The sequence below is a fragment of the Geobacter argillaceus genome (assembly GCF_007830735.1).
GTDB lineage: Bacteria > Desulfobacterota > Desulfuromonadia > Geobacterales > DSM-12255 > Geomobilibacter > Geomobilibacter argillaceus.
This window is the reverse complement of sequence record NZ_VLLN01000023.1, coordinates 1-57,671: the sequence shown is the minus strand read 5'-3', so window position 1 is coordinate 57,671 and position 57,671 is coordinate 1. Positions and strand designations below refer to the sequence as shown.

The window sequence follows — 57,671 nt, the reverse complement described above, 5'->3', positions numbered from 1 at the left end:
CAGATAGGACTCGGCCTTGCGGGCGATGTTACGCGGGTCGCGGCTGTAGTCTTCCTTGGTGATCGGATCGAAGATGTTGCAGATCAGCGACAGTGTCGGGATTGCGGTGAACGGGTCCATCTTCGCGGTGGTGGGATCCGGAAGGATGATCATGTCAGAGGCGTGAATCGGCTGCCAGCCACGGATCGACGAGCCGTCAAAGCCCTGACCTTCCTCAAAGGTGTCCTCACCAAATTCGCTCATGGGTACGGAAAAATGTTGCCAGATGCCGACAAAGTCCATGAACTTGAAGTCAACCATCAGGGCGCCATTTTCTTTTGCAAACTCGACTACTTGCTTCGGTGTCATCTACTATCTCCTTTCACGACAGGTTTAATATATCCGCTACGCGACTACAGTGCATCCTCGCCGCGTTCGCCGGTTCTGATCCGCACCACTTCCTCGACAGGGGTCACAAAAATCTTGCCGTCACCGATGCGACCGGTCTTGGCAGCCTGTTCGATCGTCTCCATCACCTTAGCGACAATGTCATCACCGACAATGATTTCCATCTTTATCTTGGGGATGAAATCGACCACGTACTCCGCGCCCCTGTAGAGCTCGGTGTGTCCTTTCTGCCGGCCGAATCCCTTCACCTCACTGACCGTGATCCCCTGGATGCCGATCTCGTTCAGGGCCTCTTTCACCTCATCCAGCTTGAACGGCTTGATGATCGCCTCAACCTTTTTCAAGGACCGTTACCTCCTTGTGTAGTTTCAAACCGTACCTCATGCTGCTGAAACAGGCAGCACAATGGCGTATGGTTTGTTAAAATAGCAATTTGCTTGCCCATCTCTTCAAAAACATAAAATAAACAACAATTTCGATCTCTTACAAATCAGCAGCCTGATAGCCGCCTTAAGCGCCTGTAACAACAGCCCACGATTTCAGCAACCAGTAGCGATGCGCGCACAACAAATAAGCAGCTATGGGCGACACGACTGTTCGAGAAACACCGCCAATGCCTCAATGCGAGGCATTTCAACACCTTTGGCCCGACCGCGTGCCAGCGGTATGAAAAAGATCGCATCCAGCTCCAGCGGCCGCCCCTCTTCCCGGTCAATCTGCATGGAAGGACGGTACGGGCCCATGGCCTCGGTATACTCGATCATCAGCTCCACAAAGGATGGGTCGATCGGCTCACTCAGACCTTGGACATTGGCCGCGGCAATCACCTCCGACATCAGCTCGCGGACCAGTTGCAGTGCCCGTGGCGCAGCCAGAAGTCGATCAACGGACTGGCCAAGCAGGGCGCAGCTGCCGTTAAAGGGAATATTCCAGACCAGTTTTTGCCAGCGGGCTTTCAACAAATCGTTTGCAAAGACACACTCCAGGCCCGACGCGGCAAAGTTCCCGGCAACAGTTGCCGCACGCTCGGGGGACGTTTCGCCGAAAGCCCCGATTTCGACCTTGCCGGCACCGAGGTGATGGACAGTTCCCGGTTCCCCCCGGTTGGCGCAGAGAAACGCCACCCCGCCCAACACCCGGTCGGCACCGAAAAGTGCGGCCAGGTCCTCCTCATTTCCCAGACCATTCTGCAGCGTCAGGATAAGGGTCGATGCGCCGAGCAGGGGCTGGATAAGCGCACGGAAGCTGTCGTTCGCAAAAGTCTTCAGTCCGACAAGCACCAGGTCGACTGGACCGATTTCTTCCGGTCTGCGGAAACCACGAACTTCGGGAAGATGAAAATCGCCCAGGATCGACCGGACGATCAGACCATTGGCACTGATTGCCTCATAGTCTCGTCGGAGCAGAAACGATACCGTATTTCCCCCCCGCTGCAATAACGCACCGTAATAGAGTCCGAGGGCACCGGACCCCACAACCGCAATATGCATCAGTGTACCTCCTCAACTTGCCGGATGGGTTGCCGAAGTATATAGAAGATTAAACGGAAACGCTACCCCTTTAGGAACCGTTATGAACTTCAGAATTGTCATCGGCATGCTTCTGTTTCTCGTGCCGGTCGCTGCAGAAACACGCGGCGACATCTACCGGCACGAAAACCAGGACGGCGTCGTTTCGTTCACCGACACTCCGGCCAATAGCAGCTACACCATGTACTTACAGGAAAAAAGGCGCGCTAAGGGTGGGGCGATCAGTAGAAAACCATCCCTGTCACCGTTGGTTTCCGGCTCTCCGGAGGCGCTTTCCCTGCCGATACAGGGACGTGTCACCTCCCCCACCGGTTTTCGTCACGATCCGTTCGATGGCAAGCTGCGCCATCACAACGGCATCGACATTGCCGCCCCAACCGGCACGCCGGTAAAACCGGTAGCCCCGGGCATCGTCATTTTCAGCGGGCAACGAAACGGCTACGGCAATACCGTCATCGTCGACCACCAAAACGGCATGCAGACCATTTACGCCCACCACTCCGCCAACCTGGTGGCAGAGGGAACCCAGGTAGACCGTAGCACGGTCATCGCCCTGTCCGGCTCCACCGGACGCTCAACCGGCCCCCATCTACACTTCGAGGCATGGCGCGATGGCAGCAACGTCACCCCCAGCTTCATGCCCGGCTCCGACGCCTCGCCCGCAATTGCTGCCAGGACACGGGACAGTGTCAGCAGAATCCTCCAACCTGACGGCACCATTCTGTTTACCAATCTCAGGTAGAGTTACCCAGCCCACGCACCCGGTTACCGCCCTTCCCGTTTTTTCGTTCCCCGCATCGGCACCGCCAGCCACGGATCATCCGGCCAGGGATGCTTGGGGTAGCGCCCTTTCAGTTCCTTCTTCACCTCGGGATAGGTCGTGTTCCAGAAGCTCCTGAGGTCACCGGTCACCTGAATCGGCCGCCGGGCCGGCGAGAGGAGATGAAGCAGGAGCGACACCCTTCCCCAGGCCACGGTCGGCGTCTCAGCCAGGCCGAACAGTTCCTGGAGCTTCACCGCCAGGACCGGCGCATCGCCACCATAGTCGATGGCGATGCGTGAGCCACTGGGAACAGTGATATGGGTCGGCGCTCCTTCGTCCAGGCGCCGTTGCAGATCCCACGGCAGCAGCCCCTTGAGAATCGCATGGAGATCGAGACGTTGCAGGTCGGCAACGGTCCTGATACCGGCAAGCCATGGCTGGAGCCACTCCTCCGGGTACGCCGCCAGCCAGTCGTCGCCCAGGTCCGGCCACGGCTCTTCCGGGCAAACCCGGCGGAGAAGGGCTACCCGTGCCCGGAACTGGCGGGCGAACTGTGACCAGAGGAGCAGGACAAGTCCGTCCTCCCGACCGATTTCGGCCAGCCATGTGGCGCGCAGCTCTTCATCGGATGGAGGAACCGGTCTGCTTGACAGGACCAGCCGGTTAAAGAGTTCATCCTCCCGCGCCCAGACCCTCCCCAGCCCGACGTCAAAACCATATGAACGCTCACGGACAATCGACTCGCCGAACTTCTGACGCAGGGCATCGAGTGTGAGGGTCGTTGCGCCATGAATGAGCGCTTCCGCCCCCTGGCTGCCGCTCATCTCCACGGCAACGATGAACGGCTGGTCCCGCACCGCAGACCGCTGGCCGAGCCTGGCACCGGTACCCTGGGCCAGGAGATAGCGGTCCGACCCCGGTTCCCGCTGCCGTGCGATTCGGTCAGGCCATGCCTGCGCCAGCAAAAGGGCAACCTGGCCATGCTCCGGCATGGCAGCCCGGACCGGCACCCGCAGAAGCTGACGCAGACGGCTGGCGGCACTATCGACCGCCCGGCAGGCGGATGGATCGAGAATCGCATCGCCATGGCCCCTACGGTTGCGCCATTCGTAGAACGCTTCAAGCCGGTCGGTGAAATCGCAGTCGCTCACCGGCCGTACCGTCAGGCGGTCGCGGCGGAAAATATCCCGCTCTTCGATGAGCGCCGCCAGGTCGCAGGCTACAGCGGCACAGCCGGCACGCTCGCCATCAAGCACCAGCCGAGCCAGGCGCGGGTGCAGCGGGAGACCGGCCATACGACCTCCGAGCGGGGTAATCCGCCCGTCTTCGCCCAGAGCGCCCAACTCACGCAGGAGTTCGTTCGCCTCGTTCATGGCACCGGTGGGGGGAGGATCGAGCCAAGGGAGCGATAACGCATCGGTCGTCCCCCAGGCTGCCAGATCAAGGGCAAGCGGAGCAAGGTCGGCGATTCGGATCTCGGGAGGATTGTACGGTACCAGGGAGGACTGCGTTCCCTCACTCCAGAGCCGGTAGCAGACACCCGGCCCGAGACGGCCGGCCCGGCCGGCCCGCTGGATGGCCGACGCCGCCGATACCCGCACCGTTACCAGACGGTTCAGGCCGGTGTTGGGATCGTACTGGAGCCGGCGGGAGAGACCGGCATCGATGACCACGGTCACCCCCTCGATGGTGAGGCTGGTCTCGGCAATGGCGGTAGCGAGCACCACCTTCCGCTGCCGGGTCGGCACAATGGCCCGCTCCTGCTCGGCAAACGGCAGATCGCCATACAGCGGGACAACCTGTTCTGCGCCGGTCGTCAGGGACTGCCGCAACTGCTCCCGGCAGCGGCGGATCTCACCGCTGCCGGGGAGGAACACCAGGATATCACCGGCTGTTTCACGCAGTGCCCGATGCACCCCCCTGGCTGCGGTCTGGGCGATATCCCCGTCCTGTTCCCCCTGGTAGCGAACGTCAACGGGATAACTGCGCCCTTCGCAGCTCACCACCGGCACACCACCCAGCAGGTGGGACACCGGCCCGCTCTCCAGGGTTGCCGACATGACGAGGATCTTCAGGTCATCCCGCAGATGCCGCTGCACGTCGAGGCAGAAGGCAAGGGCGGTGTCGGCCTGGAGACTCCGCTCGTGAAATTCGTCGAAGATCACGACCCCGACCCCTTCCAGACCTTGGTCGGACTGGAGCCGCCGGGTGAGGAGCCCTTCGGTAACCACCTCCAGCCGGGTTGCCTTTGATACCTGACGCTGAAACCGGATCGAGTAACCGACGGTCGCACCGACCGGCTCCCCCACACTCCTTGCCAGCCATGAGGCGGCGTTTACTGCCGCCAGACGGCGCGGCTCCAGCATGATAATCGATTTTCCGTGCAGAAAGGGGGCATTCAGCAGGGCCAAAGGGACCCTGCTGGTCTTCCCGGAACCGGGTGGAGCCTGGAGGACGACTCCTGGCGCATCGGCCAGGGCCTGGAGCAGTTGGGGAAGTACCGTATCGACGGGAAGAGTTGCCATCGGTAACATGCTGAGTGGCTGAATGGTTTCTACAGTATTCAACCGGTCAACGACTAGCCGCTTACCAAGGCATTGAGGGTGGCGAAGGTTTCACCGGCAAGGGAGTCGACCACCTTGCTGGCACTCAACAAGCGATCTGCCGGATAACTGTTGGTTACCGCCACTACGCGAACACCGGCGCCATTGGCAGAAGCGATGCCGGCCGGCGTATCCTCTATGGCCAGACAGGAGGATGGGGCGATGCCGTGGGTCGGGAAGGCCGCCTGGAGGCGCTCCACGGCAAGCCGGTAACTGGCGGGATCAGGTTTGCTCGCTGCCACATCGCTGGCCGTTACCACCACGGCAAAGACCTTGTCCAGGGAGAACTGGCTGAGAATCGGCAGGATATCCGACGGCAATGCCCCGCTGCAGAGGGCCACCGGGACCTCGCCGGCCAGTTCGGTCGCGAGCCGCACCACGCCGGGATACGGTGTCACACCGGAAGCGATGACCTCCTGGAAGATCCTGGCCTTTCTGTCGATCAACTGTTCCAGCGCTTCAGGGGAAAGCTGTCGCCCGGCCACGGCAAAGGCCTCTACAAAGGCATCGCGGTCGTCGAACCCCATATAGCGCGCCACATACTCGTCCCAGGAATACCCCAGTCCCAACGGCTCCAGAATTTCCTGGAAAGCCCGGTAGTGCAGCGGTTCGGTGTCAACGATGATGCCATCGAAATCGAAGATGACGGCCTTGAGCATGGACTCTCCTTTTACCAGACTGCCGCCGTTAAAACCGCGCGATCAGAGCAAGCCCGGCGCTCTCTCCGCTCACGAGCGGAACAATGCTCACCGACCGGGAACGGGAGGCATGATAGCGGGTCACTACCCGGCCGCACAGTTCACCGATGGCGGCCCCCAGTATCACGTCGCTGGCCCAGTGCTTGTTCTGGTAGAGGCGGGAGAAACCGACAAAGGTAGCGGCACCGTAGGCAGCGAAACGGGTCAGCACACTGTCGGTGGTTGCCGACACCACTGATGCCAGGGCAAAGGAGCTGGCGGTATGCATGGAAGGGAGCGAGTCATAATTGCTCCTGAAGCTGAAAGGTCGGAAATTATCCTTGCCGCTGCCGGTCAGGGGGCGTGCCCGGCCGGTTGCCTCCTTGAGGACCAGAGTTGCGGCATCGGCCAGGATCAGGGATTCGCCCATCATCTCGCCCAACTCCTTGTAACGTAGCGAGTCGGCAACGATGCCGCCGCCGTAGACAACGGCAGCCACCCCCAGGTGGAGGAAGGGATTGCCGACAAGGGAACCGGCGTCAGCAGCCTTGTCCAACCGGTCGCTCCGAGTCGTCTGTAACCGGTCGCGGACGTTTGTATCGTAAACGTAGGCCAAGCCGGTTGCACCTAAAGCGGCAACGGCTCCCCAGCCGAGTCCCGCCTCGAAATCCAGGGGGGTCGTAACCACCAGCTTCCCTTCGTCCCCCAGGCGCTGGACACCCTGGACAATTTCGCTGCTGATGGAAAAGCCATCACCGTCTGCCCCAAAAGCGGAGCAGGAAAACGTAAAGGTCAGTATGAAGACGAAAATGCGGCAAAAAGAGTTCACTGGTGATCCTTCCTGCTGGTTAGAAACCGGATGGCAAAAGTGTAACGACAACGGCTCCGGTCAGATTGGTCAAGACTGAAATGACGCAACGGGATCAGGAGGGGCATGAAAACGTGGTCAGCCCTTCCCGGGCCGCAACCGGCACGACTCCTTGATATCCTGCCAGATGGCCCGGTCTTCGTTCGACATCTTTCCTAAGTACTCCTGGATAAAGACCCAGAAGATTCCGACAAAAAAGGCCGTAACCGTGGAAAGAAGCACGATGAGCAAGCGCTTCGGCTTGCTCTTTTTGGTAGGAGCCACCGCCTCGTCCAGCACCTGGATTGAAGAGGAGTCCTTTGCCTCGTTCAGCTTGGCCATCTCGTACTGCTTGGTCAGCTGTTCGAAGATCGTCTCCTGAATCTTTTGCTCCCGCAGCAGGCGGGCGTATTCAAGCCCCAGGTTCGGCACGCTCCCCACCGGCAGGATGGCGTCGCTGCTCCGGCCCGAACCGGCCATCGCTCCCAACTGTCCCTTCAGCCGGGCGATCCCTGCCCGCAGGGCCTTGATCTCAGGGCTCTCGTCGGTCTGGAAGCTGCGTAACGACTCCAGTTGCACCTCTTTGCTGACGATTTCCGCCTTCAGTTGGGCAATCCCCTGGATACTGGCTGTTGCCTGGGCATCCACCCTAATCGCCCGGTTCTGCTCGGCAAACCGTCTCAGTTCGTCCTCGGCCTTTTTCAGGTCGGCCTTGACCACCTCCAGCCTCTTTTCCAGGAACACGCGCTCGGTGCCGACCTTGGACAGGTTCAACTGTACACTGCGACGGCCGAGCTCCTCAACCATGGCATTGGCCAGGATGGCGGCCTTTTTCGGGTCCTTGCTGTCGGCGGAAACCGAGATGATGCCGTCCTTGCCGGCCTGGACCTTGACCACCCCAGCCAAGGCGTTCCTGGCCTCGTCAGGGGTCTTGGCCCTGAACTCGGTAGTCAGGTCGAGTTTTTTGATGACTGCATCGGCCACTGACCGGCTCTTCAGTATTCCGATATACAATTCCGAGCTCCCGCCGAGCCCCATCCCGCCAGCCAGGCCGGCCAGCCCCCCGGCCTGGCTGAGCAGCGCCGAGAGGCCACCACCCGACTCCTTCTGCGGGGGAAGAATTTTGGCCGTGGCCGTGTAGATGTTGGGAAGGGTCAGGGAGTAGGCCACTGACAACAGGACCGCAACAGCACAGAGGGTGATGATCGTCCGCTTGCGCCTGACGATAACACGTACCAGTTCCAGGAGGTTGATCTCCTCCTCTTCCGCAACTCTCTCTTCGGGACGATTAACAACCGACTGTTCCATTACTTGAACCCCAGGATCATTGTACCTGCGCTGAGGGCCACATTTGCCAGGATCTGGGTGATATCCTTGATCTCCCGCAACCAGGCAATCCGCTCAAGCTTCTGCGGAACGACCAGGGTGTCGCCGGGTTGAAGCGGAGTAGCCGTGAACCCCCCGAAGTTCCAACTGCGGGACGACTCATCCCAGCGGATGCCAAAGGACGACTGTTGGCGGCTGAAAACGGTACCGTCGGCCCTGACCAGGTACATTTCATCCACCTCGGCACTGCGGGTGGGGCCACCCGACCTTTTCAGATAGTAGCCAACATTCTCCCCTGGCTGGTGGATAAGGGTCGTCTGGTTGTATACCTGGCCAAGAACATTGACCACATTGGGGGTCTGCGGAATTTCAAGTGCGTCGCCCCCCTGGAGTTCCATATCGAACGGACCGCGCTCGAACTCCTCAAGCTTGGCCAGCCTGATGACGACACGGCCCTCGGCCTTCACCGTCTTCAGCTTTTCCAGGCCCTTTTGCAGACCTTCCAGGGCAGACTTGGTCGCTTCCAGTTCCTCACGGGATGTAGCAATTGCAGCAAGCTCCCCCTGCCTTTTCAGTATCTCCTGCTCTTCCCGCTGGACGATCTCGTCCATCCGCTTCTGTTGATCCTTCTGGACCGACTTCCTGGTAAACTTGGACCCGTTCAGATAGGCCCTTTCAGTGAAGCCGCCGGCCCGGCGGATGACCGAACTGAGCCGCTCCCCCTTGGTAATGGAGTAGGTACCGGGAAACCTTACCTCTCCTTTCAGGGTTACAAAGCGGTCGGTTGACTCAAGCCACTCCACGATCCCCCTGACGATCAGCACATCATCAGGCTGCAGTTCCATGTTCTGCTTAGGATCACCACTAAGGGCCTTGCGCAGATCGATGTCCAGGCGCGTTGCCTTGGCCTTGCCGTTGGCCACCACGATACGGGTCATTTCGGCGTTGTCGAGAAAGGCGTTCCTCTTCGGGCTGCCGGCCGCGGTCACCAGATCACGGATGGTCATGTGGGGAAAGTAGTCATAGCTGCCTGGATTGACCACAAAACCGTTGATAGAAACGATCGGTTTCTCCTCCATGTCCCAGCGGGAAAACACCTTGATGGCGTCCTGCTCCTGGAGCGCCACGTTTTCCCGCTCGTCGCCGGACATGGCCTTTTGGAGGTTGAAACTCACGGTCTCCTTGTGAAAATCCGGTTTGGCGATCCGGATGATCTCTGCTGACTCGAGGTAAGAGCCGGGGAGCAGGGCATCAAACGAGGTGATCACGTCTCTGACCCGCATACCCTGCCTGTATTGATACTCACCGGGGTTCGCCACGTTTCCGCCGAGCGTCACGACCTGGCGAAGGGCCTTGCTGATCGGGAACACCTTTACCATGTCCCGGTCCCGGATCTTGGCCGCTTCAAAGCGGGTATCCGGTGTTGAGTCTTTCGGTACAAAGTCCTGAACGACCCGACTCCTGTTCCCTTCGAATCGCTCCACCTGCACCCTGGCGTCGTTACCAGCGGCAGTGATACCTCCGGCCATATGGAGAAGTTGCGACAGCGTCGTGTCACTCTTGAGTTCATAGATGGCCGGACGCTTCACCTCTCCGGCAACGGCAGCAACCGGGCCAATAACCGGTACAAAAACGGTATCTCCATTATCCAGGCGGACATCCTTACTCCGGTCACCGGTAAGGAACATGTCGTATAGGTCGATCTCCTGGACCAGCTTCCCGCTCCTCAGGAGACGAATCGTGCGCAGGCTGCCGTTCTTCGATGGTCCCCCTGCCGTGGAAAGGGCGTTGATCACTGTAGCCAGCGAGTTCACGGTATAAGTACCGGGAGATTCGACCTCTCCCACGACGAATACCTGGATGGAACGGAGCCGGCCAAGGGTAACGTTCAGTTCGTATCCCCTGTAGATTCGGGAAATGGCCTTGTTGATGACCTCCTTGACCTGGCCGTAGGTCATCCCCCAGACCTTGATGGTGCCGATGCGCGGGATCGATATCTCCCCGTTTCGGTCGACAGTGAGTTCAAAACGTCCCTGCACACCTCCCCAGAGATCAATACGCAAAGAGTCACCAGGGGCAATAATATAATCAGAACCAACCGGAACGTTGTCCACCGGTGAACTGTTGGCAAGACTGTTGCTAAAGAAGTCGTACCCGAACTGCTTCAGTTCGCGTCTGAAGGGGTCGGACTCCAGTTTGTCCTGAAGTGTGACCGTCTTCTTGGCAAAGGACTTTTCCAATGAGGAACCCTGTTCCTCAGCTGCCAGAGGAATGACCTTCAGTTCATTGGAAAAAATGGTCAGGTCAACCCACTTGGCTTCCTCGTCCTCTGCCTCTTCCTGTACCTTGGCAGTTGCCTGTACCTTGACGAAATAGACCTGGTTGTTTTTCAACCCTCTAAGTATGAATTCCAGTCCGTCGCCAACCTCAAGCTTCTTATCATAACGTCCCGCCTCGATACCGTAAAACAGGGTGAACTTGAAAGGTGGCTCGCCCTGCTTCGAACGATGATCAGCAATCCGCCAGGAAAGCTGCGCCAGTCCGTCACCCGCCTCGGCCTTCAGCACGATCCTGGCTTTTTTCCTGCCAGGATCAACAACAAGTTTTTCTTTTGATTTCTTAAATTTACCAAGCAGTCCAGACTCCAACTCCCTGTTTTCCTTGTCCTTGCCATCTCGTCGATCTAACGAGGACAGTTCTGGTGATGTAAATTCTGTATTGTTACGTTCTCCAAGAGGGGTCCCCTTCAGCTCCTTGCCGACATACACCCCCTGCTCTTCATTATTATCGGGTGGCCCGAACGGTTCGGCCGCACCGACGGGCGAAAAGAGAGACAGTGCGCAAACAAGTAGCAGAGCAGCAAAGACGAGACGACGTACATTCATCATTCGATCAATCCTTAAGGAAACGTGAGCTCAGATAAAAAAAAACAGCAACTCTTCTCAGATTTGCTGTTTCTCGAGTTTGGTGGTGATCCCAAGGGGACTTGAACCCCTGTTACCGACGTGAAAGGCCGGTGTCCTAACCGCTAGACGATGGGACCAGTAAGTAACACATCACTCAGTTGAAGCGCCGTTTAAATAACAGAAACCACCGATCAACGTCAAGCATTTTTCGAGCTCGCCTGTGCAACTATCTGCTGTGCTCCGGCCGCAACCGCCTTCATGTTGGCAGGGATGAAGCGGTGGCTTCTCTCGGGAAGAGCCTTTTTCAGGGCCTCGGCGAGCGATTCGTTGCTGACGGCCCCTGTCAGTTGAACATAGGCACCAGTAGCAACCATGTTCACCATGCGCGCATCACCCAACGCCATGGCAATCTCGTTCATCGGTATGCGATAGGTAGTGATATCGGTCCTGGTGGATGCGCTGCTGTCGATCAGCGACGAGTTGATGACCAGGGATCCGCCCGGCTTCACCCGTGAGCCATACTTCTCCAGGGACAACTGGTTCAGGACGATGACCACCGTGTGGTTGCCGATCACCGGCGAGCCGACCTCGCCATCGGCGATGACCACTGTGCACATGGCTGCCCCGCCCCGCTTCTCCACCCCATAGGAAGGAAAGAAGCAGACATTCTTCCCTTCGGCAATCGCCGCCAGGGAGAGAAGGTTACCGGCCAGCAGCACACCCTGACCGCCAAAACCGGCTATGAAAACATCGTATCGCATGTAGACTCCGTTACTCGTGACTCGTTACTCGTGACTGGTAAAAACATCTTTCTGCTGTCTGGTTTTCCAGTTATCAGTTACCAGTAACGAGTCACCGATGTTAAAATTCCGCCGTATTCTTGAACACCCCGAGCGGGAAGTAGGGTATCATCTCCGCTCCGACCCGTCCGTTGGCAGCTATCGGGTCCATCCCCCAGTTGGTGGGACAGGAAGAGAGCACCTCGATAAAGGAAAAACCCTTCCCTTCAACCTGGTAGCGGAATGCTGTCTTCATCCGCTTGGCAGCCTCAATAAGGTTCTTCGGGCTGTCCACCGCTACCCGGCAGGAATAGGCAACCCCCTCCAGTTGCGCCAGGAGTTCAGCCATCCTGATCGGCGCCCCGTCCTTTTCCCGTTGCCGGCCATAGGGAGAGGTGGAGGTCTTCTGGCCGACCAGGGTGGTCGGCGCCATCTGGCCGCCGGTCATGCCGTAGGTCGTGTTGTTGACAAAGACCACGGTGATATCTTCGCCACGGTTGGCGGCATGGATGATCTCGGCCGTGCCGATGGCGGCCAGGTCGCCGTCACCCTGGTAGGTGAAGACAAACGAGTCGGGACGCGCCCGTTTGACGCCGGTTGCGACCGCCGAGGCACGGCCATGGGGCGCCTCCACCACATCGACGTCGAAATAGGCATAAAGAAACACGGAACAGCCGACCGATGCAACCCCGATGGTCCGCTGTTGCACACCGAAATGATCAAGGGACTCGGCCACCAGACGATGGATGGTGCCGTGATGGCAACCGGGGCAGAAATGGGTTTGAACGTCCTTGAGGCTGACCGGCCTGTGAAATACCTGCTGCATAAAAAAACCTCAATGCAGGACAAAGGATCAAGGAACGAAGCGAATAAAACCCAAAAGACCTCGATCCTTTATCCTCGTACCTCGCTAATTTTAATAATGTTTCCTGATCTGCTCCAGAAGCTCTTCCGGTGTCGGCAGGGAACCGGCCCCGGGCGGGCGGCCATAGAAGAAAACCTCAGTATCCTTTGTCACGGACAGCCTGACATCTTCGATCATCTGACCGGTATTCAGTTCAATATCCAGAACCTTCTTGCAGCGACCGGGAATCCTGGCATACGCCCGGGCCGGAAAGGGAAAGAGGGTGATGGGCCTGATGAGACCGACCTTGAGCCCCTCTTCACGGGCCTGCATGATGGCGGTCTTGGCGATCCGCGAAACAGAGCCGAAGGCGGTGACCACCAGGTCGGCATCGTCGGCCAGGAACTCCTCCCAACGGACCTCCTTCTCGCGCAGTTGCTCATACTTGGCGTACAGCTTCCAGTTGTGGGCCTCCAACTCACCGTCGCCGAGATAGAGGGATTTGACGATCCGCTGCTCGCCCCCCCCCTTGCCCCGCACAGCCCACTCCTTGGCAGGAAGATCGACAGCAGGCCTCGGATGGGGAACCACCGCCTCTTTCATCTGACCAATGACCGAGTCGGCCAGCACCATGGCCGGCATCCGGTAGAAATCGGCCAGGTCGAAGGCGAGCATGGTCAGGTCGTACATCTCCTGCACCGATGCCGGTGCCAGCACCACGATCCGGTACCCGCCATGTCCCCCCCCTTTGACCGACTGGAAATAGTCGGCCTGAGAGGCGTCAATGCCGCCGAGACCGGGGCCGGAGCGGGATATGTTGACGATGACTCCGGGAAGCTCCGACCCCGCCATGTAGGAGATCCCCTCCTGCTTGAGGGAGATGCCCGGACTGGAGGATGAGGTCATGGCGCGGACCCCGGTAGCAGAGGCACCGAGCATCATGTTTATGGATGCAACTTCACTCTCGGCCTGGATGAATTCGCCACCGAGCTTCGGCAGCTCGCGGGAGAGGAACTCCGGAATGTCACTCTGGGGCGTAATCGGATAACCGAAATAATAGCGGCACCCCGCCTCGAGCGCCGCCATAGCTACGGCCTCGTTTCCTTTTACAAACAGCCTGTTCTGCACACATGCCTCCATAAAATCAGGCAAGAGGAACGAGGTTCAAGGTTCGAGGTAAAAACATAATCAAGCAAAATTGTGGTTCCCTCGTTCCTCGCCCCTTTATCCTCGCTCCTTCTCCTTGAACACCGCAATGGCCAGGTCGGGACAGATCCTGGCGCACATGGCACATCCGGTACATTTCTCGGGTGCGTCCATACCGATGGCCCGATATCCCTGCAGGTTCAGCTTGTCACTCAGCACGAGCAGCTTGTGGGGACAGGCGATGGTACAGAGCCCACACCCCTTGCAGCGTGCCTCATCAATTTCGATCCGTGGCATCCTGGTCCATTCCTTTGACGTATACGTACATAGGCGGTAGAAATTAGCAGAATTTTCAACAGAGAGTCAACGGCAATCTTTCCCGCACGTCGGAGACGTTACGGTTGACTAATATCTCTTGAAATACATACAGATTGAACAACTGTTCAGAAAAGTTTTTGACCGTTTGACATCGTTTGCATTTGCGCTATGCTGAAATTATAGGTTGTGTGCTCTTTAACAATTTGCTCTGGGGTATGCGTACTCATCTGTTTGTACCTGACTATTAATGATTGTCACCAATCCCGAGTGTCGACGTGGTGAGCAGCCTACTGATGGCGGGACGCCTGAAACGTCTTCTCGGCAAAGGCTAAGGTAAAGGTCGGGGTTCGAGCGGTCTACGGTATCTTGGAGCAATCCCAATGGTGCGGGAGAGATACACCCGAGTGTGTTTCTGCCATCCGCCAGGCGCTTTGCACCGCTTGAAAAAGGGGGTTGAAACGGGAGAAGGTAACTGACCGGTCACAATGAGCGGCCAGACATCTCCGGAATTCAGTCTACCGACGGATTGGGGTAAAGAACTCTTACCGCACCAGTAAAAAAAGAAGGCCCGGGATCACTTCCCGGGCTTTCTTTTTTGGATCATCCTACATTTTCGTATCACACGCCACGCCACTCTCCCACGACAACAGTCTCTGCACCCGCTCCACCACCGGAGGGTGCGAGTAGTAAAACCGGGCATAGAGCGGATGGGGATGGAGGTTGGCCAGGTTTTCCGCTGACATCTTGATCAGGGCTCCTGTCAGGGCTGCCGGCGTGCGAGTGATGCTGCTGGCGAAGTGATCGGCAGCAGTCTCGTCCCGCCGGGAAAGCCAGGCCGAGAGCGGGGTGACCGGAAACATGGCCAGCGAGGCGATGAAGCCGAGGATCACCATCCTGGCCGGCAGTGAGGCACCGTCCAACCCGAGAACACCGGGCAGGCCGGGCCATTGCAAGAGGGTAAAGGCAAGCCAGGCCCCACCCAGCATCAAGAGCTCCATCACCACCAGCCGCTTCAGGATATGCCGCAGTTTCCAGTGGCCTATCTCGTGGGCCAACACCGCCACGATCTCGGCATGGGTCATCTGCTTCAGCAGGGTGTCGAAAAGTACGATCCGCTTCACCCTGCCGATGCCGGTGAAATAGGCGTTGGAGTGGCGGCTCCGCCGCGAGGCGTCCATCTGCATGACGCGGCCGACTCTGAGACCGGCCTTGGCCATCATGGCAGCGATCTCCTCTTCCAGCCCCTCTTCGGTGACCGGCTCGAACCTGTTGAACAGCGGCTCGATGAGATAGGGGGAGAGAAACATCAGAAACAGGCCGAATGTGGCCATGAATACCCATACCCAGAGCCACCAGTGCAGCGGACTCCACTGGATCAGCCAGAAGGCCGCCCCGGTCATGATGGCGAGCAAAAGCGAGCCGATCAGCTGGGACTTGAGCAGGTCGATGAGCCAGAGGCGCGGGGTCGTGGTGTTGAAGCCGTGTCTCGCCTCCACCACAAAGGTTCCGTAGTAGGAAAACGGCAGTTCCAGAGCGGTCTGCACCCAGGTGAGAGTAAGGAAGAACAGGATACCGCGGAGGATGAACGAGCCGGCCAGTCCGGCCACGAAATGGTCATACACCGGCAGCAATCCGGCAAAGAGAAAGACAACCAGGAGGCAGTTGTCGAAGATCGATTCCCACAGCTCCAGGCGGCTCCTATCAAGGGTGTAGGCAGCACTCCGGGCCAGGGTCTCCCGGTCGATGGCTTCCTCGAACCCTTCAGGAACAGTGGCGCCGTGCTGCCGGCCATAGCGCAGGTTAAGGTGACGCAGCCAGTAGGTAACGGCAGTAACCTCAACAAACAGGGCAAACAGGAGATAGTTCATCAGTTACGAGCCCTCTTCGCGTGCAAGCGCAGTCACCTCTTTTTCGGTGATCCAGTAGGTCTGTTTGTGGAGCAGCCGGGTCAGCTCTGCCAGACGGCGCTCGGCGTCTGCCCGTTCGGCGTAGCTGCCAACGAGAAAGCGGTTGCCGTTGTCGTCCTGACGCCAGAGTTCAAAGGAACGGGTTGCCATCGGGCATTTCCGCAAAAGAAAAGGCCGCCATCGTGACCGAAAGCAGCCTTTTTAGCACCGGCCCTTTACCGGAAGCTACCTGAGCTCCTTCGGGACCCCGGCCTTGTCAGCCTTTTCGGTAAGGCTTTGCAGCTTGCGCTTGATGGAATCAATGCGGCTCACTACGTCTTTCTCGGTCTGCTGGAGGCTGAGATAATCCCGCCGGGAGAGATTGGCCGTATCCTCCTTCCGCTTCCTGGTCTCGGCCAGATACTCCTCGTTCGTCCGCAGCTCGTCCTTGAGGCGGCCGAACTCGTTGCGCCAGCTATCCTCATCCTTGCCGCCATAGCTTGGCTTCTTTTTGTCGGTCTTGGTCGTCTGGCCGTCTTCTTTTGGCGCAGCATCCTTGCGCGGCTTTTTGCCTTCCGGCGCGGCTGATTCAATCACCTCCACCGCCGGCTCGCCTTCGCCATTGATCACCTGCGCTTTTTTCCGAAATGCCGGCGGCACCTTCCCCAGGTCCTCGGTGAAATAGACCGTACCCCGCTGGTCAACCCACTTGTAGATGGCCGCCTGCACCGGAACGGCCAGAGATGCCATCACCAGCAGCACTATCAACTTCTTGAGCATACGTCCTCCTCGTAACGGCCCGGTCTAGCCCGGAGGCCAGGCCAGGCTCCGCCCACCCAGGATGTGAAAATGAATATGAAATACCGACTGTCCGGCGTCGGTGTTGGTATTGGTGACCACCCGAAAACCGGATTCGGCTACCCCCTTTTCCCGGGCGATCCCGGCTGCCACCCGGAACAGCTTGCCGATAACCCGGTCATCACTTTCGGTAAGGTCCAGACAGTTGACCGTATGTTTGCGGGGGATTGCCAGCAGGTGTACCGGCGCCCCGGGGTTGATATCTTCGATCACGACCAGATCGTCGTCCGCGTAAACCTGCGTGGCCGGAATCGTCCCGGCGATGATCTTGCAGAACAGGCAGGAATCCATAACACCTCCTCTTCGGGTTGTTACACCATCTTTTTCAGGTAGATCAGGAACTCGCGATTACCCTTCGGTCCCAGAATGGGGGAATCGGTGACCCCGGCCACGGTCAGCCCAAGCCCCAAGGCAAATTCCTCAATGGTCCGGACAACTGCTCGATGCTTCTCCTCGTCCCGAACCACGCCACCCTTCCCCACCTCGCCCTTCCCCACCTCGAACTGGGGTTTAATCAGGGCAACGATGCCCCCTCCTGCCTTCACATGGTGCAGGGTATTGGGCAGGACCTTGGCCAGGGAGATGAATGAAGCATCAATGACCGCCAGATCGACCCGTTCCCCCAAGGTCTCCGGCTCCAGGTAGCGGATGTTGGTCTTCTCCAGGTTGACGACCCGGCCGTCCTGGCGAAGTTTCCAGGCCAACTGGCCGTACCCCACATCCACCGCATAGACCCGGCCGGCTCCATGCTGGAGGAGGCAGTCGGTGAACCCTCCGGTGGAGGCACCGACATCCAGGGCAACCAACCCGGTCACGTCGATGTCGAATTCGGCCAGGGCCTTGGCCAGCTTCAGGCCACCCCGGCTGACATAGGGAATGTCCTCACCCTTCAGGCGGATCGGGATATCCACCGGAACCTGATGGCCGGCCTTGTCCACCACATGGTCACCCACCACCACCTGGCCGGCCATGATCAATGCCCGGGCCCGCTCCCGCGACGGGACCAGCCCCCGATCGACCATTAGCTTGTCCAATCGCTCCCTGCTCCCGCCAGGGTTAGTCAAGGGCCACCTTCTTCACCCCATCCAAGGCCGCTACGGCGTCAACCAGGTCGCAGGCCAGTTCCTGACCGGCAACCTTGATATGAAAACTGAGAAGGAACTCTCCGTGGGTGACATCCTTTTCCAGGCTCCGCTTTACAATCGCGGCCCCGCAGTCGCGCAGCACCTCCTCCACGGCGTTCACCTGTCCGTCGGTGTCGAAGCTCCAGACCTTGATTTCCAGGTAATTGTCACGGGTCAGCATGCTTTCGACCTTTTTCAGCAGGAGCAGGCTGACCAGGGCGATGATCGTCACCACCCCTGGAATGGCGTACATGCCGGCCCCGCAGGACAAACCGATGGCGGCAGCCAGCCAGAGGCAGGCGGCGGTAGTAAGTCCGCGGATGTTTGCCCGGTCCCTGACAATTGCGCCACCACCAAGGAAGCCGATGCCGGTCACCACCTGGGCAGCCACCCGTCCCGGATCAACGCCCACCGGTCCACTGCCGCCAAAATTGCCGTACAGCTTATAAAAGTGGATGGAAGCCAGGACAAAGAGGCAGGAGCCCAGGGAAACCAGGAGATGGGTCCGAAAACCGGCAGGCCGGCCGTGCACCTCCCGTTCGAAACCGATCAACCCACCCAGCACCGATGCCAGAGCAAGACGAAAAACCGTTGCCAGATCCAGTTCAAACCCCACGGTCAGGACTCCACCGCACCATCGCCGGTCAGCAACAGGGTCAGGGTAACCCGCTTCTCCAGCTCACCGGCGGTTACCAGGAGAGGGATGACGACCCCGGAGCCACCCTTCAGTGCGGGTAAACCGGTAAAGGAGACACTGATGCCGGAATCAACCGGCTCAGAAGGCTTTCCCACCACCAGGGCCGCAGCTGCCGACAGTGCATCGAGGGAAGGAGAACGTTCTCCCAATGTCTCGACAGCCGGAGACTGAACAACCGGGTCGGGCGTAGTGGCAGTGGATGCAAGATCCGCCGGAACCGGCTCGGGTTCAGAGGCTGCTGGCACAGGGGGCTCCGCCCTAACCGTCTCGGTAGAGCTGTCAACCTGTTCCGGCGGCGTGCCCAACGTCAGTCCACTCTCCCGAAGTTCCTTAAGAACCGTTTTCACCACTTGAAAGAGGGACTCCAGCACCCCCTCACCGCTCACGGCACTGGCTGGAACCAGCGGTAAAGCAGCTCGACCAAGTGTTTGCCGGAGTTCGTCGAGCGCTACAGCCTCGGCGCTATCCCGCTTGTTGGCCTGCACCACCAGCGGCAGGGCTGTGAGTCCTTTGCCATATTCCGCCAGGAGTTCCTGCAGCTGATCGAGGCTGGCCCGATCCTGCCCGAGACGGCTGGCAGTGAGATCGGCTACAAAGACAATGCCATCCACCCCCTTCAGGAGCATCTTCCAGGAAAGGGGGTCGGTCAATTCTCCCGGCAGGGTATAGAGGTGGAAACGGACATTATACCCCTGCACACTCCCCTCTGCCGGCGGCATGAAGTCGAAGAAGAGCATGGTATCGTCCTGCAGCCTGGCTGTCTTCAGAGGGCCGCGAAACTCAGCCTTGAGTCTATTGTAGATGAACTGAAGAGTGGTCTCTTTGCCGGCTGCACCGGGTCCCGCGTAGACGATCTTGGCGTTGATTTCCTTTTTGGCATGATTGATGAGCGCCATCACTCCTCCTGTTGTCCTGCAAGACTCATCGTTCCTCGATCCGAGAACCAGGTTCCTGCTATGTTTTCTTGTTCAGCAGCAACCGTCTGGCCTGGGTGGCGATCACCGAAGAGATGTTCTTGCTCTTGGCCAGGAACGCCAGATCCTTTTCCCCGAGAGTTGACAGAAATCTCAAGGCCGCGGGAAGCGGGGTCTTGTGGTTCTCCACAAGTGCCTTGCGGATCTGGTAGTTCTTTACCCATTCCTTGTTGGCGCAGATCAGGCGGATGATTTCGTCGTTCTGCACAGTCGATTTGCAGACGGTGAGGACCTCGGCATCGGTCATGCGGGGATTCTTGATGACTGCCGAGGACACAAGCTTGTTGGCATCCTTGAGAAAAATGGACCGCCATTCCTTGTCACCGGTGAGGGCCATCTTGATCTTGTCGCCGGTCCCCATGGCCTGGGCCTGCTGGTACTTGCTCTGATACTCCTCGTCCTCCTCGACCGGTTCCTCTGCGTCGCTGTCCTCTGATGCGTCGCCGGTGCCTTCGCCATTGGCCACTTCAGCCGGCGAATCCTCGGCCACCGTCCATGCAGGATAGCGCTCCCCGAGAAATTCGCCCGTTGCCGGAGCGAGCCGGGGATGATTCAGCAGCAAGGCCACCAGATCCTCGGTCAGCTCACAGCGCCGGGCCAAGAGGTCCACTACCCGCGGATGAAGATCCTCCTCGGCAAACATGATTGCCAGCTGTTCGGGCGTCAGCGCTCCAACGGTCTGCAGGGCCGTTCGCTGCAGGTCGCTATCCCGGTCATGGCAGAGATAGAGAAGGACCGTAGCCTGGTCGGCAGGAGTCAGGAGGAATTCACCCCGGGCGGCCCGGAGCTTATCCTGCCGATCGGCGGTCGGCTGCAGCAGTCCGGCCGCCGCGGCCGAGATCTTCAGAGAGACGGTAACGGTCACAAGGCACTAACGGGCAAGCGGAACGACCGTCGGGGCAAGCCCCGCGGCCTTCAGCTTTTTGATCGTCCCTGCGGCAGCCGCCTTGTCGGCAAAACGGCCGGCCGTGAGGCGCACCACCGTGACCGGGACATCGGCCTTTTGGAGCGTTGTAGCCACTCCTTTGCCTGCCAGACCGGTCCTGACCTGTTCGGCCAACCTGCGGCCATAGTAGGAACCGGCATAGACGCGGTACGTGCCGCCTGTCTCGATAAAGAAGGCGTCAGCCGAAAGCTTTTTTATCCGCTCAAGTTCGGCGGCGCCGGCATCGTAGTCCGGGTACTCGCCCACGTAGAGGCGGTTCATCGGTTTCGCCTTTTTCAGCTCCGTCTTGTGCAGTGGCGAGAGCCCCATATTTTTCAATCTGGTCTGGAGAGCGAGGAAATCCCGGTCCGGCACGAACTCGCCAACAAGCAGGGTGACGGTGGCCGTTTTAACCGCTCCTGCCGCCTTCTTCACCGGCTCCTTGCCGGCCTTCTTCCCGGCAACGTCTTTTTTGGCAACGGCTGCGACGGCATCTTTTTTTGCAGTCTTGTCAGCCGTTGCCGGAGCCGGTTTCACCGCACCCCTATCAGCCTTGGGCACCTTCTCGCCACTGGCTTGCTGTTGCGGTGCCTTTGCCTTGCCGCTACCGACAGCCGCAGGCGCCGGCTTGGTCGCTTCATTGCCGGCTGGCGCGGGTTTTGCCGTCTCTTTCGCCAGTTGGGCAACCGCTTTTGCCGGAGCTGCCTTTTCAGGAGCGTTGGCAGCCTGAGCAGGAGTCTGTACGGGTTGAGGCTTTACCCGTGCCGCGGCGGGCTCGCCAGCCTTTGTTTTCTGCTCTGCAGGAACCGCCTTGGGTGCGGCTTCAGGCGCTTTCACGGCAATTTTAGCGGGCTGTCCCCTTTCTCCATCGGGCCGGGGTGGCAGCGGTTTTTTCACCTCCGCCACCGGCGGCGGTGCAGGCTGCTCTTCCTGACGCGGCTTGATCAGGCCGGTAAAAAAGTAAAGGTAGGCAAAAACGGCCACCAGGACGAGGAGCACCAGCAGGAGCGGCTTCTGGTTCCTACCGCCGGCCCCCTTTTCCGAATCGTCAGGCTGATTGGCGAATATCATGAAAATTATACCCTCCCATCCATATGCTTATCGTGCTCAAGCGTGCCCGACCGGATTAACCGGGCACGCTTGGCCAGCTACTCTTTCTTGCCGCCATTGGCCTCAGCGATCACCTTCTGGGCCAGATGGGTGGGAACCTCCTCGTAGTGGGAGAACTCCATGGAGAACAACCCCCGATCGCTGGTCATGGAACGAAGGTCGTTGGAATAGGCCAGCACCTCTGACATCGGGACCACCGCCCGGATGATCTGGGAGTTTGCCTTGGGCTCCACCCCGACTACTTTGCCCCGGCGTGAGTTGATGTCGCCGATGACATCCCCCATATTCTCGTCCGGCACCGTCACCTTCATGTTCATGATCGGCTCCAGGATCACCGGCTTGCAGAGCTCCATCGCCTTTTTGAAGGCCATGGAACCGGCAACCTTGAAGGCCATTTCCGAGGAATCGACCGTGTGGAAGGAACCGTCGTAGAGCGCCACCTTGAAGTCCACCACCGGGTAGCCGGCCAGAAAGCCATCGAGGCACGCCTCCTGTATCCCCTTGTCAACCGCCGGGATGTACTGCCGGGGAATGACCCCTCCGACAATCCTGTCCTCGAAGATGTACCCATCACCCCGTTGCGTGGGGGACATCTCGATCCAACAGTCGCCGTACTGGCCGCGCCCGCCGGACTGTTTCTTGTACTTCCCCTGTACCTTGGCAGTGCCGCGGATGGTCTCCAGATACGGTACCTTCGGGGTCTTGAGGAGGACTTCCACGTTGAACTTCCGCTTCATCTTCTCGACGATGACATCTAGGTGGACCTGCCCCATGCCGGAGATGATGAACTCCTTGGTCTGGGGGTCACGATGGGACTCCAGGGTTGGCTCCTCTTCGATCATCTTGTGCAGGGCGTTGTGGATCTTGTCCTCATCGTTCTTGGTTTTCGGCTCGATGGCATAGGAGATGACCGGCTTGAGGAGTGGTGCCGGCTCGTAGATGATGGGTCTGGCCGGGTCGCACAGGGTGTCACCGGTGACCGTCTCCTTCAGCTTGGCAACAGCCACGATGTCGCCGGCCACCGCCTGCTTGATGGACTTCTGTTTCTTTCCTTCCAGCTCGTAGATCTGACCGATCCGCTCTTCTACGCCCTTGCTGGAGTTGAAGATGGTAGAGTCGGCATTGAGCACGCCGGAATAGACCCGGAAGATGGTGATCTTGCCGGTGTACGGGTCGGAAGTAGTCTTGAAGACCAGGGCCGAAAACGGCTCGGACTCGTCCGGCGCCCGCTCCTCCAGAGCCTCGGTCTTTGGATTGGTTCCGACCGCCTTGGTGCGGTCCAGTGGCGACGGGAGATAGGCACAGACCGCATCCAGGAGTTGCCTGACACCTATGTTCAGGGTGGAGGAGCCGCAGAGAACGGCGGTGAAGGTGTTCCGCATGGTCCCGATCCGCAGGCCGTCCAGTATCTCCTCCTCGGTCAATTCGCCGGTCTCCAGGTACTTCTCGGTCAGGGCGTCGTACGCCTCGGCCACCACCTCCACCATATGCTCCCGCAGGCGCCGGGCCTCGGCCAGACTGTCGGCCGGGATCTCGATCTGGGTGGCGCTTCCCGAGCCATCCTTGTCGTACCGGTAGGCCTTCATGGTTATCAGGTCAACGACCCCCTCGAATGCCTCTTCGGCCCCGAGCGGCATCTGGATCGCCACGCCACGGGCCTTGAGCGCCTTTTCCATATCGTCGATGGCCCGCAGGAAATTGGCCCGTTCCCGGTCCATCTTGTTGACAAAGGCGATGCGGGGGATTTCGAACTCGTTGGCCCAGTTCCAGACCTCTTCGGTCTGCACCTTGACCCCGGAAATGGCAGATAGTATCACCACCGCACAGTCCAAGGTGCGCATGCAGGCGCGGGTGTCGGCGATGAAGTCGCCGTAGCCCGGGGTGTCAACCAAGTGGATGGAGTGGTCGTTCCATTCGCAGTGGTCAAGCGACGAGGTGATGGAAATCTTCCGTTTGATCTCCTCGGGCTCGAAATCCATGGTGGAGGTACCGTCATCGACCCGGCCGAGCCGATCGATCATGCCGGCGGTGAAGAGAATGGCCTCGGACAGCGAGGTCTTCCCTGCGCCGCCGTGGGCTACAATGCCCAGATTGCGAATCTTTGCCGTGTCATACTTTCCCATGCTCCCCCCCCTTGGATGAAGGTCAGGCGGACTGCCCCGACGTTAGTGTTCCCGGTTGCGGTGGTACAGGATGCGCAGACCCTCCAGGGTCAGATACTCCTCGATGACATCGATGGCCTTACACTCCGGCCGGATGAGGCTTGCCAGGCCGCCGGTGGCAATGACCAGCGGCACATCCTTGTTTTCAGCCTTCATCCGGTTGACGATTTCGTTCACGAGCCCCACATAGCCGTAAAAGATGCCGGCCTGCATGGAGGTCACGGTATTCTTGGCAACAACCGCCGGCGGCTTGACGATTTCGACCCGGGGAAGCTTGCTCGCCCGCTGGAACAGGGCCTCCAGGGAGATCATCAGCCCCGGCGCAATGGCACCGCCGCAGTACTCGCCCCGGGCATTCACATAGTCGAAAGTGGTGGCAGTGCCGAAGTCGACAATGATCAGCGAGCGGTGGTACTTCTCGAAAGCGGCGACCGCATTGACGATACGGTCGGCCCCCACCTCCTTGGGGTTGTCGTACTGGATCGGCATGCCGGTCTTGATGCCCGGTCCCACCACCAGCGGCCTGACTTTGAAATACTGCTGGGCCAGATGCTCCAGCACCCAGGTAAGCGGCGGCACCACCGACGAAATGATGATCCCGGTCACGTCGGCCGGTGTTATCCCGGAGAGACGCAACAGATCGTGAATAAGGATACCATACTCGTCGGTGGTCTTGGATTTGTCGGTGGAGATGCGCCAGTCATGCACCAACCTCTCCTCGTCGTAAATACCGAGAACGATATTGCTGTTGCCAACGTCGATAACTAGAAGCACGAAAAACCTCCTAAAGGCGGTGACTCGTGACTGGTGACTGGTGACTGGTGACTCGTAACTTGGAAAACCCGAAAAGATTTGCTGTAACCAGTCACGAGTCACAAGTTACCAGTCACAGAATCTTCACATCCCCCGACAGCACCCGGTGTTCCTCTCCCCGCTCGTCCCGCACCAGGAGCGCACCGAAGCCATCGATGCCGGTCACCCTGCCAGTAAGCTCAACATCCTGCTGAACCACCCGCACCTGCTCCCCTGCCATCCGGCTCCGGGCGAGCCACTCTTCCCTGATGGGAGCGTCCCCGGCCTTCAGGTAGGTATCGTACAGACTGTCCAGAGACTTGAGCAGGGAACGGGCAAAGACAGTCCGACTAACCCGGGAACCGCTCTCGATGAGCAGGGAGGTGGCAGGATGGCGGAGCCCGGTCGGAAACTGGTCTTCAGCCATGTTCAGGTTCACGCCGATACCGAGGATCACAAAATTGACATGATCGGTTTCGGCGCTCATCTCGTTGAGGAGTCCGGCCACCTTGCGGTCATTGACCAGGAGATCGTTGGGCCATTTTATCCGCGGTAACAAGTGCGAGTTTTCCTCGATGGCCCGGGCCACGGCTACAGCGGAAAGGAACGTGAGTTGGGGTGCGGCATGGGGGGGAAGCGGTGGTCTGAGGACCAGGGAACAGTACAGGTTGACCGCCGGAGGCGACGCCCATTCCCTCCCCAGGCGTCCCTTGCCTCTGGTCTGGGCATCCGCCAGGACGACCGTCCCCTCTTCGGCCCCGTCCTCGGCCAGCCGAAAAGCGACATCGTTGGTGGAGTCCGTCTCCCGGAAGCTCACGATCCGCGTACCGACCCTGGTGACGCTAAGATCGCGGCCCACCTCTTCCGGAATCAGCAGGTCCGGAGCCCCGGCCAGCCGGTAGCCACGGGAAGGCTCGGCCGTGATCGCGTACCCCATCTCTTTCAGCGCCTTGATATGTTTCCAGACGGCGGTACGCGAGATATGCAGGAGACCGGACAGTTCCTCGCCGGAAACCACCTCACCTTCCCCGCGACCGTGGAAAATTGTCAGGATCTCGTGGTGGAGCCCCCCTTCCGGGTACCGGCCGCTCTTGGGGGAGGCCTTGGTCATGCCTCCTCCAGGAGCATGGAGATGTCCATGGCCCGGGCCGAATGGGTCAGGGCGCCAACGGAGATAATATCTACACCGGTTTCGGCGATACGCCGGACGGTCTCCAGGTTCACCCCGCCCGATGCCTCGACCAGTGCCCGGCCGGCAATGATACGAACAGCCTCCGTCATGGCCTGAATGTCCATATTGTCCAGCATGATGATGTCGGCGCCGGCAGCCAACGCCTCGTTGACCTGATCCTGCGTCTCGGTCTCGACTTCGACCCGGAGGGTATGGGGGGCATAGGCACGGGTCCGGCGAATCGCCTCGCTGATGCCACCGGCTGCGGCAATATGGTTTTCCTTGATCAGGATGCCGTCATAGAGGCCGGTCCGGTGGTTCGTGCCACCCCCGATCCGCACGGCGTATTTGTCAAGGAACCTGAGGCCAGGGGTGGTCTTGCGGGTATCAACGATCCGCGCGCCGGTCCCCGCCACCGCCGCCACATAGCGGGCAGTCAACGATGCCACGCCGCACATCCGCTGCAACAGGTTCAGCGCCACCCGCTCCCCCTGCAGAAGCGGAGCTGCCTCGCCGCTCACTTCGGCAATCACCTCGCCGGCCTTGACCGATGCACCGTCCTTAAACCGGGGAGTAAAAGCCACCGAGGGATCGAGGAGGTGAAAGACCCGGCCTGCAATGTCGACTCCGGCCAGCACCAGCTCTTCCTTGGCCTTCAAAATCCCCTGCATGGGCCGTGAGCCGGCAACAATCGCCAGGGTAGTGATGTCTCCGGTGTGAATATCCTCGTGCAGGGCGTTTTCAATGATGCTGTCAACCGGACCCATTGGTGCTCCTTGGTTTAAATTGGAGCTTTTTTATACCACAGCTTCCCCCCTCCCGCAACCGCTAATCGGGCTTCCGGCGCCGTTTACAGTCCGTTTGGGCAGTCTGTTCATTGACTTATAGCCGTCGCTCCACTAGAATGACCGCCAATGTCCAGGGCCACGAGCAAAAACATACCGCGGAAACGATTCTCCCTGATCCAGAAGCTTGTTGCGAGCTATGCTGCCATGACACTCTTCATCATGGCAGCAATGATCTTCTCCATCCTGGGACTCTACTCCCTGAACCGGACCGCCAGGGAGATCGCCAAACGCGATCTTGCCGTCGTGGACACGGTCAACAAGCTGAGAGAGTCGATCATTGCCCAGGAACGTTACGCGAGCAAGTATGCCATCCTGAAGAGCGGCGAGTTCGTCGATCTGTACAGGAAACGCGAGAGAGACTTCCTGGAAACACTGCGCAGCTTCCCGGAAGCGGCGTCACACCAGGAGGTAATGGCCCTCACCTCATTCTACCAGGCATTTCGTAGTGACGTGGCCCGACTCTTGGCAGGCTCATCCAGCGCAGAAAACCAATTTCGCGATTCCGCTACCAAGGTCCTCAATACCCTCGATGCCATTGCCGGCAACGAGCAGATCCGATTGAACGAAAAACTGAAAGCAGCCGACCGGAAAGAAGGGGCCACCGTCCGCTGGACCCTTATCCTCTCCTTTACCGGTTTTCTACTGTCGATTCTGGTGGCGACGTTATCCATCTTCAACATATCGTCGGCCATTGCCAAACTGAAAAAGGCCACCCACCGGATTGCCGAGGGAGAGTTCGATTACGATCCCCAGATCCCGCCGGGCGATGAAATCGGCGATCTCTCCCTCGATTTTACCCGTATGGCCAAGCGGTTGAAGGATCTGGAGCAGGTCAACCTCGATGCCAGCCCATTGACCCGGTTGCCGGGTAACATTGCCATAGAGCGAGTACTGTCCAAACGGCTCCACGATGGAGTCCCCTTTGCCGTCTGCTACGGCGACCTGGACAACTTCAAGGCCTACAACGACCGCTACGGCTACGTCAAGGCCAGCGAGGTAATCAAGATCACGGCAGAGCTGATCTTCGATGTGGTCAAGCGGTTTGGCGACAAGGAAGCATTCGTCGGTCACGTGGGGGGGGACGACTTCATCATCATCCTCTCCTGCGAGGCCATGGAAGCCGTGTGCAAGGAGATCATCGCCGCCTTCGACACAGAGATCCGCAAGCACTATTCAGACGAGGACGTGGCACGGGGGGCCATCGAAGGAACGGATCGCTATGGCGTTGAACGGATATTCCCTCTCATGACCATCTCGATCGCCGTCGTGGTCTCTCTGGAGGGAGAATTCGGCTCAGCAGTGGATATTGCCAGGACCGCCTCCCAACTAAAGGACTACGCCAAGGGCCAACCTGGCAGCAACTACTTCATTAACCGGCGAAAGCAACCACGATGACACGTACGTTTCTGACGATCCCCCTACTGCTTCTTCTCCTCTCCGGTTGTGCCTCCATCGGTTCCGGCGGCAACCTGCTGAACCGGCTGAGCGAAAGTCGCCGCCTGTCAGAGGCAATCGACCATCTGGAGAAAGGCAACCTCGATGCGGCCGCCACGGTCCTGGAAGGGATAACCAGGCAGGCAGGCGTTTCCGGCGTCACCGACGAGGCACTTTTCCGCCTGGCAGTCATTCGACTCCAAAACAGCAAGGACGGCGCATCACAGACAACCGCACTACTGGAGCGGCTGATCCGCGATTACCCGGAGAGCCCCTGGACCAAACAGGGAGTGCCCCTCCTGGAATACGTCAGCTCCATCGACGATGCACGCAAACAGGCGCGCACCCTGAAGATCCTCAACATCGCCCTCACCCGGGACAACAAGGAACTGCGGGCCACCAACCAGAATCTTGTCAAGGAAAACAAAGAAATTCACCAGAACATCGAAAAGCTCAAGCACCTGGACATCGAACTGGAGAAGAAAACCCGTTAACTTCAAGGCTGCTCGCGCCAGCGTGGCGGAACATCGGCCCTGCGAGCTTCCGCTTCCAATGTCCCGATCTTTTCATAGATCGACTTGAGCAGTTCCTCCTGGGTGGCAATCTTTTCCTGCACCTCCTTTACGGCAAGACGGTCGCTGGCCCGCTGCAGGATCAGTTTTTTCCGTTTAACCGCAACGTCCTTCCCTTTCAGCTCTTCCAGTCGCGCCACCGCTCCCTGCCGTTCTATGGCCAGTTCCCGATAACGCGCCTTCCACCAGGAAAACGGCTTCCCCCCATACAGCAGTTCGCCCTTGGGTGGTTCGGCAACTGTTCCCGGTGTCGGCTGCTGTTTTGGTGACTGTTCCTCAACCGTCCCCCGTAGCGACTCTCTGACCCGAACGGATTCCCGGTATTTCCGTGGCACCAGATCCGGATTGTCGGTAAAATGCACCACGCCGCCGGTATCGGTCCACTCGTAGGTCTGACCGAGCACAGACCCGGATGCTGCCACAAGTAACAACAACACAATTCCGCCAATCACCTCACCCCTGCTTTTCATGAACTAGCCCCTTCCGACCTTTAAGGTTTTTGTTTGACGCATATCTGCCCGCTGTGTATAGTATCGCGGCTTTAATGATTGATGAGCCCAATGCTAAAGGAGTGGACCAACTATGCGTCGTTCCCTGATTTTCGTCTTCCTCTCCCTGCTTCTCCCCACCATGGCCCTGGCCAAGGAGACCAAGGAAATCGAGTTCAAATTCAAGAATGCCAATCCCGTCGTTTTCAGCCACGATTTCCATCTAAGTAAATATAACAACAACTGCCGGGTCTGCCACAATGCCATTTTCAACCTGAAACAGCACAGGCGTTACACCATGGCTGAGATGGAAAAAACCAAGTCGTGCGGCGCCTGCCACACCGGCATCAAGGCGTTCAGCGTCAGCGACGAGAAGGAATGCATTCACTGTCACAAGGGCAAACCCAAGGATGTTACCTACAAGGTCAAGGGTGCTCCCGACGCCACCTTCTCCCATAACGTGCATATTGCCAAAACCGGCGGCAAGTGCCGCAGCTGCCACGACGGCAAAGTGATTACCGGCACCGGTAAGGCCGTCACCATGGCCCAGATGGAAAAAGGCCGGACCTGCGGCGCCTGCCACAACGGCAAGAGCGCCTTCACCGTGGCAGGCAACTGCGACCGGTGCCACAAAGGGCTGAAGCTGCGTGACATTACTTTCAAGAGCAAGGGGATTAACGACGCGTTTTTCAGCCACGCCGTTCATACCGCCATGTTTAAATGCCCCGATTGCCACACACGGGTCTTCCCCTACAAGGCCGGCGCCAGACACTCTTCCATGACCGACATGGAAAAAGGCAAGTCGTGTGGTACCTGCCATAACGACAAGGACGCCTTCACCGTGGTCGGCGAGTGCGACAAATGCCACAAGGGGTTCCGGCCCGGTCAGGTCACTTTCAAAACCGATTCGGGACTCGTCAACTTCAGCCACGAGATCCATCTGGGGATGTACAAATGTGCCGACTGCCACACCAAGGTCTTCCCCTTCAAGGCTGGCGTCAAGAAAAACAGTATGGGCGATATGGAAAAAGGGAAATCCTGCGGTACCTGTCACAATGGCAAGGACGCCTTCTCCGTTAGCGGCGACTGCGAAAAATGCCATAAGATGTGACATAGCAACATAACCGTTAATGGAACGGGCCACTGGCCCGCTGCAGACGACTGAAAAAGTCCTCGCCCCCGGCGGGGACTTTTTTTGTAAACACTTAGAGCTTGTCCGTAAATAAGCTTTGCGATCCCGCAACCCGTCTTCAGAGCATCTTTGCCCCGGCCTCAGTCACAAAATCCTCGACATAGCCCTGCTATGCCTGCGGTTTTGCTCAATCGGCCAAGTCAAATCTGCCCCAAAGCCGGGCGCGCTCTTCGCGGCAGTTGTTTACGGACAAGCTCTTAATCGTATCAATAAGTTTCTACTTGCACCAAAAGATTAGAGTGTGACAATAAAGACCGTATCGTATACAATATCCAACCTTCGCACCATTTACAAATACCAACCATGAAAACTATTCTTACATTTTCAGCCGCCTTCTGTCTCATTGTCGCTACGGTTACGACCGCCCCAGCCGTCGACCTGGACGGATCCATGTGGAAATCGTGGAACCAGGCAACGAAGAAAATCTTCCTGGCCGGTTTCATGGCAGCTACCGACTACATCAGCTTCAATCAAGTCCCCAGCTATATTGGCGACAGCAAAACCATAAGCTTGGCCCGCTACTCGGATTACGCCGACCTGACCCACAACAAGCGAGAGCGTTATTCAGCCGGGGAAGTCACCTCCCTGCTCAATTTCGTACGCCATGAGCAGTACAACGATCTGAAGCGCTACAGACTTTCCATGCTGCCCATGGACGCACTCATTCACGGGATTGACCGTTTTTACGGCGAATACAGGAATAACAGCATTAAAATCACCGACACCTTCTATTTTGTGAAACGAAAACTGGACGGAGCCTCGGAAGAAGAACTGCAGGCGGTTCTGAAACACCTTCGCACCCCGGATACCAAGGCAACGGAAATTGTCTTCTCCGACAGGCGCGGTGAACTCGGGGTGGCTACGTTCCCCTGATGTGCCAGATGCGAACGACCTTCACCGCTGCCCCTCCCCGTTCCCCGACAATTCCGCAAATGCCCTTTCCTTCTCCCACAGATAGCAACCCGTCGTTACTCTTCTCCTCAGCATCGTTGACTTCAGTCAGATTTCCTCCCCTTACCTTCCACCACCGGTAACCGGCTCCGTAAGCATCTGGTTACACTACAGCCGTCCAAAGCCAGCGCTTACGGCAATTACCTGTCTTGACTTGGGTCAAAGACCTAAAACCTTCATCGTATATGATTGGTGGTACCTCGCGGTTAGCTCGAGGATGCATGAGCTCCTGACAACTGTTTCTCACATGGATACGACACGCCAGTACTGGAGTTACCACCGGCAATTGCGGCACCGGATGACCGAAGTCCTGGCGGTTCGCTAACTCTCAGGAAAGGAGAATTATGGTGATGAAGATACTTCGAGGTGCCGTAGTACTGGCGCTGGTCGCTACAGTGGCAATCGGCGCCGGCTGTGTCCCGAAAAAAACGGAACCGGTAACAACAGTTCCAATTGCCGACGGAACGATAGATCCGACCCAATGGGGCAAGGTCTATCCGGTGGAGTACGAACTCTGGAAGAAAACCGGCGAGCCGACCCCGGCCGGGAAGAGTAAGTACAAGCGGGGGTATGATAAAGGAGAGGAACGACCCGACAAGCTGGATGAATTCCCCTTCCTGGCGTTACTGTACAACGGCTGGGCCTTTGGCTCCGAATACAAGGAGCCGCGTGGGCACCTCTTCATGGTGCAGGACCAGTTGGAGGTGGACCCGGGGCGTTACAAGGCGGGTGGCTCCTGCCTGACCTGCAAGACCCCCTACGCCCCGATCCTGCAACAGCAGATGGGTAAGGAGTACTTTGCCAGGCCGTACAAGGAGGTCCTCGCCACCATCCCCAAGGAGCACCAGACCCTTGGCGTAGCCTGTATCGACTGCCACGACAACCGGGACATGTCGCTGAAGATCTCCCGTGGCTTCACCCTGGGCAAGGCTCTGGAAAAGCTTGGTGTCGATGGGGCGAAGCTCACCCAGCAGGAGAGGCGGACCCTGGTCTGTGCCCAGTGCCATGTCACCTACAGCATCCCCAAGGATGCGCAGATGAAGTCCACTGACGTCTTCTTCCCGTGGGAGGGGAGCAAGTGGGGTGGGATCACCATTGAGAACATCATCAGAAGGCTCCGCAGCAACCCGCCAAGCGGCGAGTGGACCCAGAGTGTCACCGGATTCAAACTGGCATTCATCCGGCATCCGGAGTTCGAGCTGTTCTCCAACAACAGTGTCCACTGGCAGGCCGGTGTGACCTGCGCCGACTGCCACATGCCGTACACCAATGCAGGGAGCGGGAAGGTATCGGACCACCGTATCATGAGCCCGCTTAAAAATGACCTGAAGGCCTGCCAGCAGTGCCACACCGAGTCACCCGAGTGGCTGCGCAACCGGATATTCGCCATCCAGGACCGGACCATGTCCCAATTCATCCGCTCCGGCTACGCCACTGCCACCGTGGCCAAACTGTTCGAGATGGCCAACACGGCCCGGACAGCGGGACGGCAGATAGACAGCGAACTCTATGCCCAGGCCCGGGATCACTATGAAGAGGCCTTCTACCGGGTGGTCTTCATCGGTGCCGAGAACTCCACCGGCTTCCATAACCCCGGCGAGGCACTGCGCGTCCTTGGCGATGCCGCCAACCACGCCGGCAAGGCCGAAGGGCTGCTGCGCCAGGCGCTGAGCAAGGCCGGAGTAATGGTCCCGAAAAAGGTAGACCTGGAGCTGGCCAAGTACCTGAACAACCGGGGCACAAAGAAACTTATGTTCAAGGCGGAGCATGAGATCAAGGACCCCTTTGCCGGAAAGTAGGCAGTACCTCTGGGGGCAGGGCGAACCTGCCCCCAGAGGAGCAAATGAGAAACAAAAAAGTGAGCACACAGCACAATCAGATGAAACGACGCATTTCAATCCTCATTCGTAGACACGGTGGGATACATAAACGATTGACCAGGCTGCCCCAGCGCTGCAAGGCTCCGTTCCGGGGACCGCGGCCGCCGCTGTCGCTGCGCTATGCCGTCTGGAGCTTTCTCGGCGGCACCCTGGGTATCCTGGCCATTTTCGAGACTACCGCCCTGGTTGGCCGCCACCCACTGCTGATCGGCTCGTTCGGGGCGTCGGCGGTGCTCCTGTTCGGTGCCACGGAGTCGCCGATGGCCCAGCCGCGCAACCTGGTTGGCGGCCACCTGGTCTCTGCCGGTGTGGCGGTCCTCGTGGTCGCCCTCCTCGGCTCCACCCCGCTGAGCATGGCCGTCGCCGTCGGGTTGGCCATTTTCGTGATGAACCTGACCCACACGACCCACCCCCCCGGTGGTGCCACCGCCCTGATCGGCGTCCAGGGGGCTGCCGGACCGGGGTTCATCCTGGTTCCGGTTCTGGCCGGGGCACTGATTCTCCTGACAACGGCGCTCTTTACCAACAATGTGGTCTATCACCGCAGGTATCCGAAACACTGGTTCTGAATCCATACCTCTCCCTGAAAAAGGAAAAATCTATGTTCCCGATATCATCCAAGCCCTGCCTGCTCGCCCTCATCCTCCTGGTCGCCCTCCCTCTGCCGGCGCTGGCTATTCCGGCGATCACCTGCCATTGCTTTACGGACCGCTCGTACGACCCGGCCCGTCCAGCGGCGGCCGATCCCTATTTTCTCGCCACCACGCAGAACTCCTTCCTTGCCCTTGTCTTGAATGCCGAGAAGAGAACGATCGTGATGAAGAAGCAAAAGGGAACATCCGCTGACGACCTCTGGGTAGCCTACTGGCTGGCTTCCAGGACAGGGGTCTCGGCAGATGCCCTGCTGGAAAAGAGGAAAACAAAAGAGAGCTGGAAGGATGCCGTCGCCACCTCTGGCATTGGCGTAAAATCCCTCTCACCTCAGTTTGCGAAAGAGCTGATTGCCGGTGCGTCCAGTGAGTCTCTAGCCCGGGAAGTGGTTGACTCCCTCCTGGTTGATCACCAGCTGATCAGCGACGCCGAGCTGGTAGCCATGCGAAAGAATTGGGCCTCCAACCAGGAGGTGATCATCGCTTCGATCATCGCCATCAAGACACACAAACCGGCCAGACAGATCCATCTTGAGGTGAAAAACGGAAAACAGACCTGGGGCGGGTTGTTGCTGGCGGCAAACTTCGATACGAGCGCACTGCAGGAGGAGATTTCGGACCTGCTGAAAATGCGCAGGATGCCGTAACTCTCGAACTGTTTCGATAACGACAACTCAAAGGGGCTGACATGTCAGAACATACCGAATCAACGACCATCAATCTGGAAAACCTTAAGACCGGCGGGTTCATCAAGGAACGGGGCAAGGACCGGTTCACGGTCAGGCTCAGCGTGCCCGGTGGGCGGCTCCCCATCGCACGCATGAAAAATATAGCCGCGGTTGCGGAAAAATACGGGGTCGAATTTGTCCACCTCTCGGTCCGCCAGTCAATGGAGATGATCCATGTGAACTTCAAGGATTTCGACGGGATCGTCGAGGAGCTGTCCGAGGGGGGGCAAAAGATCGCTTCGTGTGGAGCACGCGTCCGCGTACCGACTGCCTGCGGCGGCTGCGAATACAACCCGAACGGACTGATGGATGCCCAGGCCTCGGCCCTGGAGGTCAATGAGAAACTGTTCGGCATTCCAACCAGCCACCACAAGTTCAAGGTCAGCTTTTCCGGCTGTCCCATCGATTGCTTCAAGTCGAACATGAACGATGTTGGTTTTCAAGGAGCGATCTGGCCTGAACTAGCCAGGGAAGGCTGCATCGGTTGCGGGCTCTGCGCCAAATCGTGCGGTGAAGGGGCAATTGAGATGGGTGCGGACAACATACCGGTCTTTTCCGGCGAAAGATGCATCTACTGCGGTAATTGCGTCAAAGTCTGTCCCACCGAAGCCTGGAAAACAGCCAAAAGAGGCTATCTGGTCCGGATTGGCGGCAAAGGGGGGCATCACCCCGTACTGGGGAGCCTATTCGCACTCTTTCTTCCGGCGGAGATGGTGGTACCGTTCCTCGAAGCCGTTCTCTCCTGGTACCGGGAGAAAGCGGAAGGGTTGGGAAGGATCAGAATCGCCGACATCATCCTCAGGGAAGGCACTGACTCTCTTCTCAGCCACCTGCGTACCCGGTTTCCGGGGTATGTTCCGGAAAAGACAATCACTCCCCATATTGTCAATACCCAGGTGGGCAACATGCGATCACTGTCATAGACAAGCGGAGCACAGACAAGGGCGCCAACGCGCCGTATGATCCTGTTAATGAATTGACATAAGGGCGAGAATTAATTTCTCGCCTTTTTTATGTCACCGTCAAAAAGAGCGTTACCAGCTATCTATCAATTATGTGCCCGATAACAAGGGAACGCGCTTTATTGACTTACGTCAAGGCACCGATAGAATCAGGTTATAAACTATCTGTTAGAATGCTTTTACACTCTATACAGATGCCAAAACCAAGCAACACCGCTGTTAACAATATTTTACCAATCATTTTTTCCCGGAGGGCAAGCCTATGCGCAATGGTCCGAAAAGCGTTCCTCTGCTACTTATCCTGACATTGGTCCTTCCAGCCCTGGCAGTGGCCGATGCCGGCAAGGAGCTGTTCGACAGGCAGTGCGCGAGCTGCCACACCATCGGTGGTGGCGATTCCGGCGGTCCGGATCTCAAGGGAGTGACCGCCAGGCACACCCATGAGTGGCTGGAAACGGTCATCATGGAACCGGACAAACTGATGGCTCGCAAAGACCCGGCCCAGGCCGGGCTGGTAAAGAAGTACGGCTATGAGATGCCAAAACTGGGTATCGGTCATGACGACGCGTTGAAAATCATCACCTATCTCGGCGCTGCGGACGGCGCAACTGCAGCAAAAGTCCCCGTGCCGGCAACGGAACAGCTGGAATTGGTCGTAACGCCGGAGTTGATTGCCCACGGGAAGGCGCTTTTCACCGGCAGGAAACGGTTGGCCAACGGTGGTGCGGCGTGTGTCGCCTGTCATCAGCTCACCTACCCGGGCATTGCGGGGGGGAACCTGTCCATCGCCAACCTGGGCGTCTCCTACCGGAAAATGGGGGAGACAGGGATGAGGGGTGCGCTGAAGGCACTGAAATTCCTCACCATGAAGCGGATCTATCAGGACAGGCCGTTGACCGATGAAGAGGTGGCGGCGCTTCTCGCCCTTTACAAGGACGCAGCCGGCCGGCAACAGGGGGGCACATCCGCCTATCCCCTGGCGGGTGCCGGCCTGTTTGTACTGTTTATGCTGGGATTGACCCTTTACAAGAGGAGGATACGGTAATGTCCCATGAGCGGATCAAAGATGAAAGCGCTCCAGCCGGCCAGGACTGGGAGGAGTTTTACCGGAACCGCTGGCAGTACGACAAGGTGGTGCGGAGCACCCACGGCGTCAACTGTACCGGCGGCTGCAGCTGGATGGTCCATGTGAAGGACGGCATCGTCGGCTGGGAGCTACAGGCCAACGACTATCCCCAGTTCAATGCCGATATCCCCAACCACGAGCCGCGCGGCTGCGCCAGGGGGATAAGCTTTTCCTGGTATCTCTACAGCCCGCTCAGGGTGAAATACCCCTACATGCGCGGGCCGCTCATCGACCGCTGGCAGGAGGCGCGCAGCCGGTTTGACGACCCGGTGGAGGCGTGGGCCAGCATCGTCGAGAACCCGGAGGCGCGGCAGAGCTATACCAGAAAGCGCGGCATGGGGGGGCTTCGCCGGGCATCGTGGGACGACGTGGTGGAGCTGATCGCCGCCTCCACCCTCTACACGGCCAAGAAACACGGCCCGGACCGGGTGATCGGTTTTTCGCCGATTCCGGCCATGTCCATGATCAGCTACGCGGCCGGCACCCGTTTTCTCCAACTCCTGGGCGGCGTCGCCATGAGCTTCTACGACTGGTACTGCGATCTGCCCCCCGCCTCTCCCCAGGTGTGGGGGGAACAGACCGACGTCAACGAGTCGGCCGACTGGTACAACGCCTCCTACATTGTCCTGTGCGGCTCCAACGTGCCGATGACCAGGACCCCCGACGCCCATTACCTGGTCGAGGCCCGTTATCGCGGCGCCAAGGTCGTGGTCATGTCTCCCGACTACAGCATCGCCAGCAAGTTCGCTGATGCCTGGCTGCCGGTGGAACAGGGGCACGACGGCGCCTACTGGATGGCGGTGAACCACGTCATCCTCACCGAATTCTATGCAAACCGGCAGGTTCCGTTCTTCACCGAGTACGCCCTGAAGTACACCGACCTGCCGTTTCTCGTCAAACTCTCCGAAAAGGAAGGGGTCTGGAAGCAGGGGGAATTCCTCCGGGCAAACGAGATCGGGCGGTGCGCGGGGCTCGAACACGCCGACTGGACCCTGTGCGTGGCGGACCAGGCCGGTGAGGTACGGGTGCCCCACGGCAGTCTCGGTTCCCGCTGGACCACGAAAGAAGGGAACTGGAACCTGGACATGCGGGACCTGGTGGACGGCAAAGATATCGACTGTCGCCTCACACTCCTCGGCGGGGAAACCGGGCAGGTCCGCTTCACCTTCGAGGCGGACGGCGACGTAGTCCGGGAGGTCCCGGTCCGGAGGATCATGACCTTGAGCGGCGAGGTAACGGTCACCACCGTGTTCGATCTGCTCATGGCCCAGTTCGGCGTTTCCCGGGGGCTTTCTGGCGATTATCCGACCAGCTACGCATCGGACAAACCGTTCACCCCGAAATGGCAGGAGAAATACACCGGCATCGCCAGCGACACCCTCGTCAACATGGCCCGCGAATGGGCGTTGAGCGGCGAACAGAGTGGCGGCCGGAACATGATCATCACCGGCGCCGGCACGAACCACTGGTACCATAACGACCTGATCTACCGCGCCGCCATCACCGCCCTGATCCTGACCGGTAGCGTCGGCCGCAACGGCGCCGGGCTGGCCCACTACGTCGGCCAGGAAAAGGTGGTGCCGCTCGCCCCCTGGACCTCCATCGCCATGGCCCAGGACTGGACCAAGGCGTCGCGGCTGCAGAACACCCCGAGCTTCTGGTACATGCATTCCGACCAGTGGCGCTACGACCGGAGTTTCGTCGACTACTTCAAGCCGGAGACCGGCGAAAAGATGCCGCTCCACACCGCCGACTTCAACGCTAAGGCGGTGCGGCTGGGCTGGCTCCCCTTCTCCCCCCATTTCAACGACAACACCCTGAACCTGGTGGCCGCCGCCAAGGCAGCAGGGGCGACCAGCGACGACGAGATCCGCGCCTGGCTGGTCGCCCGCCTCAAGAGCGGCGAGACCCGTTTCGCCATCGAGGACCCGGACGGGGCCGGGAACTCCCCCAAGGTCTGGTTCATCTGGCGCGGCAACGCCATTTCGGCCAGTGCCAAGGGGCACGAGTTCTTCCTCAAACATGTGATCGGCGCCCCCAACGCGAGCTTCACCGCCAGGGAGGCCGCCAAAGGACAGGTCAAGGATATCGTCTGGCACGATCAAGCGCCCGAGGCGAAGATGGACCTGGTGGTGGATCTCAACTTCCGGATGGACACCTCCACCCTGTACTCCGACATCGTCCTGCCGGCCGCCACCTGGTACGAAAAATCCGACCTGAACACCACCGACATGCATTCGTTCGTCAACTGCCTGGATGCCGCCGTGCCGCCGGCGTGGGAGTCCAAGTCCGACTGGCAGATCTTCAGCCGGATCGCAAAAAAGGTCAGTGAGCTGGCAGCGAAACATTTCCCCGAACCGTTCCAGGACATCATCGCGGCGCCGCTCATGCACGACACGCCGGGCGAGATAGCCCAGCGGCAGGTGAAGGACTGGAAACTGGGAGAATGCGAGCCGATCCCGGGCAAGACCATGCCGAACCTCCCCATCGTCGAGCGGGATTACGTGAACCTCTACAACCGCTTCATGTCCCTTGGGCCCGGCATCGGCCACCTCCATGCCCACGGCGTCAGCTGGGAGGCGGAGGATGTCCACGAAAAGCTCCTCAAGGAGATGCCGACCCGCTCCTGGGCCGGAAAGACCTGCATCGACCTGGAGGACGAGAGGAACGTCGCCGACGTGATCCTGGCCTTTGCCCCGGAAACCAACGGCGAACTGGCCTTTCGCGCCTACCAAAACCTGGAGAAACGGGTCGGCAAGCCGCTCTCCCAGATCTCTGCCGGCGACCGGAACTTCCGGATCACCTGGGAGGAGATCACCCAGAAACCGCGCCGTTTCATCAGCACGCCGGTCTGGAGCGGGCTGGTCAACGAGGGGCGACCCTATGCCCCCTACACCCTCAACGTGGAGCATGGCGTACCGTGGCGCACCCTCTCCGGCCGGCAATCGCTCTATCTGGACCATCCCTACTACCGGGAGTTCCAGGAAGGGCTCCCCACCTTCAAGGGGAAACTCGACCCGGCGGTTCTGGACGAGACCGACGGCGAAACCGGGCTGATCCTCAATTTCCTCACCCCCCACGGCAAATGGAGCATCCACTCCACCTACAGCGACAACCTGCGCATGCTCACCCTCTCCCGCGGCGGCCAGACGGTCTGGCTCAATCACGAGGACGCCATGAGCGCCGGCATCGAGGACAACGAGGCAATCGAGGTATTCAACGCCAACGGCGTCGTTGTCTGCCGATCCATCGTCTCGTCCCGGATACCGCGCGGCTCGGCGATCATGTACCATGCGCCGGAGCGGACCCTCAACATCAAGACATCGAAAAAGAGCGGCAAGCGGGGCGGGGTCCACAACAGCCTGTCCCGTATCCGCCTGAAACCGACGCTGATGCTCGGCGGCTACGCCCAGTTCAGCTACTACTTCAACTACTGGGGACCGACCGGCGTCAACCGGGACTGCTACGTGGTTGTCAGAAAGCTGAGGGGGTGAGGCGATGAACGTTCGAGCGCAACTGGTAATGGTGTTCAACCTGGACAAATGCATCGGCTGCCACACCTGCAGCATCTCCTGCAAGAATATCTGGACCGACCGCAAGGGCGCCGAGTACATGTGGTGGAACAACGTGGAGACCAAGCCCGGCACCGGCTATCCGCGAAAATGGGAGGACCAGCGGATCTTCAAGGGAGGATGGATCGCTGACGGCCGCAAGCTGAAACTGCGCGCCATGGGTAAAGGGCCGACGCTCCTCAACATGTTCTTCCAGCCCAACATGCCGAAGCTCGAAGACTACTACGAGCCGTTCGACTTCGACTACAGCAACCTCTACAAGGCCCCGCCGGGGAGCGACCAGCCGGTGGCCGAACCCTTTTCCCAGATCTCGGGCAAGCGGATCGAGGAGATACAGGGTGGCCCCAACTGGGACGACGACCTCTCCGGTTCCCAGGTCTACGCCGCCGAGGATGCCAACCTGGAAGACCGGAAGATCATAGAGGATTACGGCAGGATCTTCATGCAGTACCTGCCGCGCATCTGCAACCACTGCCTGAATCCGGCCTGCGTCGCCTCCTGCCCGTCCCGGGCGCTCTACAAACGGGGCGAGGACGGCGTCGTGCTGGTCGACCAGAACGTCTGCAAGGGGTGGCGCTTCTGCACGAGCGCCTGTCCCTACAAGAAGGTCTATTTCAACTGGAACAGCGGCAAGGCGGAAAAATGCATCTTCTGTTTCCCGCGCACCGAGACCGGGCAGTGCAACGCCTGCGCCCACGCTTGTGTCGGCCGGATACGGTACGTGGGGGTGCTCCTCTACGATGCCGACCGGGTCGAGGAAGCGCTCCTCAAACCCGACGACCAGCTGGTGGCGGCCCACCGCTCGGTCATCCTCGATCCGCGTGAGCCACAGGTGAAGGAGGCAGCCCGCAGGAACGGCGTGTCCGAGCAGTGGCTGGAGGCAGCAGAGAAATCGCCGGTCTATGCCCTGGTAAAGGAGTTCGGCGTGGCCCTGCCGCTCCATCCGGAATTCCGCACCATGCCGATGGCCTACTACGTCCCTGCCCTCTCCCCGGTACTGGCCACGAGCGGCGAGCTCCACGAACTGGCTGAGCACGGCACCATCCCTCTGCTGGAAAAGCTCCGGGTGCCGATCGGCTACCTGGCCAGCCTTCTCTCCGGCGGCAACCGGGAGGTTGTCGAAGAGGCGTTGAAGAAACTGATCGCCCTCAGGACCTTCATGCGGAGCAGGAACCTCGACCAGCCCCCTGGCGGCGAACTCCTGCAGCAGGCGGGGCTCGACGAGGCAGGCGCAGACCGCCTGTACCGGCTCTTCAGCATCGGCGGCTATCGAGAGCGGAACATCATCCCGGGCCAGCAGCGGGAGGACCAGGACGCCCACCGGCGCAAGGGTGAAGCCGGATTCGGCATCCTGAACAGGACCGGGAGGGTGAAATGAACATCGCCGAGCCCTATGCATCCCTTGCCCGGCTGCTCGATTACCCCGACGGGAAGGAGCGACTGACAGAGGACGTTGCCGTTGTCAGCGCCTTTCTGGAGAAACAAAAGGTTGACTGCGCCCTCACCTCCTTTGCCGCGTTCGTCGCCGCCTCGCCGCTCGCCACGGTCCAGGAGGCATACGTGGCAACCTTCGATTTCAATCCGGCAACCGCCCCCTATCTGGGACACCACCTGTTCGGCGACAACCAGAAAAAGGGGGGGTACATGATCGGGCTGAAACAGGAGTACGCCAGGCACGGTTTCACCCCGACCAACAACGAACTGCCCGACCATCTGTCAATGGTGCTCGCATTCCTGGCGCATCTGGCGCGGGAGAAACGGGACGGGACGAGGCAGCCGTTCATTGTGAAAAGCGTGCTGCCGGGACTGGAGCGGCTTTCCAACGTCTTTGCCGACCGCCGGGATTGCCCGTGGCAACCGCTGGTGGAGGCGGTGCGGCTCCTCTGTGCGGAAGACTGTAAGGAGGTGACCCCATGCTGAACAACTTCATTTTCATCGTGCTCCCCTATGCAGCCCTGGCGCTCTTCATCGTGGTGACGCCGTACCGCTTCGTCACCAACCGGCTTACCTGGTCGGCCTATTCCACCCAGTTCCTGGAGCAGAAAACCCTCTACTGGGGGATCAATCCCTGGCACTACGGCATTATCCCGGTGCTTCTGGCCCATTTTCTCGGCATTGTCGCCCCGGGACCGGTAAAATCGTTCCTCGCTAACCAGCAGACCCTGATAGCGGTGGAGAGCCTGGGACTGGCCATGGGGCTGGCCGCCCTGATCGGCGGCCTGATCCTGCTCCTGCGCCGCGCCAATACACCGATGCTGAAACGGGTGAACGTCTGCTCCGACTGGGTCCTCCTCTACCTGCTGACGGCCCAGGCCGCCACCGGCGTCTACATCGCCGTCTTCATGCGCTGGGGCTCCCACTGGTACCTGCATACGGCGGTACCGTACTTCTATTCGCTCTTCACCTTCACCCCCCAGGTGGAGTACGTGGCCGATTTCCCGCTGATCTTCAAGCTGCACGCTGCCGGGGCGTTTCTCATCGTCGCGCTCCTGCCGTTCACCAAGCTGGTGCACCTGCTCTACCTGCCGGTGGCGTTCCTGACGGACCCGCCGATCCTCTACCGGTGGCGGTCGCGATGACAAGCCATGGACATCCCGTGGCGATGCCCCCATTGACGTTACCGCCCAATTCAAGGAGACAACGATGTCATCTCGCATACTGACGGTATGGAACCCGGAGGACAAGACTTTCTGGGAAAAGGAAGGAAAGGCGATTGCCAATCGCAATCTCTGGATCTCGATCCCGGCCCTGTTCCTGGCATTTGCGGTCTGGATGGTCTGGAGCGTCGTGGTGGTGAACCTTCCCACCATCGGCTTTGCCTACAATTCCGACAAGCTCTTTTGGCTGGCAGCGCTGCCCGGCCTCACCGGCGCCACCCTGCGGATATTCTATTCCTTCATGGTACCGATCTTCGGGGGCCGGAAATGGACCACCATCAGCACCGCCTCTTTGCTGATCCCGGCGATCGGCATCGGCTTTGCCGTCCGCAACCCCGACACCAGCTACACCACCATGCTGATCCTCGCCCTCTTGTGCGGCTTCGGCGGCGGCAATTTCGCCTCCAGCATGGCGAACATCAGCTTCTTCTTCCCCAAGGCCCAGAAGGGGACTGCACTCGGGCTCAATGCGGGGCTGGGAAACCTGGGGGTGAGCGCCATGCAGTTCCTGGTGCCGCTCGTCATCACCACCGGCATGTTCAGCGCCCTGTGCGGCGACCCCCAAATCTGCGTGATCAAGGGGGTGACCACGTCGATCTGGCTGCAGAACGCCGGGTTCGTCTGGGTGCCGTTCATCCTCGCCGCCACCGTCGCGGCCTGGTTCGGCATGAACGACATCGCCAGCGCCAAGGCATCGTTCAGCGACCAGGCGATCATCTTCAGGCGCAAGCACAACTGGATCATGTGCTGGCTCTATCTCGGCACCTTCGGTTCGTTCATCGGCTACTCCGCCGGCCTCCCGCTGCTCATCAAATCCCAGTTCCCCGGCATGAATCCGACGCAGTACGCCTTTCTCGGGCCTCTCGTGGGCGCACTGGTCCGGCCGGTCGGCGGCTGGCTGGCCGACAAGCTTGGGGGCGCGGTCGTCACGTTCTGGAACTTCATGATCATGGCTGCAGCCGTATTCGGGGTCCTGGCCTTTCTTCCCCACGGTGGGACCGGAGGAAACTTCTGGGGTTTCCTGGCCATGTTCATCCTCCTGTTCTTCACCACCGGCATCGGCAACGGCTCCACCTTCCGGATGATCCCGGTGATCTTTCTTACCGAGCGGCAGCGTGATGCCGAGGGGAGAGGCTCCGCAGCCCAGGAGCAGGCAGTGCGGGATGCCGGCAAGGAGGCCGCTGCCGTGCTCGGCTTCAGTTCCGCCTTTGCCGCCTACGGCGCCTTTTTCATCCCCAAGGGGTTCGGCACGTCCATCACGATGACCGGCGGACCGGGCGCGGCCCTCTACGGCTTCATCGCCTTCTATGTCAGCTGCATCGTCTTGACCTGGTGGTTCTATCTGCGCAAGGGTGCAAACATGCCCTGTTAGGAATACAAAAACGAAAGGAAGGCAACCATGCCAGCACCCATCAACCCTACCAGGCTGTACGAAGAGATCGTGAACGAAAGCAGCGACGCCGTCCTCTTTGCAGATCGACAAGGGATCATCCGTCTCTGGAACAGTTCGGCAGCATCGATGTTCGGCTATACCGCCGCTGAGGCGATCGGCCAGTCACTCGACCTGATCATCCCGGAAAACCTGCGCGGCCGCCACTGGGAGGGGTATTACCGGGTCATGGAGACCGGCGAAACCAAGTACAAGACCGGCCTCCTCTCATCGCCGGGGCAACGCAAGGACGGCAGCCGCATCTCCCTGGAGTTCTCCATGTCCATCGTCCGGGACGAAACAGGGGGGATCGCGGGCTGTTCCGCCATTCTCCGCGACATTACAGCCCGCTGGCAGAAGGAGAAGGAGCTGAAGGAGCGGTTGAAGGCCCTCGAAGGGCGTACGGACTGACCGCCGCCTCATCGTTCTTCACAGCATACTTTGATGGTATTGATTACCATTTTGCACCGTGCGATAATGATGCTGTGAAAAGAGGTGAGGCTGATGAAATGCGAATATAAGGATGATTTCAAGGTTGAATATGCGGGATCCGGACCACTGCATATCGCGAAAGGTGACGGAGTTGACTTTACGGTCAAGGGAGCCCAGATACCTGCCAACGCCAGAGCTTGTCTGGATTCGGCAGTAAGTCGTAACAGTTGTCACGAATTGAGGGCAGCGGCGAAGGCAGTAACAAACACCATCAACAAGGCATTTGACAAAGAATGACAAAATACCTCGTGAAACACCAAGGCGGCCGATTGGCCGCCTTTTCTTGTCCCCGAAACAGCAACCGGTTGTCTGGCGTGACCCTTAAAGCAGTAAAGCAGCAACGTCCCCCAGCTTGTCCCGTCCCCCAGCTTGTCCCGTCCCCCAGCTTGTCCACATAGAAAAGAGTCTGGTCAAGAAACGGAAATAATTGTAAGGTAAGCGCAGATATCGGAGCAAATTTATCATTCAATGCATGCCCCCGTGTTTCAACGCATAGCGTCAAATCGTGTCGCGTGGCTCGGAGAAGTCGCGACGGCATTTTACATCGTCATGATTGCTCTGATTGCACAGAGCACGGGTCTCTCCTACATGCTGTTTCCCGAACTGGGGGCTCTCTCTCACGACGTCCTGAAACGACCGCACGGGACTTGGGCAAAAGCACCGCTGATGATTGTGATCACACCGTTTATGACGGGTGCGGTCGGCACACTCGTGACGAAGTATCTGGCCTACGGCCTTGTATCTGTCCTCCTCACCGTCGGGAGTGCTATCCTCATAATTAGGCTACTGCGGTCTCCGATTGCACCGGCAATCTCCGCAGGCTTACTGCCACTGACGCTTGGTGACCCGAGCTGGTGGTATCCGCCATGCCTTCTTGTCGGCTTGGTTCTGCTCGCGACAATTTCCCGAGTCTGGCACCGGCTGGTCCCGTCACCCCTAGTCCCTGTGTCGATCAGCGATCTCGCTGACGACATCGTCGAGGAGGCTCCGCGCGACTATTCGTGGCTCCCTTTCTTTTTTGTGTTCCTCACCATCGAGATCCTGCTGGTCGGTTTAACGGGACGGCGCTTTCTACTGTTCCCGCCTTTGGTCGTCATTGGGTTCGAAATGTTCGCCCACGCCGCGATCTGCCCTTGGGCAGGGCGCCCGCTCATTCTGCCGGTCGCATGCACCCTAAGCGCCACTGCCGGCGTCATCCTCGTCGGTCTATTTGGTGCCGGGCCTCTGGCTGCTGTGTGCAGTATCGTCTTCGGCATTGCGGTCCTCCGAGTGTTCAACTTGCACGTTCCCCCGGCTCTCGCTGTCGGTTTGCTACCATTAATCATCCCGCAGCCGAATTACGAATTCCCCGTCGTTGTCGCAGCCGGGACTCTGCTCCTAACAATGTTGTTCCTGGCATGGCAGAGGCTAACTCTGTGCAAAGCAACAGAAGCAATTACTCCGTATCCGGATACTCAAGTTTGATTGACGATTGGATTCGAGTATAGTTCAAACGACTCAGCCATATTCCGTATCCGGAGGAAGCCGATGAAGGTAGCGAAGAGAGACTGGATATTTCTTGCTGTCATTATCGCGGTACTCGGCACTCTCCTCGTGAGCACCGGCAAGGTAAAGGCCAAAAAGGTTCCTTACGACGACAAGCATCGCCAGTTCTATGTGGTCATGCACAAAGGGGGAGACCGGAGGGAAGCGGAAAAAGGATGTGCAACCTGCCACGGCTTCCAGTATATTCCCTTGCCCAAGGATCACCCACCAAAGGAACAATGTTTACTTTGTCACAAGCTATCGCAGGTCAATAAGGGTAATCCTGGGGTCGGGTTAGACATTCGGACATTTGAAGTTCCGATCGCGGTAGGGTAGGAATGCCGGTTGCCCGGCACCCCCCGCACAGATCCGTACGGAAAAAGAGAACAAAAGCAAAGAGAGCAAAGAGAAAAAGAGAACAAAAGAAAGAGAACAAAAGGGTCAACTCTCCATTTTCCATTTTTACGATGAATTCAATGTTTAGTGGATAATGGAGAGTTGACCCCTATTCTCTACTATTCTCTACTCCAAGCCCAAGTGTAACATTTTGTGACATATCATTTTGTTACACCCGCCCTCTCGACCCTGGCTAACCCCCATTGATTATTGAATTTTACTTTTGGCACGGAACTTGTTTTATAGAGGGTTCTATTGACCGCTTGTGATGTCTTGGAGGGAGCGATGGGGGAGATTCGCGAAGGGAATTTCGGAAGCCGCGTGTGGCAGCCTGCTGTGCTGCCGGGCGTGGCTTTTGTTTTTTCCAGAGCGAGGCTCAGCCAAGTTACAGGGTTCGTTGTTGGCAAAGTGGAAAAGCATATACATGTAGATGAAACGTGATAACTGGAAAAATCAGTAAAAGCATATACATTTAGATGACAATGAGGCATATACATCTAGATGCAAGCATATGCATGTATATACAATCATCTATATGTAGATACCAACCCCTAACCGGTGATTTACGAGTTGGCAAGAGGATCAATGAATGAATGTTATAGGCATTTGCGGTGATAATTGTTCTTTTTGTCCCAGGTATCTTGCCACTCAAAACGGAGATACCAAAGAATTGGAGAACGTAAAAGAATTGTGGGTTCGTCTTAGGGAAAGATCCCCAGATTTTCCCGCTCAAGGCATGGCCTGTTCCGGATGCAGCCCAGAAAACAACTGTGCTTATTCGGAAGTTCGTGCATGTGCTTGTGGGAAAGGAATTGAGAACTGCGGCTTGTGCCAAGAGTATCCCTGTAAACAGCTCAATGCAGTATTTGAAATAACAGAGAAATTACGCTCTCATGCCGCTAGTTTGTGCACACCAAAAGAAATGGAATTGTTACACAAAGCTTTTTTTTCTAAGCGGCAGAACTTGGATAAGATTCATTTCGGTGCCTATAACGCGTCATAAAATAAAAAGGTTCGTCAGCTAAATATGAAAGAGAATAAAAGGGTCAACTCTCCATATTCCATTTTTATGCGTATTCCGGTCCAAGAGGACCGCGATTCCGTTGTGATGGAGACCGCGATTCCGAAGAGAACAAAAGGGTCGAAGAGAACAAAAGGGTCAACTCTCCATTTTCCATTTTTACGATGAATTCAATGTTTAGTGGATAATGGAGAGTTGACCCCTATTCTCTCTATTCTCTACTTTAACAAGTCGGAGGATGCGGGTCGGGGTCGATTTGACCAATCATCTGATATTCTCACACACGCCGAGAGACATTCGATAATCGCGAGATAAGCCGTTAAACAGTTTGCCTCGATCCGTTTTTCGCATATGATGCCTGTTCATGAAAAGGCAAGGAGAACAACAAGAACATGGACAGCGTTGAAACGGACCTCGCGGCAAGCAAGTCGGAACTGACATTCCCCTATCCCCCCCCGCAGTCGGAAACGACGATCATTGATATAGCCCCCGGGGTGAAGTGGCTGCGGCTGCCGATGCCGTATGCCCTTGATCACGTGAATATCTACCTGGTACGGGTGGAGAAAGGATGGGTGATCGTCGATACCGGCGTGGATTCGCCCCGTACGCGGGCTATCTGGGCAGAACTGTTTTCGGGGCCGCTACAGGGTGAGACCGTGGTCGGCATCTTCTGCACCCATTTCCACGTGGACCATGCCGGCCTGGCCGGCCATCTTGCGGAGAAGTGGCGAGTGCCGCTGTTCATGACGTACGAGGAATATTTCTCTCTGCGCGGATGGCCTGACGACCTGACAGAAGTGCCATGGCAATTTGCGGATTTTTTCCGGCAAGCGGGCTTTCCGGAAGAACGACTTTCAGAAACCCTGGTGATGTTCGGTTTTTCGGACGAGATTTCACCGCTGCCCCCCGCCTTCACCCGGATGCAGGAAGGAACTCCACTCCCTGCCGGTGGTGGGACCTGGCAGGTCATCCTCGGCAGTGGACATTCACCGGAACATGCCATGCTCTACTCTGCGGAGAAAGGCATCCTGCTATCGGGGGACCAGCTCCTGCCGCGCATCAGCAGCAACGTCTCGGTCAGTGTCGTCAACCCGGAGGATGAGCCGCTCAGTTGCTGGCTCGCCTCACTCGATCGCCTCAGCGGACTGCCGGACGATACCCTGGTGCTTCCCGGCCATGGGCTCCCGTTCCGTGGCGTCAGGAAGCGGGTTGAAGAGCTGCGCACCCATCACGACCGCAGGTTGACGAACATTCTCGAAACATGTGCAGTTCAGCGGCCGTCAGCGTTCGAGATCGTGCAGACTCTCTATCCGTATCCTCTCGCCGATTTTGATCTACAACTGGCATTGGGCGAATGCCTTGCCCACCTGCGCCATCTGCTTGTCAACGGCCGCCTTGAGGCAACGCTCGACGACCGGGGCGTGTACCGGTACCGACCTGTCGCGTCTGCAGCAGAAAAATTACCGGTAACGTAGCAGCCCCCCTCACACCTTCCCCAGGATTTTCAGCAGGTGGGGAATCATCTGCTTCTTGCGGGACATGACGTTCTTCAGCTCGTACAGGTGGGGCTCCAGCTGAGGATACTCCATGACGTGGGCGATCCGGGTGTGCCCCTCCACCAGGAACAGGGTCGTCTCCGTGGCGATGTCGGTCACCATCAGCCCGGCTATGAACAGGTTGTCCCGCCGCTTCACCTCCCCTAGCGCCGCCAGCAACTCCCCCTTCATTTCATGGAATTCGTCGAACCCCACCACCTCCACCTGCCCCACGCCGATGGCGTGTTTCTCGTGCCTGAACAGCTTGAAATCGGCGTTCACCGCCCGCTCCGCCGAGCCGTAGTTCTTCAGGGAACTGCTGGCGGCAAAGATCTCCCGGCCGAATTCTCCGGCATCGACGCCGGCAAGCTTTTCCAGCCAGGCCACGGCCGACCGGTCGCTTGCCGTGGTGGTGGGAGACTTGAGGATGACCGTGTCGGAGAGTATCCCGGCCAGAAGCAGGGCCGCAATGGTCCGGTCCGGATCGATACCGCTCTCCCGGTAGCGGCAGGCCACCAGGGTGCAGGTGCTCCCCACCGGCGCGGTGATGAAGTCGATGGGGGCCATGGTGTGGCTGTTGCCGAGCTTGTGGTGGTCGATCACCTCCAGGATCTCTACCGTGTCGGCGCCCGGCACCGCCTGTCCCGGCTCGTTGTGGTCGACCAGGATCAGCGCGTACGGAAGCGGCGCCAGGAGCGACGACTTGGTCGCCACTCCTGCCAGGGTGCCGTCCTCCTCCAGTACCAGAACGGCCGCCTCGCCCGAGGTGAGCAACTTCTGCCGCAGATGGGTGAGCGGCTCGCCGGTGCTGATCGAGGCGTACTTCTGCTCCGCAAACAGGGCAACCGGCGTGGAGAGGCGGGCCAGCCACGCCGCCGTAGCGGTGTCATGGGGGGTGAGCAGCACCGTGACGCCATTATCCCGCGCCATGGCCAGCAGGTCATCGTCGGGCGCCAGATCGCCGGTCACCACCAGAAGCCGCACCCCCCGCTCGATGGCCGCCTGCTGGATCGTGCGCCGGTTGCCGGTCATGATCAGGAGCTGCCTCGGATCGAACCCGTCAATCCGGCTGGAGAACGACTCCTCCAGCATGGCGCCGATAAAGAGCTGAAGCGTGATCGCCTCCCCATCCGCCCCACCGGCCACGAGCCGGCCGGAAAGGGTCCTCTTCAGGGCATCGATCGTGGTGGTGATCTCCCGCTGCTGCTCCCGGCTCGGTACCAGGTACTTCTCCGACAGCCGCAGCAGCGACAGCACGCCGCACGGCCGCCCCTGACCGTCCAGCACCGGCAGCACCCGCACCCCGCTGGCATGGAACAGTTCCAGCGCCTCGTAGGCCGACGCCGTCGTCCCGACGGTCACCGGCCGACGGTTCAGGGTATCGCGCACCTTGGGATGCACGTCCGCCAGATAGAGCGGATCGGGAACCCCCAGCCGGTCCAGGATGTAACGGGTCTGGGGGTTGGGCTCCCCGGCCATGGCGGCGATTACCTCTGCCCCAGTGCCCATTCCCTTAAGATGCGCATAGCCAATGGCCGCGGCGATCGAATCGGTATCCGGGTTGCGGTGACCGATGACGTAGATTCTATTGCTCATCGCTTGCTGCTCCTTAGGAAAATATTCGGCGTTATTCTGCCTCAGAGATACGACATGAGCAAGAGTATCTTCCATAGCAACGCGATATTTGACAATAGCAGCCAAACAAACGGCGCCTCCGGGTCAGAGTCGACCCAAAGACGCCAATTTTGAAATGGAAACGAGATTTCGAACAGAAAAAACAACCGTTATCTATGCCGTGAGCCGCGCCAGGAGGCGTTGGGCGTAAACACGGGCCATCTGTTTGCGGTGCGCGGGGCTTCCGGCCTGGTTTTTAACCGGACTCGTCCTTTTGCCGATGAGTTCGGTCGCGCGTGTCAGAAGTTCCTCGGAGGGACGGGCCCCCTCAAGAAGCTCCATTGCCTCGAATGCGGTTACCGGCGAAGAGGCCAAGGCGCCGAGCACGATCCGTACGTCCCTCATCGTGCCGGCCTTCATTCGCATCGCCACGGCAACAGAGGCCAGAGGGTAGTCGATCGCCCCTCTCTTCCGGTATTTCAGATAGCCGGACCGAAGCCCGTGCGCTGCCGGAAGGCGCAACCCCACAAGGAGTTCTCCCCGTTTCAGGGCGATGCGGTGGATCCCGTCCTCCCGGTAAAGCTCTTCCAGCGGAATTTCCCGATGGATGGTGCGTTCGCCGTCCCACCATGCCAATTCCGCCCTCGCGCCCAGGGCGATGAGGGCCGGCACGGTGTCGGAGGAGAAGACTGCGAAGCAGCGTTTGGCGGAAGGGGCGGCTTGGCAGATGTCCCCGTCTTTTTTCAGACAATACCCCTTGCTGTTTCGCCAGAACTCGCTCTGGTTGAAATACCAGCAGCGTGTGTCAAGGCATACGTTGCCGCCCAGGGTCCCCATGTTCTGAATGTTCGGACTCGCCACCACACCCGCCGCCTCACTCAATGCCGGGTAACGTTCCCGTATCAGGCAGTTGTCCCGGATGGTGGACAGCTTCACTCCCGCGCCCAGAAAGGCTCCCTCATGGCTGATTTCCAGGGTGGCCAGTTCCTTAACGTTTTTCAGATCGACCAGCCTTCCGGGGGTGTAGAGCCCCTGTTTCATGGAAACCAGAAGATCGGTGCCACCAGCCAGTGGCAACGCGTCGTGGTATTCGGCAAGGATACGCAGCGCCTCGGGCAGGGACTGGGGCCGCTCAAGTTTGAATCGCGGAAGTGGCATCATGGCTGTTCTCCTTTTTTCAGAGCGGCAAGAACCGCCTCCGGAGTAATCGGCGCATCGTGGAGCCAGATTCCAACGGCATCGTAGATGGCGTTTACCACTGCCGGGATCGAGGGGTGAAGACTCCCCTCGCCACACTCCTTGGCACCGAAGGGACCCTCGGGATCGACGCTTTCGACCAGAATCGCCTCAACGTCCGGCACGTCGAGCATCGTGGGGATCTTGTACTCCAGCAGGCTCGGACATGCGTGCTGCCCACCGGCCAAAATGTCATGGTTCTCCAGCAGCACCTCGCCGAGGGCGTTTACTGCCGCGCCCTCTACCTGCCCCTCGGCGGCAAGAGGGTTCAGGGCGAGTCCCAAATCGTGGGCGGCAACCAGTTTCAGAACCCTGACGACGCCGGTTTCCTCGTCCACCTCGACTTCTGCGGCATGGGCACCGAAGGAGTAGGCCGGACTCGGCCCGACGCCGGCGCCCCGGTAACTGCCGCCGAGTTTCGGTGGTGTGTACCCCCCGGAACCGTAAATCGATGTCCCCCTTGATTCGGCCAAAACCACTGCCTGCGCGAAGGTAAGCGTTTTATCGGAATACCCCTGAGCCGAAGCAATTCCATCTCTTATCTGCACGGTTTCCTCGGGAACACCCAGTTTTTCGGCAATGATCGGCACAATTTTTCTCCGCACCTCCAGCGCCGCGCTCCGGCAGGCGTTGCCAGCCATGAAGGTTACACGGCTTGAGTAGGAACCGAGATCAACCGGTGTCGTATCCGTGTCCGCCGAAATCACTTTGATCGTGTCGGGACGGATACCGAGGGTTTCGCCGGCCACCAGTGCCAGCATGGTATCCGAACCCTGCCCGATGTCGGAGGCCCCGCAAAAGACGGTGACCCCGCCTCCCCGATCGACGCTGATGTTGACGCTGGAATGGGGCATGGGATTAAAGTAAATTGCATTGTTGGCCCCGGAAACGTATCCGCCGCCGGCAATGCCGACGCCGCGACCACGCGGGAGTTTCCCTCTCCGTTCGTTCCAGCCGATGGCCTTGCCCGCTTTTTCTAGGCATTCCTCGAAACCGCAGGAGGTGATCCTCAATTCGTTCAGGGTCATGGTATTGGGCTTGAGAGCATTTTTTTGCCTGATCTCGACCGGATCGATGCCGAGGTCGGTAGCGATCCGGTCGAGGTGAACCTCGAAGGCGAAACGCGGTCCCACGCCGCCGTGTCCCCTGAGTGCCCCGCAGGCCGGTTTGTTGGTAAAGACCCGCACGCCATCGAAGCGGTAGGCGGGGAGGATGTAGGGGAGGGTCAGGAGTTGACCGGAATAGTAGAGGGTAACGAGACCATAGGACCCGTAGGAACCGCCGTCCAGAAGGTTTTGAAACTCCACGGCCGTGATGGTCCCGTCCTTCTTGACCCCGGTCCTGAGCTTCATGTGCATCGGGTGACGCCCCCGGTGGGACATGAACACCTCCTCGCGGGTATGGACGATCTTCACCGGCCGGCCGCACTTCCGGGAAAGCATGCAGGCAACAAACTCATAGGAAAATGGCTCCCCCTTCCCCCCGAAACCTCCGCCCAAGGTAGGCTTTATCACCCTGACCCTGTCCATCGGCAACTCGAGAACCCGGGAAATGGCCTTGTGAACGTAATGCGGCACTTGCGTGGTGGACCAGAGCGTCATTTTGCCGTCGCGGTAGTTAGCCAATGCCACGTGCGTCTCTATGGGGGCGTGGGTTATGGCCGCCTTGAAAAAGGTGTCTTCCCTGATGTGATCCGCTGCGGCAAACCCCTCCTCAACGCTCCCGAATTCAAGGGTGGCCCGCCGTTCGATGTTCGCGACTTCGCATTCCTTATGGATTTTGACGTCCTCTCTCGTCATGGCTTCATGGGGGTCGAATAGTGCCGGTAGCAGTTCATAATCGACCTCGACAAGTTTCAGCGCCTCCAGGGCGGTCCGCTCGTCAACCGCAGCCACTCCCACCACCGGCTCGCCGACGTAGCGCACCTTGTCGATGGCAAGGGCGTTTTCATCCTCCGCGCGGGGGAGTATCCCGAAACAGATCGGTGCCTCCTTCCCCAGGACAATGCCCCTGACGCCTGGGAGCGCCTCGGCCTTGGACACGTCGATGTTCCTGATGAGCGCATGGGCGTGAGGAGAGCGCAAGAGCTTGCCCACCAGCGTGCCCGGCAGGTGTATGTCATCGGTGTACTGCGCATCTCCGGTGAGTTTGGCCACTCCGTCGATCCGGGGAAGGGACTTGCCTACATAGTTAAACGCGGAAGTTTTCATCACACGCCCTCCACCCGGTCGTGTGGATAAACCTTTGCGGCAATCTCGACCGCGTTCACAATTTTCACGTAACCGGTGCAACGGCAGAGGTTCCCCGAAAGCGCCCCCTTGATTGCTTCCCGGTCAGGATTGGGGTTTGTATCCAGCAACGCCTTTGCCGTCAAAACCATGCCCGGAGTACAGAAGCCGCACTGGACGGCGCCGGCCTCGTGGAACGCACGCTGCACCGGGTGGAGATCCTCCCCCTGGGCCAATCCCTCGATGGTCGTTATTTCGTGCCCTTCAGCATCAGCTGCCAGCGTCAGGCAGGACAGGACCGGCTTACCGTCAAGAAGCACCGTGCAGGAACCGCAATCGCCCAGATCGCACCCCTGCTTGGTTCCGGTCAGACCGAGCCTCTGCCGCAACGTCTCTAGAAGCGTCTCCTCATCCCCAACACCCACCTCGATCGGGTTTCCGTTTACCGTCATATGTACGATAATCATTTCCAATTTCCTCCCTGATAAAACTTGTAAACTCGGAGCTGTTTGTCTGAGCAACATATATGCTGTATGCTATAATATTATATATAATATTTTTTCCATAAAAACTATTGTAACTATCTAAAACTACATGAGTTAAATATTATACCAGTAAACATTTTAATAATTTTTATTTCTAGTATACAAGATATATCGCCATGCGACAAGGTGTCAAGTGTTTTTGAGAACCCAAAAACCGGAATCATGGTAACTGAAGTCACCGAATGCCCGGATGGGAAAAGCCGTACTTCAGGAGGGTTGTTCAATATTTATGTCACCGTCTTTTGAGGGCATTCCTGCAGGTCAGTTGCCGCTTTTCGTATAGATGGTATCTTATTTCGCCCCAGTCACACCTAGACCATCTGCGACTGAAAAATATCGGCGCTGGAACCAGAACGCCACGTTGACCAGGCCGATCATCACCGGCACCTCGACAAGCGGGCCAATGACCGCGGCAAAGGCCGCACCGGAGTTCAGGCCGAAGACCGCCACGGCCACAGCAATGGCCAACTCAAAGTTGTTGCTGGCTGCCGTGAACGCCAGGGTCGTGGTCTTGCCGTAGTCAGCGCCGAGTCTTTTGCCCATCCAGAACGAAACCAGGAACATGACGATGAAGTAAATCAGCATCGGGATGGCAATCCGTACCACATCAAGAGGAAGCTGGACGATAAGGTTCCCCTTGAGGCTGAACATGACCACGATGGTAAAAAGCAGGGCGATCAGGGTCAGAGGGCTGATCTTGGGAACCACTACACGATGATAGCGCTCCTTACCCATGGTCTTGACCCCGATGAACCGGGTTAATGCCCCGGCTATGCAAGGAATGCCCAGGTAGATAAAGACGCTCTTGGCGATCTGCTGGATGCTGACATCGACCACGCTCCCGGAGAGGCCAAACAGTGGCGGCAGCACCGTGATGAAGAACCAGGCGTAGACGCTGTAGAAAAGGACCTGGAAGATGCTGTTGAAGGCGACGAGACCGGCGGCGTATTCGGTGTTTCCCTTGGCCAGTTCGTTCCAGACGATGACCATGGCGATACAGCGGGCCAAGCCGATCATGATCAGGCCGACCAGGTACTCCGGCTTGTCGGGGAGAAGAACGATGGCCAGGACGAACATCAGGACAGGGCCGATCAGCCAGTTCTGAACAAGGGATAGCCCCAAGACTTTCCTGTTTTGAAAAACCTCCGGCATCTCCTCGTACTTCACCTTGGCGAAGGGGGGATACATCATGACGATCAGGCCGATGGCAATCGGGATATTTGTAGTGCCTACCTGAAACCGGTTGATGAACTGCTCCACGCCGGGGATGAAGTATCCCAGTCCAACTCCCAATGCCATAGCGGCAAAAATCCAGAGGGTCAGCCAACGGTCGAGGAAAGAAAGTTTACGTCCTATATGCTCGCTCATCTGTCTTCTCCTGTCAGGTATTCGGTCAATTTTTTGCGAATCTCGTCCCTCACCCGTCGGAACTCAGGAAGTACCTCTTCGGAAGCACCGGGAAGCCTGGATGGATCGTCGAAGCCGATGTGCGCCCTATGCACGCCGCCGAAGAAAAGCGGGCACTGTTCGTTGGCCGCACTGCAGAGGGTGATCACATGGTCGAACAACTGACCGGCAAATTCATCGAAGGTTTTGGAATAGTGGCCGGAGATGTCGATCCCCAGTTCCGCCAGAACCCGGATGGCCAGTGGGTTGACCCGGGTCGCTTCGGTGCCTGCGGAGTAGGCCTGGAAACGGTCGCCGAGGTAGTGGTTGACCAGTCCTTCAGCCATTTGGGAGCGGCAGGAGTTGTGGGTGCAAAGGAAGAGGATACGTTCTTTCATGACCTTAATATATCCGCATTTGCGGATAAATAAAGCTCATAGTAATAGGTTCTTTTATTACAGAGCGGATCGACGCGGGACGTATGCTAGGTACAAGCAGGTGATTTGTTTTTTACGAATTCGGCAAGTGCCGTTCGATCGGACATTGACTCAGGAAGGTTGCTCACATGCCTTTGGAGGATGTCGAGCAGTTCCCTGCACATCTGGCAGCTTTCCCTGCTTAGCTGATAGTACATCCAGACTCCCTGACGGCGGATATCCACCCAGCAACTGCGTTTGAGGTAGGCAAGGTGACGGGAAACCGTGGACTGGGGTAACTTCAGTACGGCCATCAGGTCGCACACGCATAATTCGCCTTCTGATTGCAGCAACAGGACGATGCGCAGCCTGATTGGATCGGAAAGGGCTTTGAAGATCTGAGCGTGATGTTTCATAGATAAGGTTATAGAGCAGTTGAGGAAGATGGTCAAGAACACTGCGATCCAGCTGATCAGCCAATTCGTGACACTGAATTGCTTTATAAATCCGTGAATACGGATATAATCCCTCCCCATTAAAAAACTTTATATTGCGGAGGTGGAGATGCAAACTTCGGTTATACCGTTATCGTAACCAACTATATAGAGAGGTCTGTATTTCGGACAGGCATGCTTCTGAGTAACTTAACCATAGGTGGTTGAATTTATGGGTTTTATGTCAAGCCATTTGACCCTGTACCGGGACCAGTTCAAAACCGAGTTGTTGTGCTTTACGTTTCAGATTCTGTACGACTCGTGAGCGGTAACGCTCCTCATAATGATCCTGACCAAGATCTGCGTACGACGTCCTGTTCTTCAGCATGGAGTACACCAGTCTTGCGAGCTTATGTGCAGTTGCCGTTATGGCCTTGGATGCTCCCAGCCGTGCTCTCTGTCGACGGATGTATCCCCCCAAGGCGCTCTTTGATCTGATCAAAGAAAAGGCTGCCATGCGAAAGGCAATGG

At 58.5% G+C, this 57,671-nt stretch carries 55 protein-coding genes and 1 tRNA gene (1 of these 56 running past the window's edge); 22 read left to right on the top strand and 34 right to left on the bottom strand.

Annotated elements, in window-relative coordinates:
* The 3 genes from glnA to JN12_RS15990 form a co-directional block, all read right to left on the bottom strand.
* Window positions 1–348, bottom strand: partial view of a type I glutamate--ammonia ligase gene (glnA, locus tag JN12_RS16000; RefSeq protein ID WP_145024562.1) — the beginning only. The gene continues 1,065 nt to the left of window position 1, outside the view; 348 of the gene's 1,413 nt are visible here — the first part of the coding sequence; its start codon is at window positions 346–348; its stop codon lies beyond the left edge, outside the window.
* Window positions 349–392: 44 nt separating this feature from the next.
* Window positions 393–731, bottom strand: coding sequence for a P-II family nitrogen regulator (locus JN12_RS15995; protein ID WP_145024560.1), 339 nt, complete (start codon window positions 729–731; stop codon window positions 393–395).
* Between the two features lie 234 nt (window positions 732–965).
* Window positions 966–1,877, bottom strand: a complete 912-nt coding sequence (locus JN12_RS15990; protein ID WP_145024558.1) for a putative 2-dehydropantoate 2-reductase — start codon at window positions 1,875–1,877, stop codon at window positions 966–968.
* An 82-nt stretch (window positions 1,878–1,959) separates the two neighbouring features.
* On the opposite strand from JN12_RS15990, the gene JN12_RS15985 reads away from it, so the two are divergent.
* On the top strand, window positions 1,960–2,658 hold the full coding sequence (locus JN12_RS15985; RefSeq protein ID WP_145024556.1) for a M23 family metallopeptidase: 699 nt from the start codon (window positions 1,960–1,962) through the stop codon (window positions 2,656–2,658).
* 23 nt (window positions 2,659–2,681) lie between these two features.
* Here JN12_RS15985 and hrpB read toward each other — a convergent pair whose 3' ends face one another.
* The 23 genes from hrpB to nadC all read right to left on the bottom strand — a co-directional run bounded on the left by hrpB (window position 2,682) and on the right by nadC (window position 26,591).
* Window positions 2,682–5,204 carry an ATP-dependent helicase HrpB gene (gene hrpB / locus JN12_RS15980; protein ID WP_145024555.1) on the bottom strand — a complete coding sequence of 841 codons (2,523 nt, stop codon included), beginning with the start codon at window positions 5,202–5,204 and terminating at the stop codon, window positions 2,682–2,684.
* Window positions 5,205–5,257: 53 nt separating this feature from the next.
* A complete protein-coding gene (locus tag JN12_RS15975; RefSeq protein WP_145024552.1) occupies window positions 5,258–5,941 on the bottom strand; it encodes an HAD family hydrolase in 684 nt (227 codons plus the stop codon).
* Window positions 5,942–5,969: 28 nt separating this feature from the next.
* On the bottom strand, window positions 5,970–6,788 hold the full coding sequence (locus JN12_RS15970; RefSeq protein WP_246125891.1) for a phosphatase PAP2 family protein: 819 nt from the start codon (window positions 6,786–6,788) through the stop codon (window positions 5,970–5,972).
* A 117-nt stretch (window positions 6,789–6,905) separates the two neighbouring features.
* Window positions 6,906–8,114, bottom strand: a complete 1,209-nt coding sequence (locus JN12_RS15965; RefSeq protein WP_145024550.1) for a GumC family protein — start codon at window positions 8,112–8,114, stop codon at window positions 6,906–6,908.
* Entirely contained in the window at window positions 8,114–11,020 is a 2,907-nt protein-coding gene (locus tag JN12_RS15960) for an SLBB domain-containing protein (protein WP_246125890.1), read from the bottom strand. The genes JN12_RS15965 and JN12_RS15960 overlap by 1 nt, the downstream gene beginning before the upstream one ends.
* Before the next feature lie 80 nt (window positions 11,021–11,100).
* A tRNA-Glu gene (locus tag JN12_RS15955) sits at window positions 11,101–11,175 on the bottom strand.
* A gap of 60 nt (window positions 11,176–11,235) precedes the next feature.
* Complete coding sequence (locus JN12_RS15950; protein ID WP_145024548.1) at window positions 11,236–11,799, bottom strand: 2-oxoacid:acceptor oxidoreductase family protein; 564 nt, start codon at window positions 11,797–11,799, stop codon at window positions 11,236–11,238.
* 100 nt (window positions 11,800–11,899) lie between these two features.
* Window positions 11,900–12,643, bottom strand: a complete 744-nt coding sequence (locus tag JN12_RS15945) for a thiamine pyrophosphate-dependent enzyme (protein WP_145024546.1) — start codon at window positions 12,641–12,643, stop codon at window positions 11,900–11,902.
* Window positions 12,644–12,733: 90 nt separating this feature from the next.
* Entirely contained in the window at window positions 12,734–13,789 is a 1,056-nt protein-coding gene (locus JN12_RS15940; RefSeq protein WP_145024544.1) for a 3-methyl-2-oxobutanoate dehydrogenase subunit VorB, read from the bottom strand.
* 96 nt (window positions 13,790–13,885) lie between these two features.
* Complete coding sequence (locus tag JN12_RS15935) at window positions 13,886–14,104, bottom strand: 4Fe-4S dicluster domain-containing protein (protein ID WP_145024542.1); 219 nt, start codon at window positions 14,102–14,104, stop codon at window positions 13,886–13,888.
* Window positions 14,105–14,730: 626 nt separating this feature from the next.
* Entirely contained in the window at window positions 14,731–15,993 is a 1,263-nt protein-coding gene (locus tag JN12_RS15930) for a M48 family metallopeptidase (protein WP_145024540.1), read from the bottom strand.
* Window positions 15,994–15,996: 3 nt separating this feature from the next.
* Window positions 15,997–16,182 (bottom strand): hypothetical protein, encoded by a 186-nt coding sequence (locus JN12_RS15925; RefSeq protein ID WP_145024538.1) that lies wholly within the window; start codon window positions 16,180–16,182, stop codon window positions 15,997–15,999.
* A gap of 75 nt (window positions 16,183–16,257) precedes the next feature.
* Window positions 16,258–16,791 (bottom strand): DUF4124 domain-containing protein, encoded by a 534-nt coding sequence (locus JN12_RS15920; protein WP_145024536.1) that lies wholly within the window; start codon window positions 16,789–16,791, stop codon window positions 16,258–16,260.
* A gap of 24 nt (window positions 16,792–16,815) precedes the next feature.
* A complete protein-coding gene (locus JN12_RS15915; protein ID WP_145024534.1) occupies window positions 16,816–17,160 on the bottom strand; it encodes a histidine triad nucleotide-binding protein in 345 nt (114 codons plus the stop codon).
* Window positions 17,161–17,180: 20 nt separating this feature from the next.
* Window positions 17,181–17,933: a TlyA family RNA methyltransferase gene (locus tag JN12_RS15910; RefSeq protein ID WP_281287742.1), complete on the bottom strand. Its 753-nt coding sequence runs from the start codon at window positions 17,931–17,933 to the stop codon at window positions 17,181–17,183.
* The gene (locus tag JN12_RS15905; protein WP_145024532.1) at window positions 17,926–18,609 is read right to left on the bottom strand and encodes an MgtC/SapB family protein; all 684 of its coding nucleotides are present in this window, start codon (window positions 18,607–18,609) and stop codon (window positions 17,926–17,928) included. The genes JN12_RS15910 and JN12_RS15905 overlap by 8 nt, the downstream gene beginning before the upstream one ends.
* Before the next feature lie 2 nt (window positions 18,610–18,611).
* Window positions 18,612–19,586 (bottom strand): GTP-binding protein, encoded by a 975-nt coding sequence (locus JN12_RS15900; RefSeq protein WP_145024530.1) that lies wholly within the window; start codon window positions 19,584–19,586, stop codon window positions 18,612–18,614.
* A gap of 58 nt (window positions 19,587–19,644) precedes the next feature.
* Window positions 19,645–20,529, bottom strand: a complete 885-nt coding sequence (locus tag JN12_RS15895) for a hypothetical protein (RefSeq protein WP_211360563.1) — start codon at window positions 20,527–20,529, stop codon at window positions 19,645–19,647.
* 6 nt (window positions 20,530–20,535) lie between these two features.
* Window positions 20,536–21,660: an SPOR domain-containing protein gene (locus JN12_RS15890; RefSeq protein ID WP_145024526.1), complete on the bottom strand. Its 1,125-nt coding sequence runs from the start codon at window positions 21,658–21,660 to the stop codon at window positions 20,536–20,538.
* A 77-nt stretch (window positions 21,661–21,737) separates the two neighbouring features.
* Window positions 21,738–23,822 (bottom strand): elongation factor G, encoded by a 2,085-nt coding sequence (gene fusA, locus JN12_RS15885; protein ID WP_145024524.1) that lies wholly within the window; start codon window positions 23,820–23,822, stop codon window positions 21,738–21,740.
* A 42-nt stretch (window positions 23,823–23,864) separates the two neighbouring features.
* Window positions 23,865–24,635, bottom strand: a complete 771-nt coding sequence (locus JN12_RS15880) for a type III pantothenate kinase (protein ID WP_145024522.1) — start codon at window positions 24,633–24,635, stop codon at window positions 23,865–23,867.
* Window positions 24,636–24,747: 112 nt separating this feature from the next.
* Complete coding sequence (locus JN12_RS15875; protein ID WP_145024520.1) at window positions 24,748–25,764, bottom strand: biotin--[acetyl-CoA-carboxylase] ligase; 1,017 nt, start codon at window positions 25,762–25,764, stop codon at window positions 24,748–24,750.
* A complete protein-coding gene (gene nadC, locus JN12_RS15870) occupies window positions 25,761–26,591 on the bottom strand; it encodes a carboxylating nicotinate-nucleotide diphosphorylase (RefSeq protein ID WP_145024519.1) in 831 nt (276 codons plus the stop codon). The genes JN12_RS15875 and nadC overlap by 4 nt, the downstream gene beginning before the upstream one ends.
* 147 nt (window positions 26,592–26,738) lie before the next feature.
* On the opposite strand from nadC, the gene JN12_RS15865 reads away from it, so the two are divergent.
* Both JN12_RS15865 and JN12_RS15860 read left to right on the top strand, forming a co-directional pair.
* Complete coding sequence (locus tag JN12_RS15865; protein ID WP_145024518.1) at window positions 26,739–28,067, top strand: GGDEF domain-containing protein; 1,329 nt, start codon at window positions 26,739–26,741, stop codon at window positions 28,065–28,067.
* Window positions 28,064–28,600, top strand: a complete 537-nt coding sequence (locus tag JN12_RS15860; RefSeq protein ID WP_145024516.1) for a tetratricopeptide repeat protein — start codon at window positions 28,064–28,066, stop codon at window positions 28,598–28,600. The genes JN12_RS15865 and JN12_RS15860 overlap by 4 nt, the downstream gene beginning before the upstream one ends.
* Window positions 28,601–28,602: 2 nt before the next feature.
* On the opposite strand, the gene JN12_RS15855 is transcribed toward JN12_RS15860, so the two are convergent.
* Window positions 28,603–29,148 carry a DUF4124 domain-containing protein gene (locus tag JN12_RS15855; RefSeq protein WP_145024514.1) on the bottom strand — a complete coding sequence of 182 codons (546 nt, stop codon included), beginning with the start codon at window positions 29,146–29,148 and terminating at the stop codon, window positions 28,603–28,605.
* 112 nt (window positions 29,149–29,260) lie between these two features.
* Between JN12_RS15855 and JN12_RS15850 the strand changes: the two genes are divergently transcribed.
* The 19 genes from JN12_RS15850 (at window position 29,261) to JN12_RS15765 (ending at window position 49,221) form a co-directional block, all read left to right on the top strand.
* A complete protein-coding gene (locus JN12_RS15850; RefSeq protein ID WP_145024512.1) occupies window positions 29,261–30,277 on the top strand; it encodes a cytochrome c3 family protein in 1,017 nt (338 codons plus the stop codon).
* A gap of 384 nt (window positions 30,278–30,661) precedes the next feature.
* Entirely contained in the window at window positions 30,662–31,231 is a 570-nt protein-coding gene (locus JN12_RS15845; protein WP_145024510.1) for a hypothetical protein, read from the top strand.
* 428 nt (window positions 31,232–31,659) lie between these two features.
* The gene (locus JN12_RS15840; protein WP_145024508.1) at window positions 31,660–33,108 is read left to right on the top strand and encodes an ammonia-forming cytochrome c nitrite reductase subunit c552; all 1,449 of its coding nucleotides are present in this window, start codon (window positions 31,660–31,662) and stop codon (window positions 33,106–33,108) included.
* 134 nt (window positions 33,109–33,242) lie between these two features.
* On the top strand, window positions 33,243–33,758 hold the full coding sequence (locus tag JN12_RS15835; protein ID WP_281287741.1) for an HPP family protein: 516 nt from the start codon (window positions 33,243–33,245) through the stop codon (window positions 33,756–33,758).
* A 32-nt stretch (window positions 33,759–33,790) separates the two neighbouring features.
* The gene (locus JN12_RS15830; protein ID WP_145024504.1) at window positions 33,791–34,486 is read left to right on the top strand and encodes a hypothetical protein; all 696 of its coding nucleotides are present in this window, start codon (window positions 33,791–33,793) and stop codon (window positions 34,484–34,486) included.
* Between the two features lie 41 nt (window positions 34,487–34,527).
* Complete coding sequence (locus JN12_RS15825; RefSeq protein WP_145024502.1) at window positions 34,528–35,490, top strand: 4Fe-4S binding protein; 963 nt, start codon at window positions 34,528–34,530, stop codon at window positions 35,488–35,490.
* A gap of 301 nt (window positions 35,491–35,791) precedes the next feature.
* Window positions 35,792–36,574: a c-type cytochrome gene (locus tag JN12_RS15820; protein ID WP_145024500.1), complete on the top strand. Its 783-nt coding sequence runs from the start codon at window positions 35,792–35,794 to the stop codon at window positions 36,572–36,574.
* Complete coding sequence (locus JN12_RS15815; RefSeq protein WP_145024498.1) at window positions 36,574–40,149, top strand: nitrate reductase subunit alpha; 3,576 nt, start codon at window positions 36,574–36,576, stop codon at window positions 40,147–40,149. The genes JN12_RS15820 and JN12_RS15815 overlap by 1 nt, the downstream gene beginning before the upstream one ends.
* A 4-nt stretch (window positions 40,150–40,153) precedes the next feature.
* Entirely contained in the window at window positions 40,154–41,605 is a 1,452-nt protein-coding gene (gene narH / locus JN12_RS15810; protein WP_145024496.1) for a nitrate reductase subunit beta, read from the top strand.
* The gene (narJ, locus tag JN12_RS15805; protein ID WP_145024494.1) at window positions 41,602–42,147 is read left to right on the top strand and encodes a nitrate reductase molybdenum cofactor assembly chaperone; all 546 of its coding nucleotides are present in this window, start codon (window positions 41,602–41,604) and stop codon (window positions 42,145–42,147) included. Before narH ends, narJ begins: the two co-directional genes overlap by 4 nt.
* Complete coding sequence (narI, locus tag JN12_RS15800) at window positions 42,141–42,806, top strand: respiratory nitrate reductase subunit gamma (RefSeq protein ID WP_145024492.1); 666 nt, start codon at window positions 42,141–42,143, stop codon at window positions 42,804–42,806. The genes narJ and narI overlap by 7 nt, the downstream gene beginning before the upstream one ends.
* Window positions 42,807–42,870: 64 nt before the next feature.
* Window positions 42,871–44,256 carry a NarK family nitrate/nitrite MFS transporter gene (locus tag JN12_RS15795; protein WP_145024490.1) on the top strand — a complete coding sequence of 462 codons (1,386 nt, stop codon included), beginning with the start codon at window positions 42,871–42,873 and terminating at the stop codon, window positions 44,254–44,256.
* 27 nt (window positions 44,257–44,283) lie between these two features.
* Complete coding sequence (locus JN12_RS15790) at window positions 44,284–44,724, top strand: PAS domain-containing protein (RefSeq protein WP_145024488.1); 441 nt, start codon at window positions 44,284–44,286, stop codon at window positions 44,722–44,724.
* A gap of 93 nt (window positions 44,725–44,817) precedes the next feature.
* The gene (locus JN12_RS15785) at window positions 44,818–45,042 is read left to right on the top strand and encodes a hypothetical protein (protein WP_145024486.1); all 225 of its coding nucleotides are present in this window, start codon (window positions 44,818–44,820) and stop codon (window positions 45,040–45,042) included.
* Window positions 45,043–45,273: 231 nt separating this feature from the next.
* Complete coding sequence (locus JN12_RS15780) at window positions 45,274–46,269, top strand: HPP family protein (protein WP_145024484.1); 996 nt, start codon at window positions 45,274–45,276, stop codon at window positions 46,267–46,269.
* Between the two features lie 63 nt (window positions 46,270–46,332).
* On the top strand, window positions 46,333–46,665 hold the full coding sequence (locus tag JN12_RS15775; RefSeq protein WP_211360562.1) for a cytochrome C: 333 nt from the start codon (window positions 46,333–46,335) through the stop codon (window positions 46,663–46,665).
* Between the two features lie 345 nt (window positions 46,666–47,010).
* Window positions 47,011–47,166: a hypothetical protein gene (locus JN12_RS20530; RefSeq protein WP_170241957.1), complete on the top strand. Its 156-nt coding sequence runs from the start codon at window positions 47,011–47,013 to the stop codon at window positions 47,164–47,166.
* Between the two features lie 148 nt (window positions 47,167–47,314).
* Window positions 47,315–47,728, top strand: a complete 414-nt coding sequence (locus JN12_RS15770) for a DUF3795 domain-containing protein (protein ID WP_145024481.1) — start codon at window positions 47,315–47,317, stop codon at window positions 47,726–47,728.
* Between the two features lie 410 nt (window positions 47,729–48,138).
* Window positions 48,139–49,221 (top strand): MBL fold metallo-hydrolase, encoded by a 1,083-nt coding sequence (locus tag JN12_RS15765; protein WP_145024479.1) that lies wholly within the window; start codon window positions 48,139–48,141, stop codon window positions 49,219–49,221.
* Between the two features lie 9 nt (window positions 49,222–49,230).
* Here the strand turns inward: JN12_RS15765 and JN12_RS15760 are convergent, their stop codons facing one another.
* The 7 genes from JN12_RS15760 to JN12_RS15730 form a co-directional block, all read right to left on the bottom strand.
* Entirely contained in the window at window positions 49,231–50,877 is a 1,647-nt protein-coding gene (locus tag JN12_RS15760) for a putative manganese-dependent inorganic diphosphatase (RefSeq protein ID WP_145024477.1), read from the bottom strand.
* A gap of 192 nt (window positions 50,878–51,069) precedes the next feature.
* Window positions 51,070–52,056 (bottom strand): FAD binding domain-containing protein, encoded by a 987-nt coding sequence (locus JN12_RS15755; RefSeq protein WP_145024475.1) that lies wholly within the window; start codon window positions 52,054–52,056, stop codon window positions 51,070–51,072.
* Window positions 52,053–54,341 carry a molybdopterin cofactor-binding domain-containing protein gene (locus tag JN12_RS15750; RefSeq protein ID WP_145024473.1) on the bottom strand — a complete coding sequence of 763 codons (2,289 nt, stop codon included), beginning with the start codon at window positions 54,339–54,341 and terminating at the stop codon, window positions 52,053–52,055. The genes JN12_RS15755 and JN12_RS15750 overlap by 4 nt, the downstream gene beginning before the upstream one ends.
* The gene (locus JN12_RS15745; protein ID WP_145024471.1) at window positions 54,341–54,826 is read right to left on the bottom strand and encodes a (2Fe-2S)-binding protein; all 486 of its coding nucleotides are present in this window, start codon (window positions 54,824–54,826) and stop codon (window positions 54,341–54,343) included. Before JN12_RS15745 ends, JN12_RS15750 begins: the two co-directional genes overlap by 1 nt.
* Before the next feature lie 369 nt (window positions 54,827–55,195).
* A complete protein-coding gene (gene arsB / locus JN12_RS15740) occupies window positions 55,196–56,272 on the bottom strand; it encodes an ACR3 family arsenite efflux transporter (RefSeq protein WP_145024469.1) in 1,077 nt (358 codons plus the stop codon).
* The gene (locus tag JN12_RS15735) at window positions 56,269–56,688 is read right to left on the bottom strand and encodes an arsenate reductase ArsC (protein WP_145024467.1); all 420 of its coding nucleotides are present in this window, start codon (window positions 56,686–56,688) and stop codon (window positions 56,269–56,271) included. Before JN12_RS15735 ends, arsB begins: the two co-directional genes overlap by 4 nt.
* An 86-nt stretch (window positions 56,689–56,774) precedes the next feature.
* Window positions 56,775–57,158, bottom strand: a complete 384-nt coding sequence (locus tag JN12_RS15730) for an ArsR/SmtB family transcription factor (protein ID WP_246125889.1) — start codon at window positions 57,156–57,158, stop codon at window positions 56,775–56,777.
* Between the last annotated feature and the right edge of the window lie 513 nt (window positions 57,159–57,671).

Coding starts and splice junctions, on each gene's coding strand:
- JN12_RS15920 (WP_145024536.1), bottom strand. CDS start 16,791: ATGCTCAAGAAGTTGATAGTGCTGCTGGTGATGGCATCTCTGGCCGTT.
- JN12_RS15985 (WP_145024556.1), top strand. CDS start 1,960: ATGAACTTCAGAATTGTCATCGGCATGCTTCTGTTTCTCGTGCCGGTC.
- narI (WP_145024492.1), top strand. CDS start 42,141: ATGCTGAACAACTTCATTTTCATCGTGCTCCCCTATGCAGCCCTGGCG.
- JN12_RS20530 (WP_170241957.1), top strand. CDS start 47,011: ATGGGGGAGATTCGCGAAGGGAATTTCGGAAGCCGCGTGTGGCAGCCT.
- JN12_RS15785 (WP_145024486.1), top strand. CDS start 44,818: ATGAAATGCGAATATAAGGATGATTTCAAGGTTGAATATGCGGGATCC.
- JN12_RS15865 (WP_145024518.1), top strand. CDS start 26,739: ATGTCCAGGGCCACGAGCAAAAACATACCGCGGAAACGATTCTCCCTG.
- fusA (WP_145024524.1), bottom strand. CDS start 23,822: ATGGGAAAGTATGACACGGCAAAGATTCGCAATCTGGGCATTGTAGCC.
- JN12_RS15950 (WP_145024548.1), bottom strand. CDS start 11,799: ATGCGATACGATGTTTTCATAGCCGGTTTTGGCGGTCAGGGTGTGCTG.
- JN12_RS15795 (WP_145024490.1), top strand. CDS start 42,871: ATGTCATCTCGCATACTGACGGTATGGAACCCGGAGGACAAGACTTTC.
- JN12_RS15990 (WP_145024558.1), bottom strand. CDS start 1,877: ATGCATATTGCGGTTGTGGGGTCCGGTGCCCTCGGACTCTATTACGGT.
- JN12_RS15770 (WP_145024481.1), top strand. CDS start 47,315: ATGAATGTTATAGGCATTTGCGGTGATAATTGTTCTTTTTGTCCCAGG.
- JN12_RS15760 (WP_145024477.1), bottom strand. CDS start 50,877: ATGAGCAATAGAATCTACGTCATCGGTCACCGCAACCCGGATACCGAT.
- JN12_RS15790 (WP_145024488.1), top strand. CDS start 44,284: ATGCCAGCACCCATCAACCCTACCAGGCTGTACGAAGAGATCGTGAAC.
- narH (WP_145024496.1), top strand. CDS start 40,154: ATGAACGTTCGAGCGCAACTGGTAATGGTGTTCAACCTGGACAAATGC.
- JN12_RS15815 (WP_145024498.1), top strand. CDS start 36,574: ATGTCCCATGAGCGGATCAAAGATGAAAGCGCTCCAGCCGGCCAGGAC.
- JN12_RS15775 (WP_211360562.1), top strand. CDS start 46,333: ATGAAGGTAGCGAAGAGAGACTGGATATTTCTTGCTGTCATTATCGCG.
- hrpB (WP_145024555.1), bottom strand. CDS start 5,204: ATGGCAACTCTTCCCGTCGATACGGTACTTCCCCAACTGCTCCAGGCC.
- JN12_RS15750 (WP_145024473.1), bottom strand. CDS start 54,341: ATGAAAACTTCCGCGTTTAACTATGTAGGCAAGTCCCTTCCCCGGATC.
- JN12_RS15965 (WP_145024550.1), bottom strand. CDS start 8,114: ATGGAACAGTCGGTTGTTAATCGTCCCGAAGAGAGAGTTGCGGAAGAG.
- JN12_RS15855 (WP_145024514.1), bottom strand. CDS start 29,148: ATGAAAAGCAGGGGTGAGGTGATTGGCGGAATTGTGTTGTTGTTACTT.
- JN12_RS15960 (WP_246125890.1), bottom strand. CDS start 11,020: ATGATGAATGTACGTCGTCTCGTCTTTGCTGCTCTGCTACTTGTTTGC.
- JN12_RS15875 (WP_145024520.1), bottom strand. CDS start 25,764: ATGACCAAGGCCTCCCCCAAGAGCGGCCGGTACCCGGAAGGGGGGCTC.
- JN12_RS15900 (WP_145024530.1), bottom strand. CDS start 19,586: ATGGCGCTCATCAATCATGCCAAAAAGGAAATCAACGCCAAGATCGTC.
- arsB (WP_145024469.1), bottom strand. CDS start 56,272: ATGAGCGAGCATATAGGACGTAAACTTTCTTTCCTCGACCGTTGGCTG.
- JN12_RS15850 (WP_145024512.1), top strand. CDS start 29,261: ATGCGTCGTTCCCTGATTTTCGTCTTCCTCTCCCTGCTTCTCCCCACC.
- JN12_RS15780 (WP_145024484.1), top strand. CDS start 45,274: ATGCATGCCCCCGTGTTTCAACGCATAGCGTCAAATCGTGTCGCGTGG.
- JN12_RS15825 (WP_145024502.1), top strand. CDS start 34,528: ATGTCAGAACATACCGAATCAACGACCATCAATCTGGAAAACCTTAAG.
- JN12_RS15860 (WP_145024516.1), top strand. CDS start 28,064: ATGACACGTACGTTTCTGACGATCCCCCTACTGCTTCTTCTCCTCTCC.
- JN12_RS15935 (WP_145024542.1), bottom strand. CDS start 14,104: ATGCCACGGATCGAAATTGATGAGGCACGCTGCAAGGGGTGTGGGCTC.
- narJ (WP_145024494.1), top strand. CDS start 41,602: ATGAACATCGCCGAGCCCTATGCATCCCTTGCCCGGCTGCTCGATTAC.
- JN12_RS15820 (WP_145024500.1), top strand. CDS start 35,792: ATGCGCAATGGTCCGAAAAGCGTTCCTCTGCTACTTATCCTGACATTG.
- JN12_RS15890 (WP_145024526.1), bottom strand. CDS start 21,660: ATGATATTCGCCAATCAGCCTGACGATTCGGAAAAGGGGGCCGGCGGT.
- JN12_RS15925 (WP_145024538.1), bottom strand. CDS start 16,182: ATGGCAACCCGTTCCTTTGAACTCTGGCGTCAGGACGACAACGGCAAC.
- JN12_RS15830 (WP_145024504.1), top strand. CDS start 33,791: ATGTTCCCGATATCATCCAAGCCCTGCCTGCTCGCCCTCATCCTCCTG.
- JN12_RS15755 (WP_145024475.1), bottom strand. CDS start 52,056: ATGATGCCACTTCCGCGATTCAAACTTGAGCGGCCCCAGTCCCTGCCC.
- nadC (WP_145024519.1), bottom strand. CDS start 26,591: ATGGGTCCGGTTGACAGCATCATTGAAAACGCCCTGCACGAGGATATT.
- JN12_RS15915 (WP_145024534.1), bottom strand. CDS start 17,160: ATGGATTCCTGCCTGTTCTGCAAGATCATCGCCGGGACGATTCCGGCC.
- JN12_RS15840 (WP_145024508.1), top strand. CDS start 31,660: ATGAAGATACTTCGAGGTGCCGTAGTACTGGCGCTGGTCGCTACAGTG.
- JN12_RS15745 (WP_145024471.1), bottom strand. CDS start 54,826: ATGATTATCGTACATATGACGGTAAACGGAAACCCGATCGAGGTGGGT.
- JN12_RS15930 (WP_145024540.1), bottom strand. CDS start 15,993: ATGAACTATCTCCTGTTTGCCCTGTTTGTTGAGGTTACTGCCGTTACC.
- JN12_RS15845 (WP_145024510.1), top strand. CDS start 30,662: ATGAAAACTATTCTTACATTTTCAGCCGCCTTCTGTCTCATTGTCGCT.
- JN12_RS15945 (WP_145024546.1), bottom strand. CDS start 12,643: ATGCAGCAGGTATTTCACAGGCCGGTCAGCCTCAAGGACGTTCAAACC.
- JN12_RS15735 (WP_145024467.1), bottom strand. CDS start 56,688: ATGAAAGAACGTATCCTCTTCCTTTGCACCCACAACTCCTGCCGCTCC.
- JN12_RS15975 (WP_145024552.1), bottom strand. CDS start 5,941: ATGCTCAAGGCCGTCATCTTCGATTTCGATGGCATCATCGTTGACACC.
- JN12_RS15765 (WP_145024479.1), top strand. CDS start 48,139: ATGGACAGCGTTGAAACGGACCTCGCGGCAAGCAAGTCGGAACTGACA.